We start from the raw sequence: 57,671 nt of genomic DNA on the forward strand, positions 1-57,671 counted from the left end.
AGTCGGTCAGGCCGTTGTTGCCGCCGAAGCCGAAATCATTGCGGAAGAAGGCAAGCAGCAGCGCATAGGTCATCGCCTGCGTGATGATCGACAGGTACACGCCGGTGACGCGGGAGCGGAAGGCGAGCCAGCCGAAGCAGAAGGCGAGCAGGCCCGGCACGAACAGCACCATCAGCGCCGCAAACCAGAACATGTCGAAGCCGTACCAGTACCAGGGCAGCTTCGAATAGTTCAGGAACACCATGAAGTCGGGCAGGATCGGGTTGCCGTAGACGCCGCGGGTGCCGATCTGCCGCATCAGGTACATGCCCATCGCGTAGCCGCCGAGCGCGAAGAAGGCGCCGTGGCCGAGCGAGAGGATGCCGCAATAGCCCCAGATCAGATCGATCGAAAGCGCGAGGATCGCGTAGCAGACATATTTGCCCCAGAGCGCGACCAGATAGGTCGGCACCTGCAGGAACGAGCCCGCGGGCAGCAGCAGGTTTGAGAGCGGGATGAGGATGCCGCAGACCGCGACGATGGCGAGAAAGATCGTCGCGCCGCGGTCCAGCGATCGGGTCAGCATGTGAGGGGTCATGCTTCCACCGCACGGCCCTTGAGCGCGAACAGGCCGCGCGGCCGCTTTTGAATGAACAGGATGATGAGAACGAGGATCGCGATCTTGCCGAGCACGGCGCCGGCGACCGGCTCCAGGAACTTGTTGGCGATGCCGAGTGTGAAGGCGCCGACCAGCGTGCCCCAGAGATTGCCGACGCCGCCGAACACCACGACCATGAAGCTGTCGATGATGTAGCTCTGGCCGAGATTGGGGCTGACATTGTCGATCTGCGACAGCGCTACGCCTGCGATGCCGGCAATACCGGAGCCGAGACCGAAGGTCAGCGCGTCGACGCGCGAGGTGGCGATGCCCATCGAGGCCGCCATGCGGCGGTTCTGCGTCACCGCGCGCATCTCGAGGCCGAGCGCGGTGTAGCGCAGCATCGCGAGCAGGATCGCGAACACCGCGAGCGTGAAGACGAGGATCCAGAGCCGGTTGTAGGTGATGGTGATCTGGCCGAGCTCGAACGCGCCGCTCATCCAGGAGGGATTGCCGACCTCGCGGTTGGTCGGGCCGAACATGGTGCGCACCGCCTGCTGCAGCACCAGCGACAGGCCCCAGGTTGCCAGCAGCGTCTCCAGCGGACGGCCATAGAGGAAACGGATGATGCTGCGCTCGATCAGCACGCCGATGCCGCCGGCGACGAGGAAGGCGAGCGGCACGGCGATCAGCAAGGAATAGTCGAACAGGCTGGGATAGCGGGTGCGGATCACCTCCTGCACCACGAAGGTGGTGTAGGCGCCGATCATCACCATCTCGCCATGCGCCATGTTGATGACGCCCATCACGCCGAAGGTGATGGCGAGGCCGATCGCGGCGAGCAGCAGCACCGAACCGAGTGAGAGGCCGTACCAGGCATTCTGCACCGTGGACCAGACCGCGAGCGAAGACTGGATCGAGCTGATTGCGCTCGCAGCGGCCTTGGTCACCGAGGCCGGCTGATCGCCCATGCCTGTCAGCAGCGCCATCGCCTCCTGGTCGCCGCGCGCCTTGAGGGTCGCGACCGCCTCGAGCTTCTCGACCTCGGTGGCATCGGACTTGAACAGCAGGATCGCGGCGCGGGCATCGCCGAGTGCGGCCTTGACCGATTTGCTGGTTTCCTTGGCGAGCGCGGCATCGACCGGCTCGAGCGCGGTCTCCTCGTGCGACTTGAAGACGGATTGCGCCGCCTGGAGGCGCGTTCCGACATCCGGCGACTGGAGCGTCAGGCTGCCGATCGCAGCGTCGACGCTGCGGCGCAGGCGGTTGTTGAGGCGCACCGCGCTGGCGCTGTCGGGAACGCTGGCGACGGGCTCGCCGGTCGCAGCATCGATCGACTTGCCGTCGGCACCGGTGACGTAAACCTTCTTGCTATCAGGGTCGGCCATGAGGCGACCGTCCTGGAGCGCGCTGATGATGGGGAAAGCCAGCTTGTTGCCGCTGCTCGCGACCACGCCGATCGCCTCATCGGTGTCGGAGAAATCGTCATTGGCGAATTTGGCGACCGCATCCTCGAACGGACCGGCAAAGGCCGGCAGTGCGAACGCGATCAGGAACAACGAGAGGACTAAGGTACAGAGACGAGCGGACAAATTGGTTGGCACTTTGAATCACCCCGGCAGAAGTGGGGAGAAGGCGGCGGAATAGCCGCCTCCTCCCGTCGTGCAATGAACCGACAGATCGGGATCAGGAGCCCGAGCCGAGGCACTTGTTGGTCTTGGTGTTGAAGTTGCCGCACTTCTTGCCGACCCAGTCGCCGACCAGGTCCTTGGAGCCATCGAGCTCCTTCGACCAGGCGTCGCCTGCGACAAGACCCGGGGTCTTCCACACCACGTCGAACTGGCCGTTGGCTTTGATTTCGCCAATGAACACCGGCTTGGTGATGTGATGGTTCGGAAGCATCTTGGAGGTGCCGCCGGTCAGGTTCTTGGCTTCGATGCCGGGCAGCGCGTCGATCACCTTGTCCGGATCGGTCGACTTCACCTTCTCGACCGCCTTGACCCACATGTCGAAACCGATGACGTGCGCTTCCATCGGATCGTTGGTCACGCGCTTCGGGTTCTTGGTGTAGGTCTGCCAGGCCTTGATGAACTTCTCGTTCTCGGGCGACTTGATCGACTGGAAGTAGTTCCAGGCGGCGAGATGACCGAGCAGCGGCTTGGTGTCGATGCCGGCGAGCTCTTCCTCACCCACCGAGAACGCGACCACCGGGATGTCCTTGGCCTTGATGCCCTGGTTGCCGAGCTCCTTGTAGAAGGGAACGTTGGCGTCGCCGTTGATGGTCGAAACCACCGCGGTCTTCTTGCCGGCCGAGCCGAACTTCTTGATGTCGGCCACGATCGTCTGCCAGTCGGAATGACCGAACGGCGTGTAGTTGATCATGATGTCTTCCTGGGCGACACCCTTCGACTTCAGGTAGGCCTCCAGGATCTTGTTGGTGGTGCGCGGATAGACGTAGTCGGTGCCCGCGAGCACCCAGCGCTTCACCTTCTCGTCCTTCATCAGATAGTCGACGGCGGGGATCGCCTGCTGGTTCGGCGCAGCACCCGTGTAGAACACGTTGCGCTCGCTCTCCTCGCCCTCGTACTGCACGGGGTAGAACAGGATGCTGTTCAGCTCCTTGAAGACCGGGAGCACGGACTTGCGCGACACCGAGGTCCAGCAGCCGAACACGACCGCGACCTTGTCCTTGGTGATCAGCTCGCGCGCCTTTTCGGCGAACAGCGGCCAGTTCGAGGCAGGATCGACCACGACGGCTTCGAGCTTCTTGCCGTTGACGCCGCCCTTCTTGTTCTGCTCGTCGATGAGGAAGAGGATGGTGTCCTTCAGCGTGGTTTCGCTGATGGCCATGGTGCCGGAGAGAGAATGAAGGACGCCGACCTTGATGGTGTCGTCCGCGGCCTTTGCGCCGGTCAATGAAGCCAGACCCATCATCAGTCCGGCGGTCGCGGCGAGAACGCCACGGCGGCTAAATGACGCCGCTATATCGTGAGTGGATTTGTTAAGCATGGATGTATCATCTCCCTGACGCAGACGTGAAAAAGACGCTGCGAAACGGCCCCACGGCCGCCTGCGATTAACGGAATCGCAAGAACCATGCCATGGGCTGGGCACATGCCAACCTATTGGTCAGATTATATAATTTCGCTGCAATCCAACTTTCGCCGCAGTCCATTTGCCCAAATCTTAGGCGAGTAAAATGTATGCCAATGCGGCAGACAGGTTATTTTTTAAGCAAAACAGCAACCCTGTCTAAATTTCCGGCATAACTATTTCTGCACTGCAATCGCGGTTTGAGGCCGCGTTGCCTTGAAACCGCCCCCTGAATGTTCCATATGGAGGTTCGAGACCTCTTGCGAATCAAGGGGTCGTAGCGAGCCGCGTGTTCTTAAGCCCTTTCCGGGCCTCTGGCTTGCCCCATCCCATCAAGCCATCCGACACCCCAAACACGCAGGTGTCCATTCGACACCCTTATTGCGCGTGCCCCGCTGATTGCGCCGGGCGCTCGCTTTCGACATGGAAAGAACCCATCTTTTGACTTCCTTTCAGGACTTCGGCCTTGCCGAACCCATCGCGCGTGCTCTCGCCGAAGAGAATTACGTCACTCCCACCCCCATCCAGGCCCAGACGATTCCCACGGCGCTGACCGGCCGCGACGTCGTCGGCATCGCCCAGACCGGCACCGGCAAGACCGCGTCCTTCGCGCTGCCGATCCTGCACCGCCTGCTCGAGAACCGGATCAAGCCGCAGCCCAAGACCTGCCGCGTGCTGGTGCTCTCGCCCACCCGCGAGCTGTCCGGCCAGATCCTCGACAGTTTCAACGCCTACGGCCGCCACATCCGGCTGTCCTCGACACTCGCCATCGGCGGCGTGCCGATGGGCCGCCAGGTTCGCGCGCTGATGCCTGGCCTCGAGGTCTTGGTGGCGACCCCCGGCCGGCTGCTCGACCTCGTGCAGAGCAACGGACTGAAGCTTGGAAGCGTCGAATTCCTCGTGCTCGACGAGGCCGACCGCATGCTCGACATGGGCTTCATCAACGACATCCGCAAGATCGTCGCCAAGCTGCCGATCAAGCGGCAGACGCTGTTCTTCTCGGCCACCATGCCGAAGGACATCGCCGAGCTCGCCGACGCGATGCTGCGGGATCCCGCCCGCGTTGCGGTCACCCCGGTGTCCTCGACCGCCGAGCGGATCAACCAGCGCATCATCCAGGTCGATTTCTCGGCCAAGCCCGCCTTCCTGACCAAGCTCCTGAAGGACGAGCCGGTCAATCGCGCGCTGGTCTTCACCCGCACCAAGCATGGTGCCGACAAGGTCGTGAAGACACTTGAGAAGGCTGGCATCGCCGCCAGCGCCATTCATGGCAACAAGTCGCAGAACCATCGCGAGCGGACGCTCGCCCAGTTCCGTTCCGGCGAGATCCGCACCCTGGTCGCCACCGACATCGCTGCCCGCGGTATCGATGTCGACGGCATCAGCCACGTCATCAATTTCGACCTGCCCAACGTGCCCGAGACCTATGTGCACCGCATCGGGCGCACCGCGCGCGCCGGCGCCGAGGGCACCGCGATCTCGCTGGTCGCCGGCGGCGAGGAACTCAGCTATCTCCGCGACATCGAGCGGCTGATCAAGGTAACGCTATCGCGTGAGGATCACCGCACCGATGCCGGGCGCCGCGATGCGGGCCCGCCCCCGCCGCAGCAACGACAGGGCCGGCCGGGCCGCCCGGGCCAGCGCCCGCAAGGCGCAAGGCATGGTGAGGGACGTCACACTGACGGACGACGCAGCGACGAAAGGCATGCCGACGGACGCCACCATAGCGCCGGCAAGCATGGCGACGGAAGGCCCGGCGAAGGTCGGCACGGTGACGGAAGGCATGTTGACGGACGTCCCGGTGGTAGCCAGAAGGTCTCGAAGGGGTCTCGCCGCCAACGGTCCGGTGGTAAGACGCATTCTTCCCCAACCGAGCGCCCGGAACAGCGTTCCGCGCATAGCGCCGGCAAGCCCGATGGGATACAAGGCGTGGCCTTTTTACGCCGCGAGAGTCGGCCGATGGGCCAACCGACCCGCAAACCCTATTCGCACTAGCCGTCCACGACCTGGAGAAATTCATGGCTAAGGAAGAGCTGATCCAGTTCGAAGGACTGGTCACCGAAATCCTCCCCGACGCGCGCTACCGCGTGCAGCTCGACGCCGGGCACGAGATCGTCGCCTACACCGCCGGCAAGATGAAGAAGAACCGCATCAAGACGCTGGCGGGTGACCGCGTGACCGTGGAAATGTCGCCCTACGACCTCGAGAAGGGCCGGCTGATTTTCCGCCACAAGGACGAACGTCCGAGTGGCGTGGGCGGGCCTCCCCGTCCCGGACAGCGCGGTGGCCAGTTCCGCCGCCGTTGATCCGCTTCCGGCATCTCGGCTGCGAAAGTAAAATTCTGACCTGTATGCTGATCCGCCGTGTCGATCGCGGCGGATCAAAAAATCGTGCACGTCAGGATTGTTTTGGTGCCTTAATTCCAATAAAATCACTCATCGATTTTCGGCCGGACGACATTGGCATCCACCGGTACAGCCGGTTCAGACACGCTGACGACCCTTCCAGAAACTCGATCTAACCCGCCTGCGAAAGTAGGCTTCGACACTGCACATCTGAGAAGGAACTACCCCGTGAGCATGGGAACCGTGAAGTGGTTTAACGCGACCAAGGGCTTTGGCTTCATCCAGCCCGACGATGGCGGCCAGGACGTCTTCGTACACATCAGCGCCGTCGAGCGCGCCGGTCTCGGCACGCTGCGTGAAGGTCAGAAGGTCTCTTACGAGATCGTGGCCGACCGTCGTTCCGGCAAGTCGGCAGCGGACAACCTCCGCGCCGCCGGTTGAGCCCACGGGCCTTTGGCCCGGACGGCTCTAGCGAACAAGCAAAAGGAAAAGGCCGTGCGCAACGCACGGCCTTTTTTCATGTCCGAAAGAGCGGATGGACTCAGCAGGTCGTACCGGCCGCATCCGCGCTGTCGTAGACGCAACTGGACGACGCGTCGGTCTTGCCAGTTCGTCTTGCCAGTTCGTCTTGCGAGTTCGTCCTGCTAGTTCGTTTTGGCGGCCGCGCCGGCATTGCCGCTGGCGTTGTTGCTCAACGAACCGGCCTGGCTCATCGTGTTGTTGAAATAGTTGTCGCTGTCGCCGAGCGTCACGCGGCGCTGGCACAGCGGCATGCAGCTGTAGGACTCGCGCTCGACCCCGCGATAGACGGTGACGAGCCGGTCGCTCGGACCTTCGACCTGGATCTGACGGTCGACCAGGATCTCACCGCCCCGATCAAGTGCGATGAAATTGGTGGCACCATAGCCCTTCCCGGTCACGACGATCATGCCGCCGGGCTGGAGCGTGACGTCGGCGATCAGGGGATTGCCGACCACGATGGTCGCCACCTTGCCGGGCAGCCGGACCAGCTTGGCCTGGTCGACATTGACGGCGATGGTGTCGGCGGTCGCCTCGGCAAGGCTGGCGGCCGGCGATGCCAGCACCGCAGCCGCAACCAGAAGACAAACGCGCGCACGACGGCGCAGCAACTCTTTACGCATACTCTTACCCCCGGGACGTCACAAACCGGCAGAAGCGATTCGATACACAGCGGAGCCGGTGCCCGACCCGGCTAACCTGCCCTTAATTCGTGAACGTTCCGCAAACTCGCCGACTATTGTTTGAACGGACTGGGCGTTTTGCTGCCTCGGAAGATCCCTTACTGGCGGAACGGATAGGCGAGCTGGCCTCCGATCTCCTTCGGCATGGTCGCTTCGTCCTTGCCGTAGTCCTGCGGCAGTTTCCCCTCCGGCATGCGGAAGGTGCCGAACAGCACGTCCCAGATCGGAAACGTCCCGGCAAAATTGGTGTCACCGCCCTCTTCGAGCGCGGTGTGGTGCCAGCGGTGGAACACCGGCGTCGCCAGCACATATTTGAACGGCCCGAAGGTCCAGTTCAGGTTGGCGTGCACGAAGGCCGAATGGAAGGTGGTGAACGGACCGAGCCAGATCATGACGTTCGGGGAGATGCCGGCCATCAGCAGCACGACGTCGACGCCGATCGTCCCGAGCATGAGATTGACGGGATGGAAGCGGGCCGCGGAAATCCACCCGATCTCCTCCGACGAATGATGGATGGCGTGGTACTTCCAGAATCCGCCGTCGTGGAACAGCCGGTGCAGCCAGTACAGCATGAAGTCAGACAGCACCAGGAACAGGATGGCCTGGACCCACAGCGGCAACTGCGCCAGCGGGCCATGGCCATTGTCGTAGAAGGCGATCAGGTCGTCGGCGTCGTGGATGTTGAAGATGGCACCGGCACCGACGATCAGGAGTCCGATCCGCATGGTGCGGGCGAACACCGGAACGAAGAACCAGTAGCAGATGTCGGTGAGGATCTCGCGCTTGCGCCACCACGGCGCGCCGGGATTGCAGGCCCAGAAATGCTCGAGCACGGTGAAGACCGCCGCGAGCACGAAGGTGACGGGGACCATCTTCTGGATGGTCTCGCCGAGCATCAAGGCGACTTGCATGGGCAGGCTCGACATCGTCGCCTCTCTTCCAAACTTCTGATCCCGCTTAGGCCTACTCCCCGAAATTTAAGGGAGGGTGAAGTCCACGGCTCGCTCGGGGCGCATTTGGAACAGGAAGAATTTCGATTGCGTCCTTAAGGCCAAATTCACTCTGGGCAAAAGCATCGGGCTGGAAGCGGGTTTGCCCGATCGAATTAACTCTACCGAAAGAGCTCGGATCTCATGTTTATCGCGTCAAGCACAGCGCCGAACGAGGCGATCACACCCCAGACGGAGTTTAGTTCATGAAGAACCTGATTGCGCGTTTCGCGAAGGATGAATCCGGCGCCACCGCCATCGAATACGGCCTGATTGCCGCCGGCATCGCACTGGCCATCATCACCGTCGTCAACAACCTCGGCAGCTCGCTGAACACCAAGTTCGGCTCGATCAGCTCCTCGCTGAAGTAAGCAACCGACCAACGACGGCAAAAGCCCCGGACCTCCGGGGCCTTTGTTTTTCCGAATGCGGCGAGTTCCAGTGGCGTTGCGCGAGTACAGAACGAAAGCCGCGGTTGCGGCGAGCGAGGCGGAGGCGGTCGAGACCTCTTCGCCGGCGTACTGGGTTTGCCTTGCGCTGCTGCTCGCGACAGCCGTCCTCGCCGCGCGCATCGCCAGCATCTGGTGAGTGCGCCTCCGGCAGATTCCTGCTCGTGGCGCCGCTACCGCCGTTGTCGGTTTGTTTAGCACTGCCGGCTAGCATGCGGCGACACCCCGATCCCGCGATGAACCCAAGCTCAAGACGCCGCCCATGATCCTCGACCTTGCGCGCCTTCTGCTCTTCCCGGCCCTGATGGCCTTCGCCGCCGCGAGCGATCTCTTCACGATGACCATCTCGAACCGCGTGTCGCTGGCGCTGATCGCGGGCTTCTTCGTGCTCGCGTTCGCCGGTGGCATGGCACCTTACGAGATGCTGAGCCATGTCGGCGCCGGCGCACTGCTCCTCGTTGTGGCCTTCGGCTGCTTTGCGATGGGCTGGATGGGCGGCGGCGATGCTAAGGTCGCGGCTTCGGTCGCGCTCTGGTTCGGCTTCGCGCAATTGATGGATTTCCTGCTCTATGCTTCGCTGTTCGGCGGAGCCCTGACGCTGCTCCTGCTCCAGTTCCGGCAATGGCCATTGCCTTACGGGCTGGCGGGCCAGGCCTGGCTGGCACGGCTGCACGACAAGGAGAGCGGCATTCCTTACGGCATCGCGCTCACGCTCGGCGCGCTGATGGTCTATCCGGAGACCGAATGGGTGAAGGCGATCGACCTCACTCACCTCGCACTGCGCTGAACGCACCGGGTAAGCCGGCGTTAAGCCGATTTAGATACGCCTCATTAACCATGCTTTGACGAATAGCTGGTCAACTGCCGATTACGGCGGCGGCTGCGTCGCGGCGTTTTGTGGAAAGTGAAGCGTATGAATAGGGCACGCATTGTCGTCCTGACGGTCGCCATCTGCGCCGGCGGTGTCGCCGCGTACCTGGCGAGCGGCTCGGACTCTGCGCCGCCACCGGCGGCTCCGGTCGCGCAGCTTCCGACCGTCGACGTCCTGGTCGCCAAGAACGACATCGGCCTCGGCCAGACCGTGAAGCCGGAAGACGTGCAATGGCAGACCTGGCCGGCTGCGACCGCGAGCTCCACCTTCATCCGCCGCAACGAGCGCCCCGAGGGCGCAACCCAGGTCATCGGCTCGATCGCCCGCGCGCCCTTCATCCAGGGTGAGCCGATCCGCGACCAGAAGCTGGTCAGGGCCGAAGGCTCCGGCTTCATGGCGGCGATCCTGCCGACCGGCATGCGCGCGATCTCGACCGAGATCTCGCCGGAGACCGGCGCGGGCGGCTTCATCCTGCCCAACGACCGCGTCGACGTGCTTCTGACGCGCCGCCTCAAGAACGCCGACCAGGGCGCCGGCGCCCAGGACATCGTCACGTCCGAGATCATCCTGGCCAACGTCCGCGTGCTGGCCATCGACCAGGCGCCGAAGGAAAAGGACGGCCAGAACGCCGTGGTGGGCAAGACCGTCACGCTCGAGCTCAATCCCGCGCAGACGGCGACGCTCTCCGCGGCCCGGCAGAGCGGCACGCTGTCGCTTGCGCTGCGCAGCATCGCCGACGTCAAGATGAGCGAGATCACGCTCGATGATTCCGCGAAGCGCGATGGCGTTTCGATCATTCGCTACGGCATCCCAAGCGCGACGGCGAAGGCACGATGAGGACTGTCGATATGAAATGCAGGGCAGATTTGGCGACGATGCGAACCTCAATGGTCCGCGCCCTGTCGTTTTCGGCCGCCTTCGCGCTGACGCTCAACCCGGTGCTCACCCCGGCGATCGCCGCCGACTACCGCCCCGTGGCGCAGGTCGCGGCCGACGGCCAGATGAACGCGCGCTTCCTCTCGCTCGGCGTCGGCAAGTCGATCGTGATCGACCTGCCGCGCGACATCAAGGACGTGCTCGTCGCCGATCCCAAGATCGCCAATGCGGTGGTCCGCTCGTCGCAGCGCGCCTACATCATCGGCGCCTCGGTCGGCCAGACCAACATCGTGTTCTTCGATTCCGCCGGCCAGCAGATCGCGGCCTATGACATCGCGGTCAAGCGCGACCTCAACGGCCTGCGCGCCGCGCTCAAGCAGGTCCTGCCCAATTCCGACATCCAGATCGACGGCCTCGGCGACGGTGTCGTCCTGACCGGCTCGGCGGCGAACCCGCTGGAAGCGCAGCAGGCCAATGATCTCGCCGCGCGCCTCGCCGGCGGCGCCGAAAAGGTGGTGAACTCGATCGTGGTCCGCGGCCGCGACCAGGTCATGCTGAAGGTGACCGTCGCCGAAGTCGCGCGCACCATCATCAAGCAGCTTGGCATCGATCTCACCGCGAACCTGAACTACGGCACCTCGGTGGTGAGCTTCACCAACTCCAACCCCTTCACGGCTCTTGGCAAGAATCTGGTGGACGGCAACGCCCTGACCACGAAGTTCGGCGCGACGCCGTCGGTGCAGGCGACCCTGCGCGCGATGGAGAGCGCCGGCGTGATCCGGACGCTGGCCGAGCCGAACCTGACCGCGATCTCCGGTGAGTCCGCGACCTTCATCGCCGGCGGCGAATTCCCGGTACCGGCGGGCTATGCATGCGATCCCACCACGCATGTCTGTACCACCCAGATCAGCTTCAAGAAGTTCGGTATCTCGCTCAACTTCACCCCCATCGTGCTGAGCGAGGGCAAGATCAGCCTGCGCGTGATGACCGAGGTCTCGGAACTGTCGAACGAAAATTCGATCACGCTGTCGCAGGCCGTGACCTCGAACTCGGTGAACTCGCTGACGGTGCCCTCGATCAAGACCCGCCGCGCCGAAACCTCGCTCGAAATTCCCTCCGGCGGCGCGATGGCCATGGCCGGCCTGATCCAGCAGCAGACCAAGCAGGCGGTCAGCGGGTTGCCGGGACTGATGCAGCTCCCGATCCTCGGCACGCTGTTCCGCAGCCGTGACTTCGTCAACAACGCGACCGAGCTGGTGGTGATCGTGACACCTTATGTCGTTCGCGCCGCGTCGCCAAAGGACCTGTCGCGGCCGGATGACGGCTTCGCCGCGCCTGCAGACCCGCAGGCCGAGCTGCTCGGCAATATCAACCGCATCTACGGCGTGCCCGGCCGGACCGAACCGGCCAAGAACTACCGCGGCACCTACGGCTTCATTACCGACTGAGGCGGAACGGGGATTTCACGATGATCACAGCACCACCCCAGATTCGCAAACGCGCCATCCGTTTCGGTGGCGCGCTCGTCGGCATGGCGCTCGCCCTCGGCGGCTGCCAGCACAACGAAGCGGTCACGGCCTCCATCCCCGACGATTACAAGCAGCGCCATCCGATCGCGATCGAGGAGCAGAACCGCTCGATCGTCGTCTTCGTCGGCCATGCCCGCGGCGGATTGACCGCCGCCCAGCGCGCCGACGTGATGGGCGTCGCCTCGGCCTGGCTGCACGAAGGCACCGGCGCCATCCGCATCGACGTGCCGTCCGGCACGCCCAATGCGCGTCCGGTCGCGGACACGATGCGCGAGATCCAGGCGATGCTGGCGGGCGCGGGCGTTCCGCCGCGCGGCGTCAACATTCGCCCCTACCAGCCGGAAGACAGGCGCTTCCTGCCGCCGATCCGGCTCACCTATTCCAAGATCGCCGCGGTCGCCGGTCCCTGTGGCCTGTGGCCGGACGACATCGGCCCCTCGATGAAGAACAAGAGCTGGTTCGAGAACAAGGACTATTACAATTACGGCTGCGCCTATCAGCGCAACATGGCGGCGATGATCGACAATCCGTCGGACCTCGAGCAGCCGCGGCCTGAAACGCCGTCCTATACGGCGCGTCGCACCACGGCCTTCGAGAAGTATCGCAAGGGAACGACGACGGCGACCACCTATCCTGAGGCCGAAAAGGCCAAACTCAGCGACACCGGCAAATGATCAGCTACGCTCGCCAGACGCAACAAGAGCAGTCCGAGGCGCCGACGCCGGTCGAGGAGCATATTGCTCCCTCACCGCGCGTGTCGGTCCAGGCTTTCTGCGAGACCGTCGAGACCGCTGCCGCGGTGCAGTCGGCCGGCGAAGACCGTCGTCTCGGCAAGGCCCATCTGAAGATCCAGATGGGCGGCATGGCGGCCGCGATCGAAGCCTACCGCTCGGCGCCGACGCCGAACGTGATCGTGCTCGAGAGCGACGGCCGCAACGATCTTCTGACCGGCCTCGACCATCTCGCCACGGTCTGCGACGCCGGCACCCGCGTAGTCGTGATCGGCCGCATCAACGACGTCACGCTCTACCGCGAGCTGGTGCGCCGCGGCGTCAGCGACTACGTGCTCGCGCCGGTCGGCGCGATCGACGTCGTGCGCTCGATCTGCAACCTGTTCTCGGCGCCCGAAGCCAAGGCGGTCGGCCGCATCATCGCCGTGGTCGGCGCCAAGGGCGGCGTCGGTGCGTCCACCATCTCCCACAACGTCGCCTGGGCGATCGCGCGCGACCTCGCAATGGACTCGGTCGTCGCCGATCTCGACCTCGCCTTCGGCACCGCCGGGCTCGACTACAACCAGGACCCGCCGCAAGGTATTGCGGATGCCGTGTTCTCGCCGGATCGCGTCGACACCGCCTTCATCGACCGCCTGCTGTCGAAATGCACCGACCATCTCAGCCTGCTGGCGGCGCCGGCGACGCTCGACCGGGTCTATGATTTCGGCACCGACGCGTTCGATGCCGTGTTCGACACGCTGCGCTCCACCATGCCCTGCATCGTGCTCGACGTTCCGCATCAATGGTCGGGCTGGACCAAGCGCGCCCTGATCGGGGCGGACGACATCCTGATCGTGGCGGCGCCTGATCTCGCCAATTTGCGCAACACCAAGAACCTGTTCGATCTGCTGAAGGCCTCGCGGCCCAACGATCGGCCCCCGCTCTACTGCCTAAACCAGGTCGGCGTCCCGAAACGGCCCGAAATTGCCGCCGCCGAGTTCGCCAAGGCGATCGAGAGCCAGCCGGTCGTCTCGATCCCGTTCGAACCGCAGATCTTCGGCTCGGCCGCCAACAACGGCCAGATGATCGCGGAGATCTCCGCCAACCACAAGTCGATCGAAATGTTCCTTCAAATCGCCCAGCGCCTGACCGGCCGCAGCGAGACGAAGAAGCAAAAGTCTTCCTTGCTTTCACCGCTGATTGACAAGTTGCGGGGAAAATAAGCCGCCGCATGGAGTTGTTAAGTGTTCGGTAAGCGTAGCGGAACAGACACCGATACTCGGGCTCCCAAGCCCGGCGCCGTGTCGCCAGAGCCTGCCCAGGCTCCGGCGCCCGCGGTGTCGCGCGCGCCGCCCCCGCCGGCCGTCGCCTCGCCCCCGCTTGCGCCCGCGCGGCCGGCGCCGGCCATGGAATCCCGCCGCTCGGACAATTACTACGAGGTCAAGGCGACGATCTTCGGTGCGCTGATCGAGGCCATCGACCTCGCCCAGCTCGCCAAGCTCGACTCCGAGTCCGCGCGCGAGGAAATCCGCGACATCGTCAACGAGATCATCGCGATCAAGAATATCGTGATGTCGATCGCCGAGCAGGAAGAGCTGCTCGACGATATCTGCAACGACGTTCTCGGCTACGGCCCGCTGGAGCCTCTGCTGTCGCGCGACGACATCGCCGACATCATGGTCAACGGCGCCGACACCGTCTACATCGAGGTCGCCGGCAAGATCCAGCGCACCGGCATCCGCTTCCGCGACAACCAGCAGCTCCTCAACATCTGCCAGCGCATCGTCAGCCAGGTCGGCCGGCGCGTCGACGAATCCTCGCCGATCTGCGATGCGCGCCTTGCCGACGGCTCCCGCGTCAACGCCATCGTGCCGCCGCTGTCGATCGACGGGCCCACGCTCACCATTCGAAAATTCAGGAAGGACAAGCTGACGCTGGATCAGCTGGTCAGGTTCGGCGCGATCTCGCCGGAGGGCGCGGAAATCCTCCAGATCATCGGCCGCGTCCGCTGCAACGTGCTGATCTCCGGCGGCACCGGCTCCGGCAAGACCACGCTGCTCAACTGCCTGACCAACTACATCGAGCACGACGAGCGCATCATCACCTGCGAAGACGCGGCCGAGCTCCAGCTCCAGCAGCCGCACGTGGTACGACTGGAAACCCGTCCGCCCAACATCGAGGGCGAAGGCCAGGTCACCATGCGCGAATTGGTGCGCAACTGCCTGCGTATGCGCCCCGAACGCATCATCGTCGGCGAAGTCCGCGGACCCGAGGCGTTCGACCTGCTCCAGGCCATGAACACCGGCCATGACGGCTCGATGGGCACGCTCCACGCCAACAATCCGCGCGAAGCACTGTCGCGCTGCGAATCCATGATCACGATGGGCGGCTTCTCACTGCCCTCGCGCACCATCCGCGAGATGATCTGCGCTTCGATCGACGTCATCGTCCAGGCCGCGCGCCTGCGCGACGGCTCGCGCCGCATCACGCACATCACCGAGGTGATGGGCATGGAAGGCGACACCATCATCACCCAGGACATCTTCCTCTACGACATGGTCGGCGAGGACGCCAACGGCAAGATCATCGGCCGGCACCGCTCGACCGGCATCGGCCGCCCGAAATTCTGGGAGCGTGCGCGGTATTACGGCGACGAGAAGCGCCTTGCCGCTGCACTCGATGCGGCGGAAGTCGCGCCGAAGACATGAGCAGATCGGCGCAGCCATGAATATGCAGGTCCTTGCCCTCGCCTTCCTCGCCACTGCCGCCGTCGGCGGCATCGCCTGGGTGTTCCTTTATCCGCTCCTTTCCGGAGAACGGAAGGCGGAAAACCGCCGTGCCTCGATCGCGCGCGCCGATGCGCCCGCGGCCAAGCAGACCGAAAAGAGCCAGCGGTCGCGCCGCGAGCAGGTCGAGACGTCGCTCAAGGATCTCGAGGCGCGGCGCCAGCAGGAGAAGAGCGTTCCGCTCGGTGTTCGCCTGTCGCAGGCAGGGCTCGACTGGACGCCACAGAAATTCTGGATCGTGTCCGCCGTCGTGGCGGGAGTGCTGTTCGCGGCCGCCATGTTCGTCGGCGGCGGCCTGCTTGGCGCCGCCGGCCTTGCCTTTGCCGGCGGCTTCGGCCTGCCACGCTGGGCGCTGGGCTTCCTGAAGAAGCGACGCGAAAACAAATTCCTGGCGGCGCTGCCCGATGCGGTCGACGTGATCGTTCGCGGCATCAAGGCGGGCCTGCCACTGTTCGAATCGATCAAGGTCGTCGCCGCCGACTCGCCTGAGCCGCTGCGCAGCGAGTTCCTGGCCATCATCGAGACCCAGGCGATCGGCATGCCGCTCGGCGAGGCCTGCTCGCGTCTCTACGAGCGCATGCCGCTGCCGGAAGCCAACTTCTTCGGCATCGTCATCTCGATCCAGCAAAAATCCGGCGGCAACCTCTCCGAAGCGCTCGGCAACCTCTCCAAGGTGCTGCGCGACCGCAAGAAGATGAAGGAAAAGATCCAGGCGATGTCGATGGAGGCCAAGGCCTCGGCCGGCATCATCGGTTCGCTGCCGCCGATCGTGATGTTCCTCGTCTATCTCACGACTCCGCACTACATCTCGCTGCTTTGGACCCATCCGACCGGCCAGCTCATGCTGGTCGGCTGCGTCGTCTGGATGTCGATTGGCATCATGGTGATGAAGAAGATGATCAATTTCGATTTCTAACGGTGCCGTATGGTCGAATTCCTCGTTTCGAAACTGCATGATGTCCGCTTCATGACCATGCTGCTGGCGGCCATCGCCGCCAGCGCCACCGTCTATACGCTGGTGATGCCGCTTTTCGCCGGCGAAGGCCTCGCCAAGCGCATGAAGGCGGTGGCGAGCGAGCGCGAGCGTATCCGCCAGCGCGAGCGCGAGCGCCTCAACAAGAGCGAGAAGGTCTCGCTGCGCCAAACGCCGAAGCAGGTCGTCTCCCGGGTCGTCGAGGACTTCAACCTCACCAAATGGCTCGCGCAGGAAGCCGCGCGCGACAAGCTGATCATGGCGGGCTATCGCGGCCAGGCGCCCTACATCACCTTCCTCTTCGCCCGCATGGTGGCTCCGCTCGTGCTGTTCGTCGGCTCGATCATCTACGTGTTCCTGATCGCGCATATGCAGCAGTCGATGCCGATCAAGATCGGCATCTGCATCGGCGCGGCCTATCTCGGCCTTCAGGCGCCCATGCTGTTCCTCAAGAATGCGATCTCCAAGCGCCAGCTATCGATCAAGCGCGCCTTCCCCGATGCGCTCGACCTGCTCCTGATCTGCATCGAATCCGGCATGTCGGTCGAAATGGCGTTCCGGAAGGTCGCTACCGAAATCGTGGGCCAGTCGATCGCGCTGTCCGAGGAGTTCACGCTGACCACGGCCGAGCTGTCCTATTTGCAGGATCGCAAGGTCGCCTATGAGAACCTGGCGCGGCGCACCGGGCTCGAGGGCGTCAAGTCGGTGTGTCTCGCGCTTCAGCAGGCGGAGCGCTACGGCACCCCGCTCGGGCATTCCTTGCGCGTCATGGCGCAGGAAAACCGCGACATGCGCATGAACGAGGCCGAGAAGAAGGCCGCCGCGCTGCCGCCGAAGTTGACGGTGCCGATGATCCTGTTCTTCCTGCCGGTGCTGTTCGTCGTCATTCTCGGACCGACCGGCATCAAGATCAGCGAGCTGCACTGACGTCGAGACGCGGACCGCGCGCGGTCCGCCGGCAGCTTCAGGATTGCGAGATCAGGCTCTGATCAGTCGGACTGGCTGAGCGAGGCGACCGGCGTCCGCTTCGGTGCGCCACGCGGAGCGTCGCTGCGGCTCAGCATTTCCTTCAGGTAAGCGACATTGGCCGCGGCCTGGTCCGGCGGCAGGTCGGCCTTCACGATCGTCTCGGCTTCGGCGAAGCGGCCCTGGAGACCGACGACGAGGCCGAGATTCTGCCGCACCCGGGTACTGGCACGCGGCGAGGCGTAGGCCTGCCGCAACGCCTCTTCGGCCTTCGGCAGGTCCTTCGACAACATGTAGGACAGGCCGAGATTGGAGAGCACGCCGGGATCGCCCGGTGCGATCCTCAGCGCGCTCGCATAATAGGAACGCGCCTCGTCGTGGCGGCCCATCTGATCGAGCGCGGTGCCCTGCACCGAGAGCAGGCGCCAGTCCGGATTGTCGGGCGAGTGCGCCTTCGACAGCACATCGAAGGCTTGCTGAAAATTGCCGTTGTCGGCGAGCGCGCGGCCATACTGCGCGAGCAGCGCCTTGTTGCCGGGATTGGCGATGGTCGCCTGCTCGAGCACGGCGGCGGCCTGGGCGCGCTGGCCGTTGGCGCGCAAGGCCTGGCCGTAGCCGAGCGCCGCGTCGGCGTCCTTGGGATTGGCACGGTAGCGCTCGCCATAGACGTCGACGGCGCGCGCGGGATCGGCGGGGGCGGCTTCCGTCCGCGGCCCGACAGAGCCTGTGACGTCGGAGAGTTTCGACATGGCCGTGCAGCCGCCGAGGCCCATGGCCACTGCCGCCACCAGCGAAGTGGACGCGAGAAGCCGGGCAAGACTGAACCGTTGACGCATGACGCTTTTGACTCACGAGCCGATTGATCGAGCCGAACGCGCCAGCAATAGACTGTTAACCCTAACGGCGGGTTAACGTCAGCCTGGCTGCCCCTCACGGCGGTGTCTGCGGCGGCGGCTCGCCACCGAGGGCCAGCTCGAGACCGAGCACCTTCACCGGCTCGTTCAGGTCGTGCAGCAGCAATTGCAGCCGCCGCGCCTGGGCAACATCGACGCCCGCGCTCGGCATCCCGGGCCATTCGCGCCGGAAGTCGTCGCGATTGACCAGCCGCTTCGCAAGCAGCTCGTCGAGCTGAACATCGTCAATGCCGAGCACGTCGGCGCAGTGCTCGATCAAGCGGCGCAGCAACAACTTCACCGCGGCCAGCGCCTCGGCGTCATCCCTGCGCTCCGATCTCGCGAACTTGCCCCCGATATCGGCCCAGACCCATGAGGTGACGAGATAGGCGTGGAGCGCGCTCGGCCAATCCACCTCGCCGTCGGCATAGAAAGCGCGGCGCATCAGCAGCCGGCGGGCCTGTGCGACAACTTGATCACGCTTCAGCATCGCACATGAGGCGATCTCGATGGCCGACTGGACGGCGGGATCGCGGGAAAAATCCCGTCCTGCCGGCAACCTGATGACGCCGTCCGGCAGGTTCGAGTCGAGCAGCCCGAAGGTGCCGTCGTTGCGCGGCCGCGAATAGCGCGTGATCGCGAACTGGTGCTCCGTTCGACCGGCCTGGGACGATGCGCCAAAATGAATGATGTTGAAGCCGGCATCGTCACCGGCCTGCCCGGTCGAGGACGGACAGGAGAGCACGTAGATCGTACGCCAGAAGGCTTCGCCGCTCGCGCTCCGCGTGGCACGCGGATCCGGGATCGAATAGCGGGTGAGCCCCTCGACATGCCGGTGTCCGTGCAGGACCAGATTGACGTTGAGCGACGTCGCCGCCTCGAGGAACGTTGCGGGCGCTGCGAGATACATCAGCGGCTCGTCGGGCACGCCGAGAAACCGCTTTCCTTCGCCGGTGGCCTGCGGCAGCGGATGATGATGCAACGCCAGCACGCGCACCAGGTTTTCCGCCGGCTCGGCATAGTCGGCGCGCCCCACGGATCCCATGCTGCCGGCGAGCTCGATGCTCAGCCGGGCGGAATCCGCAACAAGCGCGCTGTAGGCGCTCTCGTCGATATTGCCGCTCGCGAGCGTCGAGAGGCTCGCGCGGTTGGAGTCGAGCAGCACCAGATCGAGGCCAGCCTGGCGGTAATAGACGCTCTTCGAGCTCCGCGGCAGATGCAAATAATCATAGACGTCGTGGCGGCCCGCGCGCTGGCTCAGGCGCTTGACGTCGTGATTGCCCGCGACCGCCTGGATGTCGGTGAACAGTCCGGTCTGCCGGAAGGACGCGATGACGGCGAGCGCTTCGTCCAGCGCGCGCGGCGTCGGGTCGTCCACGAGGTCACCCGTGATCAGCAGAATGCGATCGGGAACGTCCGCGAAATCCGCCATCGCCTCACGGATTGCGGCACTGAGCGCCTCGGTCGTCGCCAGCAGCCGGCCTGACCCGTCCAGATGCAGGTCGGAAATCTGCGCAATAACGAACGCTCTATCCATTTTGCGCCGCTCATTTGCGAATGCTGCGCCGCCCAAACGATGAGAAGAATGCTTTCGACGAACAGGTTTGGCCGGATATCAAGCCGGCCCGCCGCGTTGTTGCGCTCGGCAGAACCGCACGGCACAATCTAAAATATCCATCAATAATGCCACAACCGCGGCGCTAGTAAAGCCCCGCGGCCGCGCGCTCGTGAACGGCAGTTCTCAGCATGGGTACGAGATCCGCCCGGCGATGGTTTCGCTCACCCGATCAATATTCGATGGCAAGCCGCTTGCGGATTTCGTCGATGCGCTTGTCGAGCGCATCGAACCGCGCGTGGACGGAGCGGTCGTGGAGATAGAAGACGTAACCGCCGGCAAGGAATGCGAAGATCCAGTGATGATGCTCGACATAACCAAAAATCGCCTCGACGACCTGGCCGATGAATGTGACCACGCTCCACACAAATTCCATTGCAGTTTCCTCCCGGCAGGCCTCGTCTTCGGCCGCCGGTCATCTCCTGCACACTTTCCCAGTCGATCCGGCGGCCGTTGCCGGAACCTAGCATGGGCCCCTTGCGGCGAGTAGCGGGTCGCTGAACGGTGACAGCAAAGCCGATTGCAGCCGCGGCGAAACTCTGCGAAGTCTCGTCCGTTCGCATGACCTGCTTGATCTGACGATCCGGACCCGCCAATGCCTTCTGTCTTCGAGACATCGCCCACCGCCATCCCGATCACCTTCGTCACCAAGTCGAGCTGGGATCAGGTCGCCGAGAAATTGCCGCCGGTGCAGCGCCAGTTCGCCGCCGCGAGCGCCTTTGCCGCCAAGCCGGGCGGCTATCTCGCGCTGCCCGCCCCGGACGGAGCGATCGCGCAAGTGCTGTTCGGACTCGAGGACGAGGGCGCGAGATCACGCGACCTGTTCCGGCCGGGCGCCCTGCCTGGCCTGCTGCCGCCGGGCATCTATCACTTTGCCAATGCCCCCCACGATGCGCGGTTGGCGTCGCTCGCCTTTGCACTCGGCAGCTACCGCTTCGCCCGCTACCGCAAGGCTGACCGCCCCGCCGTCCGGCTGGTACCGCCCGATGGCGTCGACGCGGCCGAGATCAATCGCATGGCGGATGCCGCGATGCTGGCGCGCGATCTCATCAACACGCCGGCTAACGACATGGGCCCGGAAGAGCTCGCCGCGGCCGCGCAAGCGCTCGCCACGGAATTCGGTGCGAGCTTTGCCTGCACCATCGGCGAGGATCTGAGGACGAATTTTCCACTGATCCACGCCGTCGGCATGGCCTCCGACCGCGCGCCGCGGCTGATCGACATCGTCTGGGGCGATCCGGCCGATCCCAAGGTGACGCTGGTCGGCAAGGGCGTCTGCTTCGACACCGGCGGGCTCGACCTCAAGCCGTCGAGCGGCATGCTGATCATGAAGAAGGACATGGGCGGTGCCGCCAACGTGCTGGCGCTCGCGCGCATGGTGATGGATGCGAAGCTCAAGGTCCGCCTGCGCGTGCTGATTCCGGCGGTCGAAAATGCCGTCTCCAGCAATGCCTTCCGGCCGCTCGACATCTTCACCTCGCGCAAGGGCATCACGGTCGAGATCGGCAACACCGACGCGGAGGGCCGGCTCGTGCTCGCCGACGCGCTGGCGCTGGCCGACGAGGAAAAGCCGGACCTTCTGATCGATTTGGGCACGCTGACTGGCGCGGCGCGCGTCGCGCTGGGGCCGGATTTACCGCCCTTTTACACCAATGATGAGACGCTGGCCGCCGACGTCGCGCGTTGCGCGGCGAAGGAGAACGATCCGTTGTGGCGCATGCCGCTGTGGCCGCCTTACGATGCGTGGCTGGACTCCAAGACCGCCACCATCACCAACGCACCCTCCGGCGGCTTTGCCGGCTCGATCACCTGCGCGCTGTTCTTGCAACGGTTCGTCGAGCAGGCAAAGAGCTGGCTTCATGTGGATATTTACGGCTGGACCCCGTCGGCGAAGCCGGCGCGGCCCGAAGGCGGCGAATGCCAGGCCGCGCGCGCCATCTACACATTACTGAGCGAGCGCTATGCATGATCCAGCACACGATCCAAGGCTGACACCGGCGCGCGGCGACCTCGCCGCGAAATATCTCGAAGGCAAGGTGCAAGCCGACCGCTTCGTCACGGGCGAGGAATTCGAGGTCTTCGAGGCGATCGCACCCGTGCGCGAGCAGCCGTCGTCGAACGCGATGCTGATGACGGAGGCGCTGCGCGGCGAACGCGTCACGGTCTACGATCGCAATGGCGAGGGCTGGGCCTGGGGCCAGCTTGGTGGCGATGGTTATGTCGGCTGGCTGCCTGATGCAGCGCTGATGAAGCCATCGGCCGCCCCGACCCACAAGGTGAGCGCGCTCCGGACATTCGCCTTCCCCGGTCCCTCGATCAAGCTGCCGCCGGCCGGCACGCTCGCGCTGGGCTCGAAGATTGCGGTGGTGCGCGAGGACGGCAGCTTCGCCGTGACGCGCGACGGACAATATCTGCCGAAGGCCCATCTCGCCCGGCTCGATCATCGCGAGCCGGACTTCGTCGCGGTCGCCGAGCGCTTCGTCGGCACGCCCTATCTCTGGGGCGGCAAGAGCAGCCTCGGTATCGATTGCTCCGGACTCGTGCAGGTCTCGCTGACAGCAGCAGGCATCGGCTGCCCGCGCGACAGCGACATGCAACAGGCAGGGCTCGGCCGCGCGCTGGAGCCGCATGAGCGGACCAAGCTGCAACGCGGCGATCTCATTTTCTGGAAGGGACATGTCGCCATCGTCCGCGATGGCAGCACCATGGTTCACGCCAACGCCCATCACATGGCAACCGCGATCGAGGCGACCGAACCGGCGATCGCGCGGATCAAGGCAGCAGGCAGCGAAATCGTCACGATCAAGCGGCTGTAGCACGACTTCGTGGGATGGGTAGAGCGCAGCGAAACCCATCGTTCTCACCACGCGCTGCGATGCGATGGGTTTCGCTTCGCTCTACCCATCCGACTGAAGACTAGGTCGCCACCGCCCCGTTCCCCGCCGTCTCCAGCCGGAACGCCGCCGCGAAGAGCGCGCGCGTGTAATCCGTCTTCGGGCTCTTGAACAGTTCGGCGGCCTGTCCCTCCTCGACCACCTTGCCGCCGCGCATCACGATGAGATGGCTGGCGAGCGAGGCGACGACGCGCAAATCGTGCGAGATGAACATGTAGGTGAGATCGCGCCTGCGCTGGAGTTCCCGCAAGAGGTCGACCATCTGCGCTTGAATCAGCATGTCGAGTGCGCTGGTCGGCTCGTCCAGCACGACGAAATCCGGCTCCAGCACCACCGCGCGCGCGATGCTGATGCGCTGGCGCTGGCCGCCGGAAAATTCATGCGGATAGCGATAGCGGGTGTCCGCCTTCAACCCGACGTCCTCGAGTGCCTTGACGACGCGCTCCTCACGCTCCTCGCGCGACAGCTTTGGCTGGTGCACGGTGAGGCCCTCGGCGATGATGTCGGCAACCGACATGCGCGGGCTGAGCGAGCCGAACGGATCCTGGAACACGATCTGCATGTCGCGCCGGAAGGGGCGCATCTCCTTGAAGCGCAGGCCCTGGATATCTTTGCCGAGGAACACGATGCGCCCGTTCGAGGAAATCAGCCGCATCAGGGCGAGCCCGAGCGTGGTCTTGCCCGAGCCGGACTCGCCGACAACGCCGAGCGTCTCGCCCTTGCGTACGGCAATGCTGACGCCGTCGACCGCCTTGATGTGGCCGACCGTCTTGCGCATCAGGCCGCGCTTGATCGGAAACCAGACCTTCAAATCATCGGCGGACATCACCACCGGTGCATTCGGCTGCGGCGGCGCCGGATCGGGCTTCGGCTCCGCCGCGAGCAGGTCGCGCGTATAGGGATGGTTCGGGGTCCTGAAGACCTGCTCGACCGGCCCCTGCTCGACGATCTCACCGCCCTTCATGACACAGACTTGGTCGGCGATGCGGCGCACGATGCCGAGATCGTGGGTGATGAACAGCAGGCTCATGCCGAGCCGTGAGCGAATTTCCGCGAGCAGCGTCAGGATCTGCGCCTGCACGGTGACGTCGAGCGCCGTGGTCGGCTCGTCCGCGATCAAGAGGTCCGGCTCGTTGGCGAGCGCCATCGCGATCATCACGCGCTGGCGCTGACCACCGGAGAGCTGGTGCGGATAGCTGTTGAGCCGCGTTTCAGGCTCGGGAATGCCGACCTGCGTCAGCAGTTCCAGCGTCCGCTTGCGCGCCTCGGCATTGCTGGTCGGATTGTGGAGCTGGATGATCTCGCCAATCTGCGCCTCGATCGTGTGCAACGGATTGAGCGAGGTCATCGGTTCCTGGAAGATGATGGAGATATCGCTGCCGCGAATCTCCCGCATCTGCTGCTCGGACTGGTCGATCAGCTCCCGCCCCTTGAAGCGGATGCTGCCCGAGGGATGCGAGGCATTCGGATAGGGCAGGAGCTTCAGGATCGAGAGCGCGCTGACCGACTTGCCGGAACCGGACTCGCCGACCAGTGCGACGCATTCGCCGCGCTTGATCTGGAACGAGACCTTGTCGACCGCGAGCGTGGTGGCGCCGCCCTGGTGGAAGGCCACCGAGAGGTCGCGGACGGCAAGCAGGGGCTGGTTGATCGCGTCCATCACGCCCTCACTTGAACGTCTTGCGCGGATCGAAGGCGTCGCGCACGGCTTCGCCGATGAAGATCAAGAGCGACAGCATGATCGCGACCGAGAAGAAGCCGGAGAAACCAAGCCAGGGCGCCTGCACGTTGGACTTGCCCTGCGACAGCAGTTCGCCGAGCGACGGCGAGCCGGGCGGCAACCCGAAGCCGAGGAAATCGAGGGCCGTGAGCGTCATGACCGACGAGGAGACGATGAACGGAAGGAACGTCATCGTCGCGACCATCGCGTTCGGCAGCAGATGCTTGAACATGATCACGGCGTTCGACACGCCGAGGGCGCGCGCGGCCTGGATGTACTCGAAATTGCGCCCGCGCAGGAACTCCGCGCGCACGAGCCCGACCAGCGACACCCAGGAAAACAGGAGCAGGATGCCGAGCAGCACGAAGAAGCCAGGCACGAGCACCGACGAGAGGATCAGCAAGAGGTAGAGCGAAGGGATCGCAGTCCATATCTCGATGAAACGCTGGAACAACAGATCGACCCAGCCGCCGAAATAGCCCTGCACCGCGCCGGCCGCGATGCCGACGACGGAGGAGACAATGGTCAGGCACAGGCCGAACAGCACCGAGATACGGAAACCGTAGATCAGGCGCGCAACCACGTCGCGGCCCTGATCGTCGGTGCCGAGCCAGTTGTATTCGAGGTCGCGGCAGCTCTTGAGGCCCTTCTTCTCGACGACAGGCTTGCACTGCGCCTCCGTCAGCATCCAGGTCGGCGGCGACGGCGCCGGCGTCGGCAGGTCGAGATTGTGGGTGTCGTAGGAATAGCGGATCAGCGGCCAGACGATGCTGCCACCCTTGTCCTTGATCAGCTTCTGCAAATAGGGATCGCGGTAGTCGGCCGCCGTCTCGAAGTCGCCACCGAAGGTCGTCTCGGAATAGGTGACGAAGGCCGGCCAGTAGAGATGGCCGTCGTACTTGATCAGGAATGGCCGGTCATTGGCGATCAGCTCGGCAAACAGCGACACCACGAACAGGATCATGAAGATCCAGAACGACCAGTAACCGCGCCGGTTCGCCCTAAAATTCTGCCAGCGCCGCCGGTTGAGCGGAGATGGCACGAACGGCTTGCGTGTGATCGGCACGGCATCGCCGAGCGGCGACTTTGCGGTGGTTTCGATCGGGGTCGGGGCGGTCAGTGTCATCAGACCTCCCGTGCCTCGAAATCGATCCGCGGATCGATCCACATGTAGGTCAGGTCAGAGATGAGGTTGATCACGAGGCCGACAAGCGAAAAGATGAAGAGCGTGCCGAACACCACGGGATAGTCGCGGTTGAGAACGCTCTCGAAACTGAGCAGTCCGAGCCCATCCAGTGAGAAGATGGTCTCGATCAGAAGCGAGCCCGAGAAGAAAGCGTGAATGAAGGTGCTGGGAAAGCCCGCGATCACGATGAGCATCGCGTTGCGGAAGACGTGGCCATAGAGCACCCGATTCTCGCTGCAGCCCTTTGCGCGCGCGGTCATCACGTATTGCTTGCGGATCTCATCCAGAAACGAGTTCTTGGTCAGGAACGTCATGGTGGTGAACGCGCCGAGCCCCATGGCGATCAGCGGCAGCGTCAAATGCCAGAAGTAATCGATGATCTTCCAGTACCAGGGAAATTGCGACCAGCCGTCTGACGTCAGTCCGCGCAATGGGAACCAGTTGAAGAACGAGCCCCCGGCGAACAGGATGATCAGGAGGATCGCGAACAGGAAGCCGGGAATCGCGTAGCCGAGCACGAGCACGCTCGACGTCCAGGTATCGAAGCGCGTTCCGTCCTTGACTGCCTTCCGGATGCCGAGCGGAATCGAGATCAGGTAGGTTAGCAGCGTCAGCCAGATGCCAAGCGAGATCGAGACCGGGAGCTTTTCCTTGATCAGCTGGAGCACGCTGACATCGCGAAAATAGCTGTTGCCGAAATCGAAGCGGGCGAAATTCCACACCATCAGCGCGAAGCGTTCGGGGGCCGGCTTGTCGAAGCCGAATTGCTTCTCCAGCTTCTTGATGAAGTCAGGGTCCAGGCCCTGCGCGCCGCGATATTTCGAATTGATGGCGTCGCCACCAGCGCCCAGCTGACCGGGCGCGCGCTGAGCGAAATCACCGCCGCCCGAGATGCGCGAGCTGCCGCCGGTGTCGGCGCCCGAGAGCTGCGCGACGACGCGCTCGACCGGGCCGCCCGGCGCGAATTGCACGACGACGAAGGAGACGAAGAGGATCCCGAGCAGGGTCGGGATCATCAGGAGGATGCGGCGGGCGATATAGGCGCTCATGATTATTTCGCCTGCTCGAGCTTGGTCGCCTTGGCGGCATCGAACCACCAGTTCTCCGGCGCACCGACGCCTTGCGCATATTTCGCCGGCTTGTCGGGATGGCTGAACTGGTCCCAATAGGCCACGCGATGAAAGTTTGCGTACCACTGAGGCACCCAGTAGCGCCCGGCCCGGAACACGCGATCGAAGGCGCGGCAGGCCGTGGTCAGCTCCGCCCTGGTCTGGGCGGCAATGATCTTCTCGATCAGCGCGTCGATGATCGGATCGGAGATGCCGGCGAGATTGTAGGAGCCTTTGGTCTTGGCCGCCTGGGAGGAGAAGAACGCCCGCATGGCGTCGCCGGGCGTCGCCGACATCGAGAAGCGTTGGATCGTCATGTCGAAATCGAAATCCTCGAGCCGCGCGCGGTACTGCACGGCATCGACCAGGCGAAACGTGGCGTCGATGCCGAGCGTTGCGAGGTTCTTCAGGTACGGCCCGTGATGCGGCTGGATCGACTGCTCGTCGTTCAGGAACTCGATCGTGAAAGGCTCGCCATTGGGCAGCACCCGCTTGCGATCCTTGACGACGTAGCCCGCCTCGTTGAGCAGCTCGCCCGCCTTGCGCAGCAGGCTGCGGTCCTGTCCCGATCCGTCCGACACCGGCGGCACGAAAGGCTGGCCGAACACTTCGTCAGGCACCTTGCCGCGGAAGGGCTCGAGCAGCGCGAGCTCTTCGGGCGAAGGCGGGCCTGATACCATCATGTCGGAGTTCTGGAATGGCGAGTGCGTGCGCGCATAGGCGCCGTACATGATCGACTTGTTGGTCCATTCGAAGTCGAAGGCGTAGGTCAGCGCCTCCCGCACGCGCGGATCCTTGAACTTGTCGCGGCGGATGTTGATGAACCAGCCCTGCGCACCCGACGGGGTCTCGTCCGGCAGCTGCTCGCGCTTGACCCGGCCGTCCTTGATCGCCGGGAAATCATAGCGTGTGGCCCAGATGCGCGAGGTGAGCTCCTCGCGGAACAGATAGTTCTTGCCGGTGAAGCCTTCGAAGGCAACGTCGCGGTCGCGGTAGAATTCGTAGCGCACCGTGTCGAAATTGTAGCTGCCGCGGCAGACCGGCAGGTCGGCGCCCCACCAGTCCTTGACGCGCTCATATTCGACATAGCGGTTCACCTCGAACCTGCCGACCTTGTACGGGCCGGAGCCCAGCGGCGTATCGAGCGTCGATTCATCGAAGGCGCGCGTGGCATAATAGGCCTTCGAGAAGATCGGCAGGCTTGCGACATAGAGCGGCACGTCGCGCGCGCGGTTCGGCGCGAAGGTGACGGCCACGGTGGCGTCGTCCAGCGCCTCGGCCTTCACGAAATCGCGGAGCTGCACGACGATCAGCGGATGGCCCTTCTCCTTCAGCGTGTTGAGCGAGAAGGCGACGTCATGCGCGGTGAGCCGGGAGCCGTCGTGGAAGCGGGCCTCGGGCCGTATCGTGAAGGTGTAGGTCAGCTTGTCCGGCGAGATTCGCACCGATTTCGCCGCAAGCCCGTACATCGCGTCGGGCTCGTCATTGGCCCGCGCCATCAACGGCGCGAAGGTCATGTCCATACCCTGCGCACCTTCGCCCTTCAGGATGTAAGCGTTGAGCGAAGAGAACGTGAAGTAGGACTGGTTGTAGGCCCGCACCGAGGGAATGAGCGAGAACGCGCCGCCCTTCGGCGCGTCGACATTGACGTAGCCGAAATGGTGGAAATCGGCGGCATATTTGAGATCGCCGAAGGCCGAGATGCCGTGCGCCTCGGTCCCCGCTTCGGATGCGCGCGCGCCATGTAGCAGCGGTGCGCCGAGGGACACGCCGACGGCGCTACCGACACCCAAGACCAGCACATGGCGGCGTGACATCTGCGTCATGCGGGGGATGTCCTTCACGACTTCTTTGCGATCCGTGCCGCCTTGTCTGCGTCGTACCACCAGATGAACGGGAAGCCGGACTGACCGTATTTGGGCAATTCCGCCGGTCGGCCGAAGCGATCCCAGCGCGCGGTGCGGATCTTCGAATAGGTCCATTGCGGAACGACGTAGTTATTCCACAGCAGCACGCGGTCGAGCGCTTTGGTTGCCGCGACGAGATCGTCGCGACCCGTGGCGTAGATCAGCCTCTCGATCAGCTTGTCAATCGCCGGATTCTTGATGCCGGCAATATTGCGCGAACCAGCGATGTCGGCCGTCTTGGACGACCAGAACTCGCGCTGCTCGTTGCCCGGCGACTGCGACTCGCCCCATGAGTTGGTGACGACGTCGAAATCCCAGTCCCGAGTCCTGTTCTCGTATTGAGTCGGGTCGACCGTGCGCACGCTGACCGCGATGCCGAGTCGTTCCAGCGACGGCTTGTAGAACAGCGTGACCCGCTCGAAGCTCGGATCCTGATTCAGCAGCTCCAGGGTGAACTGCGCACCGGTCTTGACATCGACCAGCTTGCGGTCGCGCACCTCGTAACCGGCCTCCTTGAACAGGCGCAGCGCCTCGCGAAGATTGTCGCGCACGGCTTCCGGACTGCCGCCGACCGGATTGGTATAGGCCGTCGTGAAGACTTCAGGCGGAACATCGGCGCGAACGGTCTCGAGGATCTCGAGCTCCTTGCCTTGCGGCAACCCGGTCGCCATGAGCTCGTCGATACCGTCGAAATAGCTGCTGACGCGCTTGTACTGACCGTAGAAGATCTGCTTGTTCATCTCCTCGAAGTCGAACGCATAGTTGAGCGCGCGACGGACGCGAGGATCTTTGAATTTGGCGCGGCGCAGGTTCGGCACGAAAGCCTGCATCACACCCGAGCTGCGATTGGCGAACTCCTCGAGGATCACCCGCTTTTCGGTCACGGCCGGGAAGTCGTAGGCTGTCGCCCAGTTCTTCGCACTGTTCTCGGTGCGCCAGTCCACCTGATCGGCCTTGAAAGCCTCGATCGCCACGGTGGCATCGCGGAAATACTCGTAGCGCATCTCGTCGAAATTGTTGCGGCCCACATTGGTGGCGAAATCGCGCCCCCAATAATCCTTGACGCGCTCCAGCGCGATCGACCGTCCCGCCACGAATTCCTTGACCTTGTAGGGACCGGAACCGAGCGGTATTTCGAGCGTGGTCGCGGAGACATCGCGCTTGCGGCCTTGCGCGTCGGTCCCCTCCCACCAATGCTTCGGCAAAACCGTGAGCTGCCCGACGATCTGCGGCAGCTCGCGGTTGCCCGGTGCGTCGAACACGAACTTCACCTCGCGCTCACCGACCTTCTCGGCCTTCACCACATGGCTGTAATAGGCCGAGTACATCGGGTGATGCTTCTTGAAGGCATCCAGCGAGAAGATCACGTCGTCCGCAGTGACCGGCTTGCCGTCATGCCATTTGGCCTGCGGCCGCAAACGATAGGTGACGAAGGAAAAGTCGGCCGGGTGGCTGACGGCCTCGGCCAGCGCGCCGTATTCGGTCGAGACTTCGTCGAGCGAGGGCGTCGTGAGGGATTCGTAGATGAACGCGACGGCACCGGCGACCTGCCCCTTCACTCCCGCCACTACGATATTGAAATTATCGAAAGTGCCGACGGCGATCTGGCGCGCGACACCGCCTTTGGGCGCTTCCGGATTGACGTAATCGAAGCGCTTGAAGTCGGCGGGATATTTGACCTGTCCGAACAGCGACAGCGCGTGGCGCCAGGGCGCCTCACTGGCGGATTGCGCCGCGGCCGTGCCGATGACGGGAAGGCCCCCTACGGAACCGAGGGCGGGGAGCGCTACGGCGGCAGTGCCGGTGAGCAGGAGATCGCGTCGGGTAATGGCCAAATCAACATTCCTGGTCTTGAAGGAGGTTACCCCTTTAAGTGCTCAATATAGGCGAGGTTTCGACGGAATATGTTGCTTTTTCCTCATGTTGGAAGTCCCGGCGGCCTGTCGGATGCGGCCAAACGCCCCGATAAACTCACCGCGAGGCCCGGATAAGCGAACGGCCAGGCTTTTCAGCCTGGCCGCACATTCAAGATCGGTTTTTGACGGCCTTACTTCGACGCCGTCGGGATCGGCTGAGGATGCTCTGACAGCGAATTCAGATAGGCGATGACGTCGGCGCGCTCGGAGTCCTTCGGGATGCCGGCGAAGCCCATCGCGGTGCCCGGGATGAAGCCCTTCGGATTGGCAATGAACTTGTTGAGGTCGTCGAACGACCAGGTGCCGCCCTTGGCCTTCATGGCGGCCGAGAAGTTGAAGCCGTTGCGGCCCTCGCCCCTGGCTTCGCCGACGACGCCATAGAGGTTCGGACCGACGCGATTCGGGCCGCCCTTCTCGAAGGTGTGGCAGGCGCCGCATTTCTTGGCAGCCGAAGCGCCCTTTTCGACGGAAGCGGTCTGGAGCAGCTTTTCGATCGGCTCGGAGGGCGCAGCAGCGGCGCCACCTTCCTTGCCGTGGCCAGCATCTTCCTTCACGGCGATCTCGAAACCAGGCTTCGCCAGCGGCTTCGGTGTGAACAGCGCCTGGGCGGCAAAGCTCGTCACAAGCAGAATGAGACAGGTGCCAAGCACGGCACCGAGGATCTTGTTCAGTTCGAAAGAGTCCATTTCCGGCCAGGCCCCACACCACAGTAAGGAAATAGCGGCCGAGCGGCCGCCAGGACGAGCCTCGGGAGAATCAAACGTTCCTTGTTGTTTCCCCGAGTTTTGCCATTGAGATATCGGTTTGCCCGGGGTCTGGCAACCCGTATAAGCGACCCGGCTTTCAGCCCGTCCCCACCCCATTTCTCGACGCGGAAAACCTCTCGTTTCCAGGCCCTTGACCCGATGATCGATCCCCGCATCCTGGTGCTGATCCCGGCCCGCATGGCCGCCACCCGCCTGCCCGGCAAGCCGCTCGCCGACATCGCGGGCCTGCCGATGATCGTGCATGTGATGCGGCGGGCAGAGGCCGCCGGCATCGGCCGGGTCGCGGTCGCAACCGATACGGACGAGATCGCCTCCGTGGTCACCGCCCATGGCGGCGAAGCCGTGATGACCCGCCCGGAGCACCCCTCTGGCTCGGACCGCATCCACGAGGCAATGCAGAAGCTCGATCCCTCAGGCAAGGCCGAGATCGTGGTCAATCTCCAGGGCGATTTCCCGACCATCACGATCGACAACATCCGCGAGGTGCTGCCGCCGCTGCAAGATCCGGCCGTGGACATCGCGACGCTGGCCTCGCAGATCCATACCGAGGAGGAGGACCTCGCGCCGAGCGTCGTAAAGGCGATCGGAACCTCGCTCGGCGGGAAACGCATGCGCGCACTTTATTTCACCCGCGCGACTGCGCCGACCGGCGACGGACCGCGCTACCACCATATCGGCCTCTACGCCTATCGCCGCGCCGCGCTGGAGCGCTACGTCTCGCTGCCGCCGTCCCCGCTGGAATTGCAGGAGAAGCTCGAGCAGCTCCGGGCGCTGGAGGCCGGGATGCGGATCGACTTCACCATCGTCGACACCGTGCCCCGCGGGGTCGACACGCCGGCGGACCTGGAGACCGCCCGCAGCATCCTTTCCAAATCCTGAGCCGCTGTTACAAGGCCGATCATGAGCAAGCTGAAAATCGCATTCCAGGGCGAGCCTGGGGCCAACTCCCACATCGCCATCGTCGAGGCCTATCCCGACGCCGAGCCGATGCCCTGCGCCACCTTCGAGGACGCGCTGTCGGCGATCTCGTCGGGCGAGGCCGATCTCGGCATGATCCCGATCGAGAATTCGGTCGCGGGCCGCGTCGCCGATATCCATCATCTGCTGCCGGCCTCCGGCCTCTTCATCATCGGCGAATGGTTTCTACCGGTCCGCCATCAGCTGATGGCGGTGAAGGGGACGAAGCTCGAGGACATCAAGAGCGTCGAGAGCCACGTGCATGCGCTCGGCCAGTGCCGGCGCATCATCCGCAAACTCGGCATCAAGCCGATCGTGCACGCCGACACCGCCGGCAGCGCCCGCGACATTTCCGAGCGCAACGACAAGGCCGTCGCCGCGATCGCCTCGCGGCTTGCGGCAAAGATCTACGGCCTCGACATTCTGGCCGAGGACATCGAGGACGAGGCGCACAACACCACGCGCTTCGTGGTGCTGGCGCGCGAGCCGAAATGGGCGACGCAAGGCTCCGGCCCGCTGGTCACGACTTTTGTATTTCGCGTGCGCAACTTGCCCGCCGCGCTCTACAAGGCGCTCGGCGGCTTCGCGACCAACGGCGTCAACATGACCAAGCTCGAAAGCTACATGGTCGACGGCAATTTCTTCGCCACACAGTTTTATGCGGACGTCGACGGCCACCCTGAAGACAAGGGACTGGCATTCGCGATCGAGGAGCTGAAATTCTTCTCGCGCGAATTCCGCATCGTCGGCGTGTATCCGGGACACCCGTTCCGCGCGACGTTCAGCGAGACGCAGCAGGATTGATTGCGTGTCCCGGGCGCGCGAAGCGCGAGCCGGGACCCAGGGGCGGCGATACCCGGAGCGCGATGGGCCCCGGCTCTGCGGCCGCACCGCTTCGCGCTGCGCCGCGTCCGGGGCACGAGAGCTTTACGCGGCCGCTTTCAGCCCGAACGCCTCGGCCAGCAGCGAATACGACTTCTTCCGTGCGTCGTGGTCGTACACGGCCGTAATCACCATCAACTCGTCCGGCTTGCTCGCGTCGATCAACGGCTGCAGTTTCTTTTGCACCGTCGCCGGATTGCCGACGAAAAGGCGCGAACGGTTGCGCGAGATCGAAATGCGCTCGGCATCCGTATAGGGATAGGCCAGCGCCTCCTCGACACTCGGCAGCGGCAGATATTGCCCGCGGTCGCGGCGCAGGCGGTTGAGATCGAACGAGGTGGCGAGCTTTTCGGCCTCCTCATCCGTGTCGGCCGTGATGACGGCGACGGCGAGGATCGCGCGCGGGCTCGCGCTCCAGGCCGAGGGCTGGAAACGGTTGCGGTAATGCACCATCGCATCGATCGCGTCATGGGATGCGAAATGATGGGCGAAGGCGAAACCCATGCCGACCTGCGCGGCGAGCTCCGAGGAATAGTCGCTGGAGCCGAGCAGCCAGATCGGCGGCAGCTTGGTGTCGTCGGGCATCGCGACCACGTTGTTGTAGGGATGGCCCGCGGGAAATTCGCGGGTCTCCCACAGAATCAGTTCGTGCAGCCGCTCCAGGAAGTCGTCGCCCTCGCGGCGGTCGAGACGGCTGCGCAGGGCGTAGGCCGTGGCGCCGTCGGTACCGGGGGCGCGGCCGAGACCGAGATCGATGCGGCCGGGAAACAGCGCCTCCAGCATCTTGAAGCGCTCGGCCACCACGAGCGGGGCGTGGTTGGGCAGCATCACCCCGCCGGAGCCGACGCGGATGTGCTTCGTCACCGCCGCGATCTGCCCGATCATCACGTCGGGCGCCGGGCTCGCCACCGAGGCGAGGTTGTGATGCTCGGCGAGCCAGTAGCGGACATAGCCAAGCCCATCGACATGGCGCGCCAGATCGATGCTGTTGCGCAGCGCCGCGGCGGGTCTTGTACCTGTGGTGACGACGGAGAGGTCGAGGACTGAGAGCGGGATCATGGCGCGCTAAGGTAGTGAAGGCCAGCGCGGCGGCAATGGGCAGACTGCGCAGGTCTGGCGTGTGCGGGCCGCGAACCCGCACGGCAGCGCCAGTTGAGGCGATGGGACAAAATTTGCCGCGGCAACACCATCTTCACACTGCCCACGCCCCTTACTTGCTTCTGCTCGCCGCAAAAAACATTCCAATTTATTGATTCATATAACACTTTGTCAAATCTACGCACTTCCCACTCACACCCTCATCCGTTCAATATTTCCACCGATACTGGTGAAAGTGGGCCACTTCCCATCCCCGATGGGCTGTCGAGTGCGACCGCTTTGGCTTATCTTGACCACATCCAATCGAGACCTGACTGCCGGCCGCCGAAAGCCGGACGAGCCCCTGGAGTGAGTGGTGCCATGACTGATCTGACGACGCCTGCCCGCGCCGAAGGGCAAGACGGGCACCTCTCCTCGAAGCGGCCTGCGATCTCCTTCGAGTTCTTTCCGCCCAAGACGGAAGAGATGGAGCGCAATCTCTGGGAGACCATCAACCGGCTCGCCCCGCTCGACCCGAAATTCGTCTCCGTGACCTATGGGGCCGGCGGCTCGACCCGCGAGCGCACCCATTCGACCATCACCCGCATCCTCAAGGAGACCGCGCTGCTGCCGGCCGCGCATTTGACCTGCGTCGGCGCCTCGCGCGGGGAGATCGACGAGATCGTCGACCGCTATCACGAGGTCGGCGTCCGCCACATCGTCGGCCTGCGCGGCGATCCCGCCGGCGGCATCGGCACGCCCTATTCCAGCCATCCCGACGGCTACCAGAGCTCAGCCGACCTCGTTGCGGGCATCAAGAAGCGGCACGGCGACATCGAAGTGTCCGTGTCCGCCTATCCCGAGAAGCACCCTGAAGCGCGCGACTTCGACGCCGACATCGACACCCTGAAGGCCAAGGTCGATGCGGGTGCGACGCGCGCGATCACGCAGGTGTTCTTCGATAACGACCTCTACTTCCGCTATCTCGACCGCGTCCGTGCCCGAGGCATCGACATCCCGATCGTGCCCGGCATCATGCCCATGCACAATTTCAAGCAGGCCCGCAATTTCGTCACCCGCGCCGGCACCTCCGTGCCGGATTGGCTGGCGGAGAAATTCGACGGCCTCGACGACGACGCCGAGACCCGCAAGCTGGTGGCCGCGACGGTTGCCGCCGGCCAGGTGCAGAAGCTGGCGAAGCGCGGCGTCGACACCTTCCATTTCTACACCATGAACCGCGCCGATCTCGTGTTCGCGATCAGCCATTTGCTCGGCATCCGCGCCAAGAGCGCGCAGAAGGCGGCTTAAGATAAAATGACCACTCCCGTTTCTCCCAAGCGAACTGCCCTGCTCAATGCCGCCCGCGAGCGTATTCTCGTGCTCGACGGCGCCATGGGCACGATGATCCAGAACCTCCAGTTCGACGAGGCCGCCTTCCGCGGCGAGCGCTTCAAGGATTTCCATCGCGACCTGCGCGGCAACAACGACCTGTTGATCCTGACCCAGCCGCAGGCGATCGAGGACATCCACGCCGCCTATTTGCGCGCCGGCGCCGACATCGTCGCGACCAACACCTTCTCGACGACCTCGATCGCGCAGGCCGATTACGACCTCACCGACATCGTCTACGAGATGGCGCGCGAAGGCGCCCGCCTCGCCGGCAACGCCGCAAGGCGCGTCGAGGCCGAGGACGGCAAGCCGCGCTTCGTCGCCGGTGCCATCGGCCCGACCAACCGCACCGCCTCGATCTCGCCCGACGTTTCCAATCCCGGCTACCGGGCCGTCACGTTCGACGATTTGCGCAAATCCTATGGCGAGCAGATCAACGGCATGCTCGATGGCGGTGTCGATCTGCTGCTGGTCGAGACCATCTTCGACACGCTGAACGCCAAGGCGGCGCTCTATGCGATCGCCGAGATCACCGAAGAGCGCGGCATCGACGTGCCCGTGATGGTGTCGGGCACCATCACCGACAAATCCGGCCGCCTCCTCTCCGGCCAGATGCCGGAAGCGTTCTGGAATTCGGTGCGGCACGCAAAACCCGTCACCATCGGCTTCAACTGCGCGCTCGGCGCGGAAGATCTGCGCGCGCATATCGCCGACATCGGCCGCGTCGCCGACACGCTGGTGTGTGCCTATCCGAACGCCGGCCTGCCCAACGAATTCGGCCAGTACGACGAGACCCCGGAGTACATGGCGCGCCTGGTCGGCGAGTTCGCGCGCGATGGCCTCGTCAACATCGTCGGCGGCTGCTGCGGCACCACGCCGGACCATATCGCGGCGATCGCGGCGGCCGTCGCCCCGCACAAGCCGCGCGTCGTGCCGGAAATCGAACCTCGCTTAAGGCTCTCCGGCCTCGAGCCGTTCATCCTGACGGACGCCATCCCGTTCGTGAACGTCGGCGAGCGCACCAACGTCACCGGCTCCGCCCGCTTCCGCAAGCTGATCACCGCCGGCGACTACACGGCCGCGCTGCAGGTCGCCCGCGACCAGGTCGAGAACGGCGCGCAGATCATCGACGTCAACATGGACGAAGGGCTTCTAGATTCGGAAGCCGCGATGGTGACCTTCCTCAACCTCGTCGCCGCCGAGCCCGACATCGCCCGCGTCCCCGTGATGGTCGATTCCTCGAAATTCTCGGTGATCGAGGCCGGCCTGAAATGCGTGCAGGGCAAGCCGGTCGTCAACTCGATCTCGATGAAGGAAGGCGAGGAAAAGTTCATTCACGAGGCCAAGATCGCCCGGCGCCATGGCGCAGCCGTGGTGGTGATGGCGTTCGACGAGGTCGGCCAGGCCGATACGTTCGCGCGCAAGACCGAGATCTGCAAGCGCGCCTACGACATCCTGGTGGACCGCGTCGGCTTCCCGCCTGAGGACATCATCTTCGATCCGAACATCTTTGCGATCGCGACCGGCATCGAAGAGCACAACAATTACGGCGTCGACTTCATCGAGGCGACGCGCTGGATCCGCCAGAACCTGCCGCACGCGCATATCTCCGGCGGCGTCTCCAATCTGTCGTTCTCGTTCCGCGGCAACGAGCCGGTGCGCGAGGCGATGCACTCGGTGTTCCTGTATCACGCCATCAAGGCGGGCATGGACATGGGCATCGTCAATGCCGGACAGATGATCGTCTATGACGACATCGATGCCGAGCTGCGCCAGGTGTGCGAGGACGTCATCCTCAATCGCGACCCCGGCGCGTCCGAGCGCCTGCTGGCGCTTGCGGAGAAATTCCGCGGCAACAAGACCCAGACCAAGGAAGCCGATCTCGCCTGGCGCGAATGGCCGGTGGCGAAGCGGCTGTCGCATTCACTGGTGCACGGCATCACCGAGTTCATCGAAGTGGACACCGAGGAGGCCCGCAAGGCATCCAAGCGTCCGCTCGACGTGATCGAGGGCCCCTTGATGGCCGGCATGAACGTGGTCGGCGACCTCTTCGGCGACGGCAAGATGTTCCTGCCGCAGGTGGTGAAGTCCGCGCGCGTGATGAAGCAGGCGGTGGCGTGGCTGATGCCGTTCATGGAGGAAGAGAAGGCGCGCAACCTCGCCAACGGCATCGGCACCGAAGGTTCATCTTCCGCCGGCAAGATCGTGCTCGCGACCGTCAAGGGCGACGTCCACGACATCGGCAAGAACATCGTCGGCATCGTGCTCCAGTGCAACAATTTCGAGGTCATCGACCTCGGCGTGATGGTGCCGGCGGCCAAGATCGTCGAGACCGTGAAGGCGGAGAAGGCCGACATCGTCGGGCTATCAGGCCTGATCACGCCCTCGCTCGACGAGATGGCGTTCTTCGCCGGTGAATTGCAGCGCGAAGGTTTGAAGCTGCCGCTCTTGATCGGCGGCGCCACCACGAGCCGCGTGCACACGGCGGTCAAGATCGACCCGAGCTATCGCGCCGGTCCCGTCGTCCACGTCAACGACGCCAGCCGCGCCGTCGGCGTGGCCTCCTCATTGCTCTCGCCCGAGAAGCGCGAGGCCTATGCCGCCGAGGTGCGCGCCGAATACGCAAAAATCTCGGCCGCGCATCTGCGCGCGCAGGCCGACAAGAAGCGCCTGAAGCTCGCGGCCGCGCGCGCCAACCGCGTGCCGGTCGACTTTGCCGCGAACAAGCCGGTGAAGCCGACCTTCTTGGGCATCCGCAGCTTTGACGAATACGATCTCGCCGAGCTCGTGCCCTATATCGACTGGACGCCGTTCTTCCAGACCTGGGAGCTCGCCGGCCGCTTCCCCGCCATCCTCGACGATTCCAAGGTCGGCGAGGTCGCGCGTTCGCTCTATGACGATGCGCGCAAAATGCTCGACCTGATCGTCAAGGAAAAATGGTTCCGGGCGCGCGCGACGGTCGGCTTCTGGCCGGCGAACGCTGAAGGTGACGACATCGTGCTCTATTCCGACGAAAGCCGGACCAAGCAGATCGCGACGCTGCACACGCTGCGCCAGCAGCTCGAGAAGCGCGAGGGCCGGTTCAACGCCGCGCTCGCCGACTTCGTCGCGCCCGCCGGCGTCCCCGACTATGTCGGCGGCTTCGTCGTCACGGCCGGCATCGGCGAGGATGTGGTCGCCGACCGCTTCAAGATGGCCAATGACGACTACTCCTCGATCCTGTGCAAGGCGCTGGCCGATCGTCTCGCTGAAGCCTTCGCCGAACGCATGCATGCCCGCGTGCGCCGCGAGTTCTGGGCCTACGCGCCGGACGAAGCACTCTCCTGCGACGATCTGATCCTCGAGAAGTACCAGGGCATCCGCCCCGCGCCGGGCTATCCCGCGCAGCCCGATCACACCGAGAAGGCGACGCTGTTCGAGCTGCTCGATGCGGAGGCGACTGCCGGCGTGAAGCTGACCGAGAGCTTTGCGATGTGGCCGGGCTCTTCCGTGTCGGGGCTCTATTTCGCGAACCCCGAGAGCTATTATTTCGGCGTCGGCAAGATCGAGCGTGACCAGGTCGAGGACTATGCCGCACGCAAGGGCATGACGGTGGCGGAAACCGAGCGCTGGCTCGCGCCGGTGCTGAACTACATCCCATCGCAGCAGACCGACAAGACCTTCGTGGCAACGCCCGCGAACGACGAGACGTCGAAGGACCTCGCCTCGCATCCGCCCGGCTGCACCTGCGCGGTGCATCTCGTCTGGCAGAAGAAGCGCGCGGGGGCGGGGTAGGCCCGCCTTCGCTTCCCAGCCCGCCTTCGCTTCCCAAGACTAAAAAGTGAAAAACAACCCCATGCACAGTAGAGGTGGGGTTGAAAGTCTTGAGGAATTTCGGTCTTGCCGAAACGGCTTGCTCCGTCGGGCAAAACACCGGTAATATTCCATCATCGCCTGCCGTGCCGATGGATGCCACACGCGCGTCCCCATCCTCCCCTGGAGGGGGATTTCGCATGCAGCGAACCGGAATGCGGACCGAGGTGGGTGACGGTCTCTCCGCGTGAACACTACCCGTGTTGAGAGGTCACCCCACCCCGCTCGCGCTTCGCGCGCACGACCCTCCCCCTCCAGGGGAGGGTAGAGACCTCGCTCCTTCGGCGGCGCCGGCGGCTGCACGATCTCCCTGGACGGCGCCTGCGCCTCGCAACAACCGACAGTGCGCGACGCAAAGAGCGGCCTGCTCCTTTCTGACACACCACCAGGACGAGTCGCGGTCCGGAATTCGGCTCACCGGCAATTTCGCGCAGGAACCAGGCGGTGTGAACTCGTTCACTTGTCCGCTCAACCTTGATTCGCTACTCTATCGGTCTACTACCTTCAAACCGATGGTTTGCTTGGGATCGAGCATATGAACCAGTTCATTGCACTGTTCGTCGCCGCGATCGCCCTTGTCGTGCTGCCTACGATTGCCGCGGCTGACTGTCCGAAAGGCTACGTGCCATGCGGCGAACGAAACCAGTTGTGCTGCCCGCGAAAGTAGCAAGTCGCAAATGGCTTTGGCTTGGTAGCCTCGTCTTTGTCGCGATCGGCCTGGTGATGGTTGCAGCCTGGGTCGGATTCCCGCGAAAGAAACAGACGATCACGGCCATCCTCTCCGAGACCGGATATTTCGAGGTGGTGCCGCCGAGCACGTTCGGCGGCCCCGGCACCATCAACACGATCGAATATCTGAGCAATGGCCGGCTGGAGCTGCATCCGACCTGCGATATCGACCCCACGCTGCTGGCCGACAAGATCCGGAAATCACCGACGGTGGACCGGGACCTGAAGCAGTCGCTCGAGAAGAATCTCGACGTGTCCGCGCAGGTCAGGGACAAGCTGTCGGCGGTCGCCGGAATGCAGCAAGTTGATTCTATTCACCTCAAGCTCGAGAACGCCAACATTCTCCTGATTTCCGACGAGTCGCTGATATCGACCCGCAATGCATTGCTGAAGGCCGAATGCGAGGACGCGATCGCCCTGAACCTTTCGAGCGGCGGAGTGGTCTGCCAGACGCGGTCCGTGCTGGAAGCCGACGTCGTCTACGAGATCAAATATCACAACACGATTTCGATGGAGGAGCGGGCCAAGCTGACATCCGAGATCGCGGCGAAGCTCGAGCTGGACGCCCACCAGGGATCGGACGACAAGGTGTCCGGCTCTCAATTGTTCTTTGGCATAAGGCTGTCGCCGAATCCGATCGTCCTGAAGTCCGCGGCGGGTGAGATCAAGCCCTGCAACAGGAGATAGGCGCGCTTTCACCCCTTCGGCGGGGCCAGCGGCTGCACGACCTCCCTGAACGATGCCAGCGCCTCGCAGCGTTCGGCGTGTGCCGACAGCGCCGGATAGCGCGATGGCTCGAACAGTTGCGGATGGGCTTCACGGGTGAAGCGGACGACGCAGGCAACCGCAATGTCGGCGTGGCCGATCCGGTCGCCCAGCCAGTACGGCGTCGTCACCCCGGCGCGTTCGCCTTCGAGCACCTTCAGCACGTCGGCGATCTGCGCCTGGCAACGCTCGACCCACAGCGCAAGCTGCTCCTTCCGCAGCACGCGCTCATAGAGCAGGCTCACCGCCTTGTCGCCGAGGCCGGTAGCGAGTGCGCAGATGCGTAAATGCTTTCGCCGCTCGGCGCCGCCGCGCGGCAGCATCGCCTTCTCCGGCCCGACGAGCTCATCGAGATAGTCCAGAATGATCGTGCTCTCGATCAGCGCCTCGCCATCGTCGAGCACCAGCGTCGGCACGCGGCGCAGCGGATTATACGGCGCGATCTTGTCGGCGTCGCCGAAGGTGGACCATGGCCGGTGCTCAAAGGCGAGGCCGTAGAGCCGCAGCGCGATCGCGACACGGCGGACGAAGGGAGAATCGTATTGGCCAATCAGGAACATGGTTCTCGCTCACTAGTCAGGGCCGAGGCTCGAAGCCGGCCATTCATCTTCTTCACAAGGCCATTATCGAACGACACAGCCAGCGAGCGGTGCTCAACGGCAACAGCTACACATTTTCGTCTCGGCACTGCCTCAACTCCAGCTTGCCGAACAAATTGTCGCATGGTTCATTCCGCGAACCCAGAGGGAAGCCAAATGAATCGGCGGGCATTGAGAGCGGCAGCGGTCGGCCTAGCTCTTACGGCGATCGTGCCCGACGTCACGTCAGCAGCCGATCTGCCGATGAAGGCGCCGCCCAAACCTGCCGACTTCAATCCGTTCTGGGCCGAGGCCGACTACCTTGCCTGGAGCGTGACGGGCGACAAGCTGCCGGCGCTGGTGACCACGAGCCCGGTCGGCACGCCGCTGGGAGTTGTCGGCGTGCTCGGCCAGCCCACGACGACCGTGCTGTTCGGCAATTCCAGTGTGAACAACGACTGGCGTTCGGGCGGGCGCATCACCGCCGGCTACTGGTTCGATCCGCAGCGCAGCCGCGGCATCGAAGCCTCGTTCTTCGGGCTGGAAAATCTCTCGACCGGATTTGCGACCGACACCAATGCCAATCCGATCCTGGCACGGCCCTTCACCAATGCGCTGACGGGATTTCCCGACGCGCTGATCGCGGGATTTCCGGGGCTGGCCACCGGCAGTGCCAGCGCGAGCGAAACCTCGCGCCTGCTCGGCGCCGGCGCGCTCTATCGCTGGGATCTCGGCGCGTGGAGCGGACAGCGCGTCAGCGCGCTGGTTGGCTATCGCTATCTGCGGTCGACCGACACGCTGACGATCTCCAATACCGCGACCATTCTTGCCTTCGGCACCTTCAGCCCCACCGACAATTTCAAGGCGTCGAGCAATTTCCACGGCCTCGATCTCGGCCTTACCGGTGACTGGCGCAATGGCCCGTGGTCGCTGGAGTGGCGCGGCAAGGTGGCGCTCGGCGCCAATCTCAACAGCGCCGACATTTCGGGCTCGACCGCCTCGACCGTGGCCGGCGTCACCACGACGGCCCCGGGCGGCTTCCTCGCGCTGTCGAGCAATATAGGCCATTACGACCAGACCCGCTTCGCCGTGGTGCCGGAGCTGTCGTTGAAGGCGGGATATCAGGTTGCGCCCGGCTGGCGGCTGATCGCCGGCTACGACGTGATGTACTGGACCGGCGTACAGCGCGCCGGCGGGCTGATCGACACCACCGTCAATCCGAACCTCGCGCCACCGCCGGCCGGCGGCGGGCCGAACCGGCCCGGGCCGGTGCTCAACACGACGAACCTGCTTGCGCAGGGGTTCAGCTTTGGCGTGCGGTATAAATACTGAGGGCGCGTAGCCCGGCATTACTCAATGATCGGCACATGCCTCGCCGCCGTCGGCGATGCCGTTCCGTCGAGGCGCGGGTCGTCGGCGATTTCGATCTGGCGGCGGAACGGGCGGAAGCCGGAGCGCTGGTAGAACGCGACGGCCGAGGGATGGTCGAAGGTGCAGGTGTGCACCCAGACGCGGCGCAGCTCGCGAGACCATGCGCGCTCCAGCGCGCGGTTCATCAGGAAGCGGGCGGCGCCCGTCCCGATCAATCCGGCGGTGACACCGAAATAGACCAGCTCGCACTGGCCGGCCTCGCGAAAGTCCAGCTCCAGCAGGCCTTCGTCGCGGCCGTTCACGACCAGGGCATAGACCTCGACGCCTGGCGCGTGGACGATCGCGGCAAGCTCCCTGTCATTCAGGCGCGCACGCGAGAACCACAGCCACTCCTCGCCGACGCGGCGATGGAGATCGCGATACCAATGAAGCGCGGGCGCGTCGACCTTGCGCAAGGACCACGCGCCTGGAGGATCGTCGCGGCGCGCGGGAGGTGCGGTCATCTCCAGATGGGTGACGACCGCAGCGATCTTGCCGGCGGGGATGTCGGAATAGCCGTCGGGGATGATCATGGGGCCTCTCGGAAAGACATGGCGCTCACTTGCTGCCCATCCTTCGAGACGCCCGCCTACGGCGGGCCCTCAGGATGAGGTCGCGTTTCGCGGCGAGATATCAGACCCTCATGGTGAGGAGCCCGCCTAAGCGGGCGTCTCGAACCATGCAGGCCGCGCTCTTCCGGCACTCTCCAGCCAACAGGTCGCTCATCGCGGCGTCAAAATGATCGCTTCCGCGGTCGCGGCTTCGACGGCCGGGCGGCTGTAGAGCAGCGGGACATATTGGCCAGTGGCCCAGAGCGGAGCGAGGTCGCGATAATGGGCGCTGAAGGGATCGCCGGATTGGCCAGGCGTGTTGATGGTGCGGCTCGCATCCCAATTGCCGACGTCGAGCACCATGCGGAACGATGCGCCGGCGAACAGCTGGTAATCGGCGCGGCGGTAGGTGGCCGCGCGCGGCACATTGGCGGCGCCGCCATAGGCGAGCGGGCCGACCGAGAGCTGCGCTGCGGTCGCCTTGTCGGCGAGCGGCATCAAGGCATGGTCGAATTTCGCGACATGCAGCCGGCCCCAGCGCCAGGTCGAGGCATCCGGCCCGAGCTTACCCGTGACGTCGGCCACTGCGGCGCCGAGGCTGTCGCGCAGGATCTGGTCGCGCGCGGCAGCGGGATCGGCGCCGAATGACGCATCCGGGGATTCCAGATAGGCGACCAGCGCCGAAATGCTCGACGCCTCCGGCGCGATCAGATCGGCGGCCTTGGGCGCCGTGGTCTTCAGCAGCACCGGCCCAAGATGATTGGCGATCCAGACCTCGAACACGGCAGCCGCCGCGCTGTCGGCGGCATCGCGCGCGTCCCATGGCTTGAGCAGCTCGAGACCCTTCTTCACATTGGGATCGTCGGAGGTGAGCGGCTGCAACAGCTTGACGAGGCGCCGCCCCAGCATCGCGGTGTCGTCGTTCTGCAAATCCATGGCGTCGGCGAGCGTCACCTTGCTGTTGGCCGCGAGCACCTCGGTGATGCGTTGCCAGCGCGCGCTGTCGGACCATTCGAAGCCGACCTTGCGTTCGGCTATCGGGTAATCGGCCGGCAGGTTCATCTGGTTGGCGGTGGCGAGAAAGCCCTGCTTGGGCTGATAGGCTTTCGGCAATTCGTCGAGCGAGAGAAAGCCCTGCCACTCGTAGCGGCCGTCGCCGGGCACCGGCATCAGGCCGTCGAAGTTGGCGCGCCGCGGCGTCTTGCCGGCGGCGACCCAGCCGATATTGCCGCGGGTGTCGGCATAGACCTGGTTCTCGGACGGCGCGCCCCAGCGCCGCATGGCGGCGAGGAAGCCGTTCCAGTCCTTCGCGGTCATGTAGTCGGAGGAGCCGAAATAGGCTGACGTGCCAGGCTCGAACCAGATCGAGCGGACCGCAAAGGCGCGCTTGTTCGCATCGTCGACGAAGATGACGGGACCGTGCCGGGTGAATTTCAGCTCGAGGTCGCGATCGGCTTCGCCTTTGACCTGTTCGGTCTCGTGGACGATGCGCATGTCTTCCCAGCCATTGCCGTAGCGGTACTGGTTGGGGTTTTGCGGATTGAGCTCGTAGACGTAGAGGTCTTCCTGGTCGACGTTGAAGATGGTGAGGCCGAAGGCAATGGTGCCGTTGTGGCCGATCGAGATGCCGGGCAGCGCCGGCTCGCCGGCACCGATCACCGAGAGGCCGGGCGCATTGAGGCCGACGATGTAGCGCAGCGAGGGCACGCTGTGCTCGCGATGCGGATCGTTGGCGAGGATCGGGCGGCCCGTCGCCGTGCGCGAGGCCGCGATCACCCAATTGTTGGAGCCGATGGTGTCGCGCTGCTGGTCGGCCTCGGTGAGGTATTTGTCGGGATCATGCGCGAGTGCGGCCTGCTTGTCCTTCGGTGCCGCGAAGGCCACGGGGCGCGTCGCGAGATCGTAGGCCGCGAGCACGGCCTTCGGCACGCTGCAGGGGTCGAGACCATCGGGGACTTTCGTGGTCCATGCCGGCTCGAGCTTGACGCGGAAACGATCGGCATCGAGGCCGGCCGCGCAGGCGACCAGCGAGCGCTTGACCTCGGAGGCGACATTGCGCGTCAGGCCGTGGCTGCGAATGCGGACGACGTCATCCGCCGTCCACGGATCAGGCATGGTGCCGGCGATCCTGAACTCGATCGGCAGCGGGCGTTTTCCCGCGCGCACATCGGCGACATAGGCATTGACGCCTGCGACAAACGCGTCCGCATAGGTCTTCGCCTTGGGACCGTAGGCCGCCCACTCCGCGTTCATGTCGCCGCGATACAGGAACAGCCGTAGCGCCTTGTCCTGCTCGGCATAGGCCGGGCCGAAATCCTTGGCGAGCAGGCCGAGGCCGCGCTTGCGCCAGAGATCGATCTGCCAGAGCCGGTCGCGCGCGGCGTTGAAACCCTGCAGGAAGAACAGGTCGTGCTCGTTGCCGGCATAGATGTGCGGGATGCCCCAGACGTCGACCAGGATCTGGGCGGGGGCGTCGAGGCCCGCGACGTCGGTCTTGAGCTGCCGCGCGCTTCCGAGCGGATTCGGCTTGTCGCGCGCGATGGCTGTCGAGGTCAGCAGCGCGGCGCAGATCGCTGCGCCGCAGAGTTTTTGGATGACCCGGTTGAGATCCGTGTTCATTGTCTTCTCCCGTTGTTGTTATTTTAGTCCGTAGCCCGGATGGAGCGAAGCGTAATCCGGGAATCTTACTCGTGGAGAAAACCCCGGATTGCGCTTCGCTCCATCCGGGCTACGACATCCGCCTATCCCTCTCCCTCGTCGCTCGCGAGCACGCCCTTCACCGCGCGCGCCCAGCCGGCGAGCTTCCGCTCGCGCGTCGCCTGGCTCATGTTCGGCTTGAAGCGGTGCTCGAGCCGCCAATTGTCGGCGAACTTCGTCGGCTCGGGATAGACGCCCGCCTGAAGGCCGGCGAGATAGGCGGCGCCCAACGCCGTGGTCTCCTGGATCACGGGGCGATCGACCGGTGCGTCCAAGAGATCGGCGAGGCGCTGCATGGTCCAGTCGGAGGCGGTCATGCCGCCGTCGACGCGCAGCACGACGCTCGCGACTTCCGAGCTCGGCCAGTCCGCGCGCATCGCGGCCCAGAGGTCGAAGGTCTGGTAACACACGCTCTCCAGCGCGGCGTGCGCGAGCTCAGCCGGGCCGGTGTTGCGGGTGAGGCCGAACAGCGCGCCGCGCACGCGCGGATTCCAGTAGGGCGCCCCCATGCCGACGAAGGCGGGGACCAGATAGACGCTCTGCATGGAATCGGACTGATCAGCGAGCGGGCCGGTCTCGGCGGCGTGCTTGATGATGCCGAGGCCGTCGCGCAGCCACTGCACCGCCGAGCCCGCGACGAAGATCGAGCCTTCGAGCGCGTAGGTGCGCTTTCCCTCGAGCTGATAGGCGACGGTGGTGAGCAGCTTGTTCTTCGACACCACCGGCGTAGTCCCGGTGTTGAGCAGGGCAAAACAGCCGGTGCCGTAGGTCGACTTCATCATGCCCGGGCGGAAGCAGGCCTGGCCGATCGTCGCGGCCTGCTGGTCGCCGGCAATGCCTGAGATCGCGATCGCGCCGCCGAACAGGTCCGGCGTGCTCTCGCCGAAGCGGGCGGAAGAATCCTTCACCTCGGGCAGCATTGAGCGCGGCACGCCGATGATCTCCAAGAGCTCGTCGTCCCACTGGCCGGTGTGGATGTTGAACAGCAGCGTGCGCGAGGCGTTGGTGGCATCAGTGGCGTGCACCTTGCCGCCGGTGAGGCGCCAGAGCAGATAGCAATCGACCGTGCCGAACATCAGCTCGCCGCGCGCGGCACGCGCCCGTGCGCCGGGGACGTGGTCGAGGATCCACGCGACCTTAGTGCCGGAGAAATAGGGATCGATGATCAGGCCGGTCTTTTGCGAGATCACGGGCTCGCGGCCTTCGGCCTTGAGTTTCGCGCAGATGTCGGCGGTGCGGCGGTCCTGCCAGACGATGGCGCGGTGCACGGCCTGGCCGGTGGCGCGGTCCCACACCACGGTGGTCTCGCGCTGGTTGGTGATGCCGATCGCCGCAATGTCCTTTGCGGTGATGCCGGCCTGCTCGATCGCGTCTCGGCAGACCATCACGGTCGAGGTCCAGATGTCCTCCGGCTCGTGCTCGACCCAGCCCGAGGCCGGAAAATGCTGCGGAAACTCCTGCTGCGCGCGGGCGGCAATCGAGATGTCACCGCGAAAAACGATGGCGCGCGAAGAGGTGGTGCCCTGGTCGATGGCGAGGACGAAAGACATGGAAGCTTACCCTGGCGTTTCCCTGAGAGGGGGTCATTGTGTCGCGCCAAAGGGAGCGGATTAGGGCGGCAAGGTCAAGATTGGATCAACGCGCGCGGCTCCCCTTCCTTCTCCCCTTGCGGGAGAAGGTGGCGCGAAGCGCCGGATGAGGGGTATGCTTCAGCGAATTCAGCAGGAAGAGATTCACTCGCGGAGAGAGACCCCTCACCCGTCTCGCCGCTATGCGGCGAGCCACCCTCTCCCACAAGGGGAGAGGGAAGAATCCCTACACCGCCGCCGTGGTCACGCCGCCGTCGATGACGATGGTCTGGCCGGTCATGAAGCTGGACGCGTCGGAGGCGAGATAGGCGACGGCGCCGGCGATTTCGTCGGGTTCGCCGATGCGGCGGAGGGGCGTGGTGGCGGTGCGGCGCTTGAGGTTGGCTTCGTCTTCCCACAGCGCGCGGGCGAAATCGGTCTTGACCAGGCCGGGCGCGATGCAGTTGACGCGGACGCCTTTCGGGCCCCATTCGCCGGCGAGCGAGCGGCACAGCGCGAAGTCGGCGGCCTTGGAGATGCCGTAGGCGCCGATCACGGTCGAGCCGCGCAGCCCCCCGATCGAGGAGATGATGACGACGGAGCCGTTGCCGCGCTCGGCCATTTGCGGGATCGCCAGCGCGGAGAGCCAGATGTTGCTCTTGACGTTGCTGCCCATGATCTTGTCGAAGGCCTCGTCGGTGATGTCGAGCAGCGGGCCGTAATACGGATTCACCGCCGCGTTGCAGACCAGGATGTCGATCTTGCCGTAGTGCTTGATCGTGCCCGAAATCAGCGCCTCGACCTCGGCCTTGCGCGCGATGTTGCAGGGAATGACGGTCGCATCGCCGCCGGCCGCGATGATGCCGTCGGCGACTTCCTTGCAGGCGTCGGCTTTCCGCGATGACACCACGACCTTGGCGCCGAGCTTTGCCAGCAGCTCCGCCGAGGAGCGACCGATGCCGCGGCTGGAGCCGGTGACGATTGCGACTTTTCCGGTGAGATCGAACGGGGTGTTTTTCATTGTTGTTGCTCCGCTACGTCCGCTTGTTCGGTGTCATCGCCCGGCTTGACCGGGCGACCCAGTACTCCGCGGCTGAAGTTGCGTGAACGAACTGCCGCCGCGGAGTACTGGATGCCCCGGTCAAGCCGGGGCATGACAGTCTTCGCGTGGCCTAGATCAACTCAGATCAACCCGCTCCCATCCGCGACGCGGCGCTGGTGGTAGTCGGTATCACCAAAGCTGTTCTCGATCATGGTGAGGCGCTTGAAGTAGTGGCCGATCTTCGCCTCCATGGTCATGCCGATGCCGCCGTGGAGCTGGATCGCCTGCTGTCCCACGAACTTCAGCGACTTGCCGATCTGCACCTTGGCCGCGGCGATGGCGTTGGAACGCTCCTTGGCGTCCTCGAAATCGCCGGCCATGGTCGCGAACATCGACATCGATCGCGCCTGCTCGGCGGCGACGAACATGTCGGAGGCGCGGTGCTGCAACGACTGGAATGAGCCGATCGCAACGCCAAACTGCTTGCGCGTCTTGATGTACTCGACCGTGGTCTTGAGCGACTCGTCCATCAGGCCGACGGCCTCGGCGCAGAGCGCGATGCGGGCTTCGTCGACGACACGTTCGATGAGCGCGAGCGAGTCGTCGGGATTGCCGAGCACCGCATCGGCACCGACCTCGACGCCGGTGAAGGTGATGTCGGCGGCGTGCAGGCCGTCCTGGGTCGGGTACGACTTCTTGGTCACGCCCTTGGCATTCGCCGGCACCAGGAACACGCCGATGCCGGACTTGTCGCGGCGGTCGCCCTTGGTGCGGGCGGTAACGATCAGGGTCTCGGCGTTCTCGCCGTTGAGAACGACGAACTTCTCGCCGTCGACCACCCAGCCGTCGCCCTTCTTCTTCGCCGTCGTCGAGACGTCGAAGAGATCGTAACGCGAGTTCTTCTCGAGCTGGGCGAACGCCAGCGTCTTGCTGCCGTCGATGATCCCGGGCACGTGCGCGGCCTTCTGCGCATCGGAGCCGGCGTGGCGCAGGAAGCCGCCGCCGATCACGACCGTTGCCAGATACGGCTCGAGCACCAGCGCCTTGCCGAGCGCTTCCATCACGATCATGGTCTCGACACCCCCGCCGCCGAAGCCGCCATCGGCCTCCGCGAAGGGCAGGCCAAGCAGGCCCTGCTCGGCGAGCTTGCCCCAGACGGCCTGGCTCCAGCCGCCCTTCTCCTTCATGTACTTCTTGCGGCTCTCGAAATCATAGGAATCGGTCAGCAGGCCGTCGATGCTGTCCTTGAGAAGCCGTTGCTCCTCGTTCAGATCAAAATCCATTTCTTTGGTTCCTCGTACCCGAAATTATCTGGCTTCGTCATCCCGGGGCGCGCATCGCGCGAGCCCGGGATCCATACTCCCGATCGTGGCTATGGATTCCGGGCTCGCGCTGCGCGCGCCCCGGAATGACGCCTAGAGCCCAAGCACCGCCTTGGCGATGATGTTGCGCTGGATCTCGTTGGAGCCGCCGTAGATCGAGACCTTGCGGTTGTTGAAGTAGCTCGGCGCGATCTGGGCGGTCCACTCCATGGCCTCGTTCGAGCCGTCGTCGCCGTGCACGTCGTAGGGTGCTGCGAACGGACCGATCACTTCCATCAGCAGTTCGGTGGTGGTCTGCTGGATCTCGGAGCCCTTGATCTTCAGCACCGAGGACGCCGGATTGGGCTTGCCCTTGCCGTGCTTGCCCTCGTCGGCGACGACGCGGAGCTGCGTCAGCTCGAGCGCCTTCAGCTCGATCTCGCAGGCCGCCAGCTTCTCGCGGAACGCGGCGTCCTGGATGATCGGCTTGCCGCCGGATTCGACCTTGCCGGCCAAGTCGCGGATGCGGCGCAGCCGCTCCTTGGAGACGCCGACCCGGGCAATGCCGGTGCGCTCATTGCCGAGCAGGAATTTGGCGTAGTCCCAGCCCTTGTTCTCCTCGCCGATCAGGTTCTCGTAGGGCACCTCGACGTCGTCGAAGAACACTTCGTTGACCTCGACGCCGCCGTCGATGGTCTGGATCGGACGCACGGTGACGCCCTTCGACTTCATGCTGAAGACGATGAAGGAGATGCCCATCTGCTTCTTGGCGGAGGGGTCGGTGCGGCAGAGGCAGAAGATCATGTCGGCGTGCTGGGCGAGCGTGGTCCAGGTCTTCTGGCCGTTGATGATCCACTTGTCACCCTTGCGCTCGGCCTTCGTCTTCAGCGAGGCGAGGTCGGAGCCGGAGCCGGGCTCGGAGAAGCCCTGGCACCACCAGTCGTCGACATTGGCGATGCGCGGCAGATACTGCTTCTTCTGCTCTTCGTTGCCGAAGGTGTAGATCACGGGGCCGACCATGCTGACGCCGAAGGCGAGCGGCTGCGGCGCCGGATAGGACTGCAGTTCCTCGTTGAAGATGTAGTGCTGCACGGAGGTCCACCCCGTCCCGCCATACTGCTTCGGCCAATGGCTGACGCCCCAGCCCTTCTTGTTGAGGATGCGCCACCACGTCACCATCTCGTCCTTCGAGAGGTGACGGCCCTCGACCAGCTTGCGCCGCGTATCCGGCGGCACGTTGTCGCGGAAGAATGATCGCACTTCCTCGCGAAACGCCTGCTCTTCCCTAGTGAATGCGAGATCCATCGGATCCTCCTGTGAGCTTCTTTGTTTCGTCGTCGTCAGGACGACGGTGAAATTACTGCAACACCTCGAAAAGTCCCGCCGCGCCCATGCCGCCGCCGACGCACATGGTGACGACCGCATACTTCGCCTTGCGGCGGCGGCCTTCGATCAGGGCGTGACCGGTCAGGCGCGCGCCCGACATGCCGTAGGGATGGCCGACCGAGATCGCGCCGCCGTCGACGTTGATCTTCTCGGGGTCGATGCCGAGCTTGTCGCGGCAATACAGCACCTGCACCGCGAAGGCTTCGTTCAGCTCCCAGAGGCCGATGTCGTCGACGGTGAGGCCGTGGCGCTTGAGCAGGCGCGGCACGGCGAAGACCGGGCCGATGCCCATCTCGTCCGGCTCGCAGCCGGCGGAGACGAAGCCGCGGAAGATGCCGAGCGGCTTGAGGCCGCGCTTTGAGGCTTCCTTGTCGCTCATGATGACGGAGGCGCTGGCGCCGTCGGAGAGCTGGCTGGCATTGCCGGCGGTGATCGAAAAGCCTTCGCCGCGCACCGGCTTGAGGCCGGCAAGGCCTTCAGCCGTGGTCTCGGGGCGCGGGCCTTCGTCCTGCGACAAGGTCACCTCCTTGAACGAGACGGCGCCGGTCGCCTTGTCGGTGACCGCCATCTGCGTCGTGATCGGCGCCAGCTCGTCCTTGAACTTGCCGCCCTGCTGGGCCGCGGCGGTGCGGCGCTGGCTTTCCAGCGAATACTCGTCCTGCTTCTCGCGCGAGATGCCGTAGCGCTTGGCGACGACTTCGGCGGTGTCGATCATGGGCATGTAGACCTCGCCCTTGATCTTGAGCAGCGCCGGATCTTGCGCGTGGAAGCCGTTCATCTTGTCGTTCTGCACGAGGCTGATCGACTCGCCGCCGCCGCCGACCGCGATCTCGACGCCGTCGAAGATCACCGAGCGCGCGGCGAGCGCGATCGCCTGGAGGCCCGAGGCGCATTGCCGGTCGATGGTGGTGCCGGCGACGGTCACGGGGAGACCTGCGCGGAGCAGCGCCTTGCGCGCGATGTTGCCGCCGGTCGCGCCCTGCTGCAGCGCCGCGCCCATCACGACGTCCTCGACCTCCTTCGGATCGACCTTGGCGCGGGCGACGGCCTCGCCGATGGCGTGGCCGAGCAAGGTTGCGCCCTCGGTGGCGTTGAGCATGCCGCGATAGGCCTTGCCGATCGGGGTGCGGGCGGTGGAAACGATGACGGCGTCGGTCAAGAGCGACCTCCTGGTTGCGTGGATTGTGCTGGTTTCTGCTGCTGGCGCAATTCGTGGCGCGACAATTTTCCGACCGGCGTGCGCGGCAGATCGTCGACGAACTCGACCGCCGCCGGCAGCTCGTGCTTGCCGACCTTGCCGGCGAGCTGCGCGCGCAGCTCGTCGAGCGAGAACGGCTTTGCGTCCGGCTTGAGCTTGATGAAAGCCTTGGCGGCCTCGCCGCGATACTGGTCGGGAATCCCGAGCACGATCACCTCGTGCACGCCTGGAATGGTGTAGATCGCCTGCTCGATCATCTGCGGATAGACGTTGAAGCCGCCGGAGATGATCATGTCCTTCTTGCGATCGACCAGGAAGAAATAACCGTCGGTGTCGACATAGCCGATGTCGCCGGTGAGGAAGCGGCCGTCTGAAAACGACTCCGCGGACTCCTTCGACTTGTTCCAGTAGCCCTTGGTGACGTTCGGGCCCTTGATGCGGATTTCGCCGACTTCGCCCGGCGGCAGGACTTTTGTGGGGTTCTCCAGCGAGACCACGTCCATCTCGATGCCGGGCAGCATCAGGCCGATCGACCCCGGCTTGTCCGGTCCCATCGGCGGGTGGCCGGTGCCGGGCGAGCAGGTCTCGGTCATGCCCCAGCCGCTGCGCAGCTTCTTGCCGACCTTGCGCTCGAAGAAGTTCGCGATCTCCACCGGCAGCGGCGCGCCGCCGGAGCCGATGACGGCGAGCGAGGAGAAGTCGCGCTTGTCGAGATCAGGCAGCGCCGCGATCGCGATCCACATCGTCGGCACGCCCGGGAAGTACGTCGCGCGCTTGATTTCGATGTCGCGCATCACCGCTTCGACATCAAAACGCTGGTGGAGCGAGATCAGATTGCCGCGGCTGAGCGACGACAGCAGCACGACGGTGAGCGCATAGATGTGGAACAGCGGCAGCACGCAGATCACGCGCTCGATCACGTCGCCGCGCGCCGCACGAGACGGCTTGCCCCAGACATCGTAGATCGACACTGCCGAGGTGAGATTGCCGTGGGTGAGCATCGCGCCCTTGGGCAGGCCGGTGGTGCCGCCGGTATATTGCAGCAGCGCGACGTCGTCCGCCGTCACCGACGGCCGCTCCGCCGGCGCGGTCGCGCCCTCGACGAAGCTCTTGAAGGTGATGATGCGGGGATCATTGGGGATCGGCGCCTGCGGCGTGCCGAGCTTGCCCCAATCGTCGTCCTCGCAGACGACGAGGCGATCGATCAGGCCCTTCTCCAGGAACTTCAGCGCGGTCGGCAGCAGCGCCGCGAGGTTGGAGGTGACGAGCAGGCGCGAGCCGGAATCCGAGACCTTGTGCGTCAGCGCGATCTCGCCGTCGAGCGGGGAGAGATGCGCGACGCGGGCACCGGCCTTCAGCGCGCCGAAGAAATTGACCGGATGGTCCGGCGTGTTGCCGAGGAACAGCGCCACGGAACTGTTCTTGCCGCAGCCGGCGCGCAGGAAGGCAGCCGCGGCACGCTCGGCCATGGCGGCGAGCTCGGTATAGCTGATCGGACGATCGCGGAATTCCAGCGCGGTGCGCGGGCCGAAATCGGCGGCGGCTTTCGACAGCAGGTCAGGCAGCGAGCCCTGGACGATGGTGTCGTCCCAACGCACGCCCTCGGGATAAAACTGTTCGCCGGGATGGGTCATTATTCTTGATTGGTTGAGCGAGCAACTAACAGAGACCGTCATTCCGGGGCGCGACAAAGTCGCGAGCCCGGAATCCATAACCACCAGCTGGGGTTATGGATTCCGGGCCTGCGCCTTGCGGCGCATCCCGGAATGACGAGGGTTGAGATGAAGCGGCCATCACGCCGCCTTCGACGCCGCCGCCAGCGACGCGAACGTCTTGCCTTCGGCCGCGAGCTTCTTCAGCAGCGGCGCGGGCTCGAGGCTCGGATCGTTGGTCTCCTTGGCGTAGAAGGACAGACGATCGGCGATGTGCTTGAGGCCGACGGTGTCGGCCCAGAACATCGGGCCGCCGCGGTAGATTGGCCAGCCGTAGCCGTAGAGCCAGACCACGTCGATGTCGGAAGGACGCGCCGCGATGCCCTCTTCGAGGATCTTCGCGCCCTCGTTGATCATCGGGTACATCATGCGCTCGAGGATCTCCTCGTCGCTGACGACGCGCTTCTTGCGGCCGAGACGGAGCAGCGTCTCGTCGATCAGCTTTTCGACCTCCGGATCGGGCAGCGCCGAGCGACTTCCTGCTTCATACTTGTAGTAGCCCTTGCCGGTCTTCTGGCCGAAGCGGCCGGCTTCGCAGAGTGCGTCCGCGATCTCCGACTTGATGCCGCGGTCCTTGCGCGAGCGCCAGCCGATGTCGAGGCCGGCGAGATCCCCCATCGCGAACGGCCCCATCGGCATGCCGAATTTGGTGACGACGGCATCGACCTGCTGCGGCAAGGCACCTTCGAACAGCAGCTTCTCGGACTGCTTGCCACGCTGCGCCAGCATGCGGTTGCCGACGAAGCCGTCGCAGACGCCGACCACGGCCGGCACCTTCGCGATCTTGCGCGCGATGGTCACGGCGGTGACCAGCGCATCCGGCGCGGTCTTGTCGGCGCGCACGATCTCGCACAGCTTCATGACGTTGGCGGGCGAGAAGAAGTGCATGCCGAGCACGTCCTGCGGCCGCTTGGTCGACTTCGCGATCTCGTCAATGTTGAGGTAGGAGGTGTTGGAGGCGAGCACGGCGCCGGGCTTGACGTATTGGTCGAGCTTGCCGAACACTTCCTTCTTCACCGCCATGGTCTCGAACACGGCCTCGATCACCAGGTCAGCATCACCGACGTTCTCGATGCCGACGACGCCGTTGATCAGCGCCATGCGCTTGGCGGGCGCGTCGGCCGGAATGCCACCGCGCGCCGCGGTCGCTTCCCAGTTCTTCTGCATGATGCCCATGCCGCGCTTGAGCTGCTCCTCGCCGGTCTCGATCAGGGTCACGGGCACGCCGGCATTGGCAAAGGACATCGCAATGCCGCCGCCCATGGTGCCGGCACCGAGGATGGCGACGCGGTTCACCGGCCGCGACTTGGTGCCTTCAGGGACGCCGGCGATCTTGCTGGCCTCGCGCTCGGCGAAGAAGGCATAACGCTGCGCCTTGGACTGGTCGCTGGAGACGAGCTTGAGGAAACCCTCGCGCTCCTTCTTCAGCCCCTCGTCGAACGGCAGGTCGATGGCGTAGCCGACGGCGTCGGCGGCGGCGAACGGCGCCTCCAGGCCACGCGCCTTCTTGGTCAAGGCAGCGACCGCATTGGTGAAGATCGAGCGGTCGGCCTTGGCCGCCGCGAGCTTGGAATCGTCGTCGCGCAGGCGCCGCAGCGGACGCTTCTCGGCGAACAGCTTGCGCACGAAGGCTTCGCCGCCGGAGGCCGGACCCTCGACGATCTCCTCGATCAGGCCGTTCTTGAGCGCTTCGGCAGCACCGATCGGATCACCGCCGACGATCATCTTGACCGCGAGTTCCGGCCCGACCGCGCGCGGCAGGCGCTGGGTGCCGCCGGCGCCCGGCAGCAGGCCGAGCTTCACCTCGGGCAGGCCGAGCTTGGCTTCCTTCACGGCCACGCGGAAATGACAGGCCAGCGCGACCTCGAGGCCGCCGCCGAGCGCCGTGCCATGGATCGCGGCGACGACCGGCTTGGGCGAGTTCTCGATCTCGGCGAGGACGTCGTTGAGGGCGGGCGGCTTCGGCGGCTTGCCGAACTCGGTGATGTCGGCACCGGCGATAAAGGTGCGGCCGGCGCAGGTCAGGACGATGCCCTTGATCGCGGGATCGGCGATCGCGGCCTTGATGCATTCGAGAATACCGCCGCGCACTGCGGCACTCAGCGCATTGACCGGAGGACTGTTGACCGTGACGATCCCGACTTCGTCATGACGCTCAAGCTTGACCACTTCGCTCACGGCTTCCCTCCTTGGTGGGGATTTACTTTTGTTCGATTTCGCGGTGCGGAATTTAATTCCGCATCTTGACGGCAGGGTTATTTTGAAGCACGGACGTTGTCAACGACTCCGCGCAAGAAGCAGATCAGGGATGAAGCGTACAGGCAAGAAGACTGCGACCGATCGGAATTTCGTCGTCGCGCTTTCCCGCGGACTAGATGTTTTGCGCGCATTCCAACCCAGCGACGGACTTCTCGGCAACCAGGAGATCGCCGCGCGGACGAACCTGCCCAAGCCGACCGTTTCGCGCCTGACCTACACGTTGACGAAGCTCGGTTATCTGACACCGGTTCCCCGTTTCGAGAAGTATCAGCTCGCGCCCGCCGCGATGGCGCTTGGTTATGCGGCGTTATCCAATCTCGGCGTTCGGCATTTGTCCGAGCCATTTCGCGAGGAATTGATGCGCGCGACCGGCGGCGCCGTCGCGATCGGCGGCCGCGACCGTCACAGCATGATCTATTTCGGGCAAAGTCGCGGCAGCGAGACGGTCGGCGTTCAACTGGACGTCGGCTCCCGCGTGCCGATTGCAACCAGCGCGATGGGCCGTGCCTATTTCTGGGCGCTCGACGAAGAAGGCCGCGCCGAGGTGTCCCGCATCCTGCGCGAACATTACGGCAGCCGCTGGCCGAAGATGCGCGACGGACTGGAACGTTCCGGCGAGACCGTCGCGAAATACGGTTTCGCGATGTCCGTCGGCGACTGGCACGACGACATCGGCGCCGCCGGCGTCGCGCTCAAGCTCAACGACGGAACCGGACCTTACGCATTCAATTGCGGCGCGCCCGCATTCCGCTTCACGGAAGAGCGTTTGATCAACGACATTGGACCGCGTCTGCTGGCGATGGTAAGGAACATTGAAGCGGCACTCGGGGGACTGATGCCGCAATCCAAAAAAGAAGTCAGCAAAAAGCTGAAATCAGGAGGAAAAGTTGCGCGTGTGGCCGAGGGGTTCAGATAGCCTTTGTCATCACCGGGAGCGGTTCG

At 64.6% G+C, this 57,671-nt stretch carries 47 protein-coding genes (1 of these 47 running past the window's edge); 22 read left to right on the top strand and 25 right to left on the bottom strand.

Going from position 1 to position 57,671, the window contains the following annotated elements; genetic code table 11:
* From urtC to urtA, 3 genes are all read right to left on the bottom strand, one after another.
* A protein-coding gene (gene urtC, locus ABIB99_RS12175; protein ID WP_063980977.1) for an urea ABC transporter permease subunit UrtC crosses the window boundary here: on the bottom strand, window positions 1-577 show its start. It extends 590 nt beyond the left edge of the window; 577 of the gene's 1,167 nt are visible here — the first part of the coding sequence; it begins with the start codon at window positions 575-577; the stop codon falls past the left edge of the window.
* Window positions 574-2,181, bottom strand: a complete 1,608-nt coding sequence (gene urtB, locus ABIB99_RS12180) for an urea ABC transporter permease subunit UrtB (RefSeq protein ID WP_354175935.1) — start codon at window positions 2,179-2,181, stop codon at window positions 574-576. The genes urtC and urtB overlap by 4 nt, the downstream gene beginning before the upstream one ends.
* 82 nt (window positions 2,182-2,263) lie before the next feature.
* Entirely contained in the window at window positions 2,264-3,586 is a 1,323-nt protein-coding gene (gene urtA / locus ABIB99_RS12185; RefSeq protein ID WP_063980975.1) for an urea ABC transporter substrate-binding protein, read from the bottom strand.
* A 507-nt stretch (window positions 3,587-4,093) separates the two neighbouring features.
* Between urtA and ABIB99_RS12190 the strand changes: the two genes are divergently transcribed.
* The 3 genes from ABIB99_RS12190 to ABIB99_RS12200 all read left to right on the top strand — a co-directional run bounded on the left by ABIB99_RS12190 (window position 4,094) and on the right by ABIB99_RS12200 (window position 6,456).
* The gene (locus ABIB99_RS12190) at window positions 4,094-5,665 is read left to right on the top strand and encodes a DEAD/DEAH box helicase (RefSeq protein ID WP_354119973.1); all 1,572 of its coding nucleotides are present in this window, start codon (window positions 4,094-4,096) and stop codon (window positions 5,663-5,665) included.
* Window positions 5,666-5,688: 23 nt separating this feature from the next.
* A complete protein-coding gene (gene infA, locus ABIB99_RS12195; RefSeq protein ID WP_008131890.1) occupies window positions 5,689-5,976 on the top strand; it encodes a translation initiation factor IF-1 in 288 nt (95 codons plus the stop codon).
* 267 nt (window positions 5,977-6,243) lie between these two features.
* On the top strand, window positions 6,244-6,456 hold the full coding sequence (locus ABIB99_RS12200; RefSeq protein ID WP_028148374.1) for a cold-shock protein: 213 nt from the start codon (window positions 6,244-6,246) through the stop codon (window positions 6,454-6,456).
* A 203-nt stretch (window positions 6,457-6,659) separates the two neighbouring features.
* Here ABIB99_RS12200 and ABIB99_RS12205 read toward each other — a convergent pair whose 3' ends face one another.
* Together ABIB99_RS12205 and ABIB99_RS12210 are read right to left on the bottom strand one after the other, a co-directional pair.
* Entirely contained in the window at window positions 6,660-7,157 is a 498-nt protein-coding gene (locus ABIB99_RS12205; RefSeq protein WP_354175937.1) for a pilus assembly protein N-terminal domain-containing protein, read from the bottom strand.
* Window positions 7,158-7,315: 158 nt separating this feature from the next.
* Window positions 7,316-8,143 carry a sterol desaturase family protein gene (locus ABIB99_RS12210; protein WP_063980972.1) on the bottom strand — a complete coding sequence of 276 codons (828 nt, stop codon included), beginning with the start codon at window positions 8,141-8,143 and terminating at the stop codon, window positions 7,316-7,318.
* A gap of 269 nt (window positions 8,144-8,412) precedes the next feature.
* Between ABIB99_RS12210 and ABIB99_RS12215 the strand changes: the two genes are divergently transcribed.
* The 10 genes from ABIB99_RS12215 to ABIB99_RS12260 all read left to right on the top strand — a co-directional run bounded on the left by ABIB99_RS12215 (window position 8,413) and on the right by ABIB99_RS12260 (window position 17,330).
* A complete protein-coding gene (locus ABIB99_RS12215) occupies window positions 8,413-8,577 on the top strand; it encodes a Flp family type IVb pilin (protein ID WP_014498224.1) in 165 nt (54 codons plus the stop codon).
* A gap of 70 nt (window positions 8,578-8,647) precedes the next feature.
* On the top strand, window positions 8,648-8,794 hold the full coding sequence (locus ABIB99_RS12220) for a hypothetical protein (RefSeq protein ID WP_247302212.1): 147 nt from the start codon (window positions 8,648-8,650) through the stop codon (window positions 8,792-8,794).
* A gap of 123 nt (window positions 8,795-8,917) precedes the next feature.
* Window positions 8,918-9,442, top strand: coding sequence for an A24 family peptidase (locus ABIB99_RS12225; protein ID WP_354175939.1), 525 nt, complete (start codon window positions 8,918-8,920; stop codon window positions 9,440-9,442).
* 126 nt (window positions 9,443-9,568) lie between these two features.
* A complete protein-coding gene (cpaB, locus tag ABIB99_RS12230) occupies window positions 9,569-10,363 on the top strand; it encodes a Flp pilus assembly protein CpaB (protein ID WP_063980971.1) in 795 nt (264 codons plus the stop codon).
* An 11-nt stretch (window positions 10,364-10,374) separates the two neighbouring features.
* A complete protein-coding gene (locus tag ABIB99_RS12235) occupies window positions 10,375-11,850 on the top strand; it encodes a type II and III secretion system protein family protein (RefSeq protein ID WP_063986077.1) in 1,476 nt (491 codons plus the stop codon).
* Window positions 11,851-11,870: 20 nt separating this feature from the next.
* Window positions 11,871-12,605 (top strand): CpaD family pilus assembly protein, encoded by a 735-nt coding sequence (locus ABIB99_RS12240; RefSeq protein WP_085401884.1) that lies wholly within the window; start codon window positions 11,871-11,873, stop codon window positions 12,603-12,605.
* The gene (locus tag ABIB99_RS12245) at window positions 12,602-13,867 is read left to right on the top strand and encodes a CpaE/TadZ family protein (protein WP_063980969.1); all 1,266 of its coding nucleotides are present in this window, start codon (window positions 12,602-12,604) and stop codon (window positions 13,865-13,867) included. The genes ABIB99_RS12240 and ABIB99_RS12245 overlap by 4 nt, the downstream gene beginning before the upstream one ends.
* A 21-nt stretch (window positions 13,868-13,888) precedes the next feature.
* Window positions 13,889-15,352: a TadA family conjugal transfer-associated ATPase gene (locus ABIB99_RS12250; RefSeq protein WP_071916702.1), complete on the top strand. Its 1,464-nt coding sequence runs from the start codon at window positions 13,889-13,891 to the stop codon at window positions 15,350-15,352.
* A gap of 16 nt (window positions 15,353-15,368) precedes the next feature.
* Window positions 15,369-16,346 carry a type II secretion system F family protein gene (locus ABIB99_RS12255; protein WP_063980967.1) on the top strand — a complete coding sequence of 326 codons (978 nt, stop codon included), beginning with the start codon at window positions 15,369-15,371 and terminating at the stop codon, window positions 16,344-16,346.
* A 9-nt stretch (window positions 16,347-16,355) separates the two neighbouring features.
* Complete coding sequence (locus ABIB99_RS12260; protein WP_063980966.1) at window positions 16,356-17,330, top strand: type II secretion system F family protein; 975 nt, start codon at window positions 16,356-16,358, stop codon at window positions 17,328-17,330.
* 62 nt (window positions 17,331-17,392) lie between these two features.
* Here the strand turns inward: ABIB99_RS12260 and ABIB99_RS12265 are convergent, their stop codons facing one another.
* The 3 genes from ABIB99_RS12265 to ABIB99_RS12275 all read right to left on the bottom strand — a co-directional run bounded on the left by ABIB99_RS12265 (window position 17,393) and on the right by ABIB99_RS12275 (window position 20,253).
* Window positions 17,393-18,205: a tetratricopeptide repeat protein gene (locus ABIB99_RS12265; protein ID WP_231143899.1), complete on the bottom strand. Its 813-nt coding sequence runs from the start codon at window positions 18,203-18,205 to the stop codon at window positions 17,393-17,395.
* A gap of 94 nt (window positions 18,206-18,299) precedes the next feature.
* The gene (locus ABIB99_RS12270; RefSeq protein ID WP_354175942.1) at window positions 18,300-19,799 is read right to left on the bottom strand and encodes a metallophosphoesterase family protein; all 1,500 of its coding nucleotides are present in this window, start codon (window positions 19,797-19,799) and stop codon (window positions 18,300-18,302) included.
* 250 nt (window positions 19,800-20,049) lie between these two features.
* A complete protein-coding gene (locus tag ABIB99_RS12275) occupies window positions 20,050-20,253 on the bottom strand; it encodes a hypothetical protein (protein ID WP_063980964.1) in 204 nt (67 codons plus the stop codon).
* A 219-nt stretch (window positions 20,254-20,472) separates the two neighbouring features.
* Here ABIB99_RS12275 and ABIB99_RS12280 point away from each other — a divergent pair, with 219 nt between their 5' ends.
* Together ABIB99_RS12280 and ABIB99_RS12285 are read left to right on the top strand one after the other, a co-directional pair.
* On the top strand, window positions 20,473-21,846 hold the full coding sequence (locus ABIB99_RS12280) for a leucyl aminopeptidase family protein (protein ID WP_063980963.1): 1,374 nt from the start codon (window positions 20,473-20,475) through the stop codon (window positions 21,844-21,846).
* On the top strand, window positions 21,839-22,693 hold the full coding sequence (locus tag ABIB99_RS12285; protein ID WP_063980962.1) for a C40 family peptidase: 855 nt from the start codon (window positions 21,839-21,841) through the stop codon (window positions 22,691-22,693). The genes ABIB99_RS12280 and ABIB99_RS12285 overlap by 8 nt, the downstream gene beginning before the upstream one ends.
* Before the next feature lie 100 nt (window positions 22,694-22,793).
* On the opposite strand, the gene ABIB99_RS12290 is transcribed toward ABIB99_RS12285, so the two are convergent.
* The 6 genes from ABIB99_RS12290 to ABIB99_RS12315 all read right to left on the bottom strand — a co-directional run bounded on the left by ABIB99_RS12290 (window position 22,794) and on the right by ABIB99_RS12315 (window position 31,295).
* Window positions 22,794-24,431, bottom strand: a complete 1,638-nt coding sequence (locus tag ABIB99_RS12290) for an ABC transporter ATP-binding protein (RefSeq protein WP_063980961.1) — start codon at window positions 24,429-24,431, stop codon at window positions 22,794-22,796.
* A gap of 7 nt (window positions 24,432-24,438) precedes the next feature.
* Entirely contained in the window at window positions 24,439-25,617 is a 1,179-nt protein-coding gene (locus ABIB99_RS12295; RefSeq protein ID WP_063980960.1) for an ABC transporter permease, read from the bottom strand.
* The gene (locus ABIB99_RS12300; protein WP_354175943.1) at window positions 25,617-26,726 is read right to left on the bottom strand and encodes a microcin C ABC transporter permease YejB; all 1,110 of its coding nucleotides are present in this window, start codon (window positions 26,724-26,726) and stop codon (window positions 25,617-25,619) included. The genes ABIB99_RS12295 and ABIB99_RS12300 overlap by 1 nt, the downstream gene beginning before the upstream one ends.
* A 2-nt stretch (window positions 26,727-26,728) precedes the next feature.
* Window positions 26,729-28,612: an extracellular solute-binding protein gene (locus ABIB99_RS12305; protein WP_063986075.1), complete on the bottom strand. Its 1,884-nt coding sequence runs from the start codon at window positions 28,610-28,612 to the stop codon at window positions 26,729-26,731.
* Window positions 28,613-28,626: 14 nt separating this feature from the next.
* Complete coding sequence (locus ABIB99_RS12310; protein WP_354175944.1) at window positions 28,627-30,528, bottom strand: extracellular solute-binding protein; 1,902 nt, start codon at window positions 30,526-30,528, stop codon at window positions 28,627-28,629.
* Window positions 30,529-30,740: 212 nt separating this feature from the next.
* The gene (locus tag ABIB99_RS12315; protein ID WP_071916710.1) at window positions 30,741-31,295 is read right to left on the bottom strand and encodes a c-type cytochrome; all 555 of its coding nucleotides are present in this window, start codon (window positions 31,293-31,295) and stop codon (window positions 30,741-30,743) included.
* Between the two features lie 219 nt (window positions 31,296-31,514).
* Between ABIB99_RS12315 and ABIB99_RS12320 the strand changes: the two genes are divergently transcribed.
* The gene (locus ABIB99_RS12320) at window positions 31,515-32,255 is read left to right on the top strand and encodes a 3-deoxy-manno-octulosonate cytidylyltransferase (protein WP_014498245.1); all 741 of its coding nucleotides are present in this window, start codon (window positions 31,515-31,517) and stop codon (window positions 32,253-32,255) included.
* A 21-nt stretch (window positions 32,256-32,276) separates the two neighbouring features.
* On the top strand, window positions 32,277-33,137 hold the full coding sequence (locus tag ABIB99_RS12325; protein WP_354175945.1) for a prephenate dehydratase: 861 nt from the start codon (window positions 32,277-32,279) through the stop codon (window positions 33,135-33,137).
* Between the two features lie 123 nt (window positions 33,138-33,260).
* On the opposite strand, the gene ABIB99_RS12330 is transcribed toward ABIB99_RS12325, so the two are convergent.
* Window positions 33,261-34,274, bottom strand: a complete 1,014-nt coding sequence (locus ABIB99_RS12330) for an LLM class flavin-dependent oxidoreductase (RefSeq protein ID WP_354175947.1) — start codon at window positions 34,272-34,274, stop codon at window positions 33,261-33,263.
* Between the two features lie 399 nt (window positions 34,275-34,673).
* On the opposite strand from ABIB99_RS12330, the gene metF reads away from it, so the two are divergent.
* From metF to ABIB99_RS12345, 3 genes are all read left to right on the top strand, one after another.
* Entirely contained in the window at window positions 34,674-35,600 is a 927-nt protein-coding gene (gene metF / locus ABIB99_RS12335; RefSeq protein ID WP_354175948.1) for a methylenetetrahydrofolate reductase [NAD(P)H], read from the top strand.
* A 6-nt stretch (window positions 35,601-35,606) separates the two neighbouring features.
* Complete coding sequence (gene metH / locus ABIB99_RS12340) at window positions 35,607-39,455, top strand: methionine synthase (RefSeq protein WP_354175949.1); 3,849 nt, start codon at window positions 35,607-35,609, stop codon at window positions 39,453-39,455.
* Between the two features lie 705 nt (window positions 39,456-40,160).
* Complete coding sequence (locus ABIB99_RS12345) at window positions 40,161-40,949, top strand: hypothetical protein (RefSeq protein WP_354175950.1); 789 nt, start codon at window positions 40,161-40,163, stop codon at window positions 40,947-40,949.
* A gap of 8 nt (window positions 40,950-40,957) precedes the next feature.
* Here the strand turns inward: ABIB99_RS12345 and ABIB99_RS12350 are convergent, their stop codons facing one another.
* Window positions 40,958-41,587, bottom strand: coding sequence for a glutathione S-transferase family protein (locus ABIB99_RS12350; RefSeq protein WP_354175952.1), 630 nt, complete (start codon window positions 41,585-41,587; stop codon window positions 40,958-40,960).
* Between the two features lie 195 nt (window positions 41,588-41,782).
* Between ABIB99_RS12350 and ABIB99_RS12355 the strand changes: the two genes are divergently transcribed.
* A complete protein-coding gene (locus ABIB99_RS12355) occupies window positions 41,783-42,937 on the top strand; it encodes a BBP7 family outer membrane beta-barrel protein (protein WP_354175953.1) in 1,155 nt (384 codons plus the stop codon).
* Between the two features lie 17 nt (window positions 42,938-42,954).
* Here the strand turns inward: ABIB99_RS12355 and ABIB99_RS12360 are convergent, their stop codons facing one another.
* The 9 genes from ABIB99_RS12360 to ABIB99_RS12400 form a co-directional block, all read right to left on the bottom strand.
* Window positions 42,955-43,548: a GNAT family N-acetyltransferase gene (locus ABIB99_RS12360; RefSeq protein WP_354175954.1), complete on the bottom strand. Its 594-nt coding sequence runs from the start codon at window positions 43,546-43,548 to the stop codon at window positions 42,955-42,957.
* Window positions 43,549-43,737: 189 nt separating this feature from the next.
* Window positions 43,738-46,185, bottom strand: coding sequence for a penicillin acylase family protein (locus ABIB99_RS12365; RefSeq protein WP_354175955.1), 2,448 nt, complete (start codon window positions 46,183-46,185; stop codon window positions 43,738-43,740).
* 122 nt (window positions 46,186-46,307) lie between these two features.
* Window positions 46,308-47,813, bottom strand: a complete 1,506-nt coding sequence (gene glpK, locus ABIB99_RS12370) for a glycerol kinase GlpK (RefSeq protein WP_354175956.1) — start codon at window positions 47,811-47,813, stop codon at window positions 46,308-46,310.
* A 265-nt stretch (window positions 47,814-48,078) separates the two neighbouring features.
* A complete protein-coding gene (locus ABIB99_RS12375; RefSeq protein ID WP_304492734.1) occupies window positions 48,079-48,852 on the bottom strand; it encodes an SDR family NAD(P)-dependent oxidoreductase in 774 nt (257 codons plus the stop codon).
* A gap of 161 nt (window positions 48,853-49,013) precedes the next feature.
* On the bottom strand, window positions 49,014-50,156 hold the full coding sequence (gene pimD, locus ABIB99_RS12380; RefSeq protein WP_354175958.1) for a pimeloyl-CoA dehydrogenase small subunit: 1,143 nt from the start codon (window positions 50,154-50,156) through the stop codon (window positions 49,014-49,016).
* A 132-nt stretch (window positions 50,157-50,288) separates the two neighbouring features.
* The gene (gene pimC / locus ABIB99_RS12385; RefSeq protein ID WP_063980946.1) at window positions 50,289-51,479 is read right to left on the bottom strand and encodes a pimeloyl-CoA dehydrogenase large subunit; all 1,191 of its coding nucleotides are present in this window, start codon (window positions 51,477-51,479) and stop codon (window positions 50,289-50,291) included.
* A gap of 52 nt (window positions 51,480-51,531) precedes the next feature.
* On the bottom strand, window positions 51,532-52,719 hold the full coding sequence (locus ABIB99_RS12390) for an acetyl-CoA C-acyltransferase (RefSeq protein WP_014498261.1): 1,188 nt from the start codon (window positions 52,717-52,719) through the stop codon (window positions 51,532-51,534).
* On the bottom strand, window positions 52,716-54,392 hold the full coding sequence (gene pimA / locus ABIB99_RS12395) for a dicarboxylate--CoA ligase PimA (RefSeq protein WP_354175959.1): 1,677 nt from the start codon (window positions 54,390-54,392) through the stop codon (window positions 52,716-52,718). Before pimA ends, ABIB99_RS12390 begins: the two co-directional genes overlap by 4 nt.
* A 159-nt stretch (window positions 54,393-54,551) precedes the next feature.
* Window positions 54,552-56,648, bottom strand: a complete 2,097-nt coding sequence (locus ABIB99_RS12400) for a 3-hydroxyacyl-CoA dehydrogenase NAD-binding domain-containing protein (RefSeq protein WP_354175960.1) — start codon at window positions 56,646-56,648, stop codon at window positions 54,552-54,554.
* A gap of 130 nt (window positions 56,649-56,778) precedes the next feature.
* Between ABIB99_RS12400 and ABIB99_RS12405 the strand changes: the two genes are divergently transcribed.
* On the top strand, window positions 56,779-57,645 hold the full coding sequence (locus tag ABIB99_RS12405) for an IclR family transcriptional regulator (RefSeq protein ID WP_028151937.1): 867 nt from the start codon (window positions 56,779-56,781) through the stop codon (window positions 57,643-57,645).
* Window positions 57,646-57,671 lie beyond the last annotated feature (26 nt).

Origin of the sequence: Bradyrhizobium sp. LA6.1 (assembly GCF_040547805.1) — a bacterium.
GTDB classification, from domain to species: Bacteria; Pseudomonadota; Alphaproteobacteria; order Rhizobiales; family Xanthobacteraceae; genus Bradyrhizobium; species Bradyrhizobium barranii.

Bases quoted from the DNA above. Each gene is read 5' to 3' on its own strand.
- ABIB99_RS12315 (WP_071916710.1), bottom strand. From the start codon at position 31,295: ATGGACTCTTTCGAACTGAACAAGATCCTCGGTGCCGTGCTTGGCACC.
- pimD (WP_354175958.1), bottom strand. From the start codon at position 50,156: ATGGATTTTGATCTGAACGAGGAGCAACGGCTTCTCAAGGACAGCATC.
- ABIB99_RS12345 (WP_354175950.1), top strand. From the start codon at position 40,161: ATGCGGCGAACGAAACCAGTTGTGCTGCCCGCGAAAGTAGCAAGTCGC.
- ABIB99_RS12260 (WP_063980966.1), top strand. From the start codon at position 16,356: ATGGTCGAATTCCTCGTTTCGAAACTGCATGATGTCCGCTTCATGACC.
- ABIB99_RS12365 (WP_354175955.1), bottom strand. From the start codon at position 46,185: ATGAACACGGATCTCAACCGGGTCATCCAAAAACTCTGCGGCGCAGCG.
- ABIB99_RS12355 (WP_354175953.1), top strand. From the start codon at position 41,783: ATGAATCGGCGGGCATTGAGAGCGGCAGCGGTCGGCCTAGCTCTTACG.
- pimA (WP_354175959.1), bottom strand. From the start codon at position 54,392: ATGACCCATCCCGGCGAACAGTTTTATCCCGAGGGCGTGCGTTGGGAC.
- ABIB99_RS12375 (WP_304492734.1), bottom strand. From the start codon at position 48,852: ATGAAAAACACCCCGTTCGATCTCACCGGAAAAGTCGCAATCGTCACC.
- pimC (WP_063980946.1), bottom strand. From the start codon at position 51,479: ATGGATCTCGCATTCACTAGGGAAGAGCAGGCGTTTCGCGAGGAAGTG.
- ABIB99_RS12320 (WP_014498245.1), top strand. From the start codon at position 31,515: ATGATCGATCCCCGCATCCTGGTGCTGATCCCGGCCCGCATGGCCGCC.
- ABIB99_RS12270 (WP_354175942.1), bottom strand. From the start codon at position 19,799: ATGGATAGAGCGTTCGTTATTGCGCAGATTTCCGACCTGCATCTGGAC.
- ABIB99_RS12305 (WP_063986075.1), bottom strand. From the start codon at position 28,612: ATGACGCAGATGTCACGCCGCCATGTGCTGGTCTTGGGTGTCGGTAGC.
- ABIB99_RS12210 (WP_063980972.1), bottom strand. From the start codon at position 8,143: ATGTCGAGCCTGCCCATGCAAGTCGCCTTGATGCTCGGCGAGACCATC.
- infA (WP_008131890.1), top strand. From the start codon at position 5,689: ATGGCTAAGGAAGAGCTGATCCAGTTCGAAGGACTGGTCACCGAAATC.
- urtA (WP_063980975.1), bottom strand. From the start codon at position 3,586: ATGCTTAACAAATCCACTCACGATATAGCGGCGTCATTTAGCCGCCGT.
- metH (WP_354175949.1), top strand. From the start codon at position 35,607: ATGACCACTCCCGTTTCTCCCAAGCGAACTGCCCTGCTCAATGCCGCC.
- ABIB99_RS12215 (WP_014498224.1), top strand. From the start codon at position 8,413: ATGAAGAACCTGATTGCGCGTTTCGCGAAGGATGAATCCGGCGCCACC.
- glpK (WP_354175956.1), bottom strand. From the start codon at position 47,813: ATGTCTTTCGTCCTCGCCATCGACCAGGGCACCACCTCTTCGCGCGCC.
- metF (WP_354175948.1), top strand. From the start codon at position 34,674: ATGACTGATCTGACGACGCCTGCCCGCGCCGAAGGGCAAGACGGGCAC.
- ABIB99_RS12255 (WP_063980967.1), top strand. From the start codon at position 15,369: ATGAATATGCAGGTCCTTGCCCTCGCCTTCCTCGCCACTGCCGCCGTC.
- cpaB (WP_063980971.1), top strand. From the start codon at position 9,569: ATGAATAGGGCACGCATTGTCGTCCTGACGGTCGCCATCTGCGCCGGC.
- ABIB99_RS12240 (WP_085401884.1), top strand. From the start codon at position 11,871: ATGATCACAGCACCACCCCAGATTCGCAAACGCGCCATCCGTTTCGGT.
- ABIB99_RS12225 (WP_354175939.1), top strand. From the start codon at position 8,918: ATGATCCTCGACCTTGCGCGCCTTCTGCTCTTCCCGGCCCTGATGGCC.
- ABIB99_RS12295 (WP_063980960.1), bottom strand. From the start codon at position 25,617: ATGACACTGACCGCCCCGACCCCGATCGAAACCACCGCAAAGTCGCCG.
- ABIB99_RS12280 (WP_063980963.1), top strand. From the start codon at position 20,473: ATGCCTTCTGTCTTCGAGACATCGCCCACCGCCATCCCGATCACCTTC.
- ABIB99_RS12190 (WP_354119973.1), top strand. From the start codon at position 4,094: ATGGAAAGAACCCATCTTTTGACTTCCTTTCAGGACTTCGGCCTTGCC.
- ABIB99_RS12265 (WP_231143899.1), bottom strand. From the start codon at position 18,205: ATGCGTCAACGGTTCAGTCTTGCCCGGCTTCTCGCGTCCACTTCGCTG.
- ABIB99_RS12290 (WP_063980961.1), bottom strand. From the start codon at position 24,431: ATGGACGCGATCAACCAGCCCCTGCTTGCCGTCCGCGACCTCTCGGTG.
- ABIB99_RS12350 (WP_354175952.1), bottom strand. From the start codon at position 41,587: ATGTTCCTGATTGGCCAATACGATTCTCCCTTCGTCCGCCGTGTCGCG.
- ABIB99_RS12245 (WP_063980969.1), top strand. From the start codon at position 12,602: ATGATCAGCTACGCTCGCCAGACGCAACAAGAGCAGTCCGAGGCGCCG.
- ABIB99_RS12205 (WP_354175937.1), bottom strand. From the start codon at position 7,157: ATGCGTAAAGAGTTGCTGCGCCGTCGTGCGCGCGTTTGTCTTCTGGTT.
- ABIB99_RS12325 (WP_354175945.1), top strand. From the start codon at position 32,277: ATGAGCAAGCTGAAAATCGCATTCCAGGGCGAGCCTGGGGCCAACTCC.
- ABIB99_RS12405 (WP_028151937.1), top strand. From the start codon at position 56,779: ATGAAGCGTACAGGCAAGAAGACTGCGACCGATCGGAATTTCGTCGTC.
- ABIB99_RS12285 (WP_063980962.1), top strand. From the start codon at position 21,839: ATGCATGATCCAGCACACGATCCAAGGCTGACACCGGCGCGCGGCGAC.
- ABIB99_RS12275 (WP_063980964.1), bottom strand. From the start codon at position 20,253: ATGGAATTTGTGTGGAGCGTGGTCACATTCATCGGCCAGGTCGTCGAG.
- ABIB99_RS12235 (WP_063986077.1), top strand. From the start codon at position 10,375: ATGAAATGCAGGGCAGATTTGGCGACGATGCGAACCTCAATGGTCCGC.
- ABIB99_RS12360 (WP_354175954.1), bottom strand. From the start codon at position 43,548: ATGATCATCCCCGACGGCTATTCCGACATCCCCGCCGGCAAGATCGCT.
- ABIB99_RS12300 (WP_354175943.1), bottom strand. From the start codon at position 26,726: ATGAGCGCCTATATCGCCCGCCGCATCCTCCTGATGATCCCGACCCTG.
- ABIB99_RS12330 (WP_354175947.1), bottom strand. From the start codon at position 34,274: ATGATCCCGCTCTCAGTCCTCGACCTCTCCGTCGTCACCACAGGTACA.